Source organism: Corynebacterium anserum (assembly GCF_014262665.1).
In the GTDB taxonomy this organism is placed as follows: Bacteria; Actinomycetota; Actinomycetes; order Mycobacteriales; family Mycobacteriaceae; genus Corynebacterium; species Corynebacterium anserum.
On the sequence record NZ_CP046883.1, the window covers coordinates 2,133,843 to 2,191,513 of the forward strand.

A 57,671-nucleotide genomic window follows, 5' to 3' on the forward strand; every position below is an offset into this window, starting at 1 on the left:
GACTCCCTTTATCACATTTATAATGGTTCTTGCTGCTGCCAGCATCGGCCACGCGCGGGGTTTGGAAAAGCGAATGGAACAAGATCCGGAGCTTCAAGGTAAAGGTCTGAGGGTTCTGTTTAAGAAGAAGTAGAAACGTCTAACAGCTCAGATACAAAGATCCCCCGCTCCTCACTGGGCGGGGGATCTGCGTTCAGCGGAAGTAGAGGGATTTGAACCCCCGGATGGTTTCCCATCGCTGGTTTTCAAGACCAGTGCATTCGGCCGCTCTGCCATACTTCCTCACTGCGTCTTACTCAAGGAAACCTCAGCCCTCGGCTCCCAGATGTCCTCGAAGAAGACCGCCTTCCACACAATACCGCACCTTCCCACATTTCTGTAACCACACTTACTCCTTCCTGTAACCGCACTTGCTTTGCGTTGCCTCGCTAGGGTGGATTCCATGACAAACAAGTCCATTGCAGACAAGAACAGCACCGGCACCATGCATGCCATCATCCACACAGATGCGTCCTCCCCCTCCTCCTTGGAGTGGCAGACCACTGAGGCTCCATGCATCACCAACGGGGAAGCGCTGGTAGAACTCCACTACGCCGGTCTCAACAGAGCAGACACGCTCCAGGCTCAAGGGCATTATCCTCCACCGCAAGGCTGCACAGACATCCTGGGTTTAGAAGCTAGTGGCGTGGTGAAAGAAGCGAACGGCGCCACCAAACCAGACGGTAGCCCGTGGAACAACGGCGACGAAGTAGCTGTTCTCCTGTCGGGCGGCGGTTATGCACAATACGCGGCGGTACCGCACGGCCAGCTCATGCCCATCCCGGAGGGATACAGCCTTGCACAAGCCGCCAGCATCGTCGAGGTTGCCTGTACCGTCTGGTCAAACATCATGATGACCGCCCGCGTTAACGAAGGCGACCTTGTACTTTTCCATGGAGGCGGCGGCGGAATCGGTATTTTCGGCATCCAATTAGCTAAAGCCCTCGGTGCACGCGTCGCCGTCACTGCCGGATCCGCCGAAAAACTCGCGACCTGCAAGAAGTACGGCGCTGACATCCTCATCAATTACAAAGAACAGGACTTCGCCAAGATCATTGCGGCCGAAGGCGGTGCCGATGTGATCCTCGACATCATCGGGGCGAAGTACCTCGACGCCAATATTTCCTCCCTCGCCAAGGACGGACATATGGTGATCATCGGCATGCAGGGGGGTGTCAAAGGCGAGCTGAACATCGGCAAGTTACTCTCCAAGCGTGGCACAATCTCCGCCACTGGATTGCGTTACCGCGATGTCGACGACAAAGCTCGCATTGTCAAAGCCACCATCGAGAACGTATGGCCCCTACTCGCTGACGGAACCATCACCCATCACATCGACCGCATAGTCCCCATCACAGACGCAGCTGCTGCCCACGAGGCACTCCTCAACGGCGAAGTGACAGGCAAGGTTGTGTTCGATATCCCGCGCCCTCACGCAGAGTAGCCCTCACGCGGGAAAATTACGCGAACCAACCACCACAGGAAACCCAACACGAACCAACCACCACGGGGAACCCAACGCGAACTAGACATCGCAGGAAACTAACGTAGACTGGCCATCACGCGGAGAATTTGTTCCATATCTCCCGTGGTGTTGTGAGGGCTCAGACCCACGGCAACTGCGCCCGTGCCGGTCGAAGCCGTCCTAGCAGCACGCCGCCCAACATCTCCCCATCCCACAGCACCCCATCCCATGCTGTCCATCTCCGGATAAGACCGGCGTGCATGCATGCCAGTGGCGGCCTCTTCAAACACCCCCATGCGCTCAAGCAGCATTGATTCCCCCGGCTTCACCACGCTAGCCACCACCCCGTTCGCAAGCAGCCTTTCTTCAACAACAGATGCGGGCACATTATCCACCAAGAAACTCACTCGAGGGATACGAGGCAAGGAACTAAACCTCGCAGACCCCATCACCAAGTCTCCATCGACCCCCACAACATGAACCACTCCGAGGTCTTGCAACCCTTCCACCAAACGTTGTGCCAGTGCATTCATGTAATTCGTGGCCTGAGGCAAAGACTGCTCAAGGCGACGACGCCGCGTACCCGGAACGCAATCATCCAACGAAGCCAGATGATCCACCGCCGCGGGAACCCCAGCCAATAGTCCCTCAGACACACCGCCCAGTTCTAGCATCCCACGAGCCCTCGCCACAGATGGCGGAACATCATCCCCTGTCTCCGCCCCGACACCCAGCGACAACCCATAATGCGGGCGTGGAAGTGTGGCGTCGAACAAAGAGGTGTCACGGAAAATCAAAGCGCCCACTGCCGGGCCACCAAGACCGACCAGATCAAGAGCCAGCACATCCGCGCCCATCGCATCAATATCCAGAACCCGGTACGGGGCGGCAGCATTAACATCCACTACCAGCAGAGCCCGGGACTTCACGTGCACGGTATCCGCAATAGCGCGAACATCCGTCACCGAACCCACAAACTCATTAGCGGCAGCAACCGCCACCACAGCCGTATCGCCGGTAACTAGCTCCGCAAATTGCCAGGTGGGAAGCACTCCGGACGCAAGATCCGGCTCCGCCCAACGCACACGCGCACCATAAAGATCAGCAGCTCTCTGCCACGGCTCAATATTGGCCGGAGCGTCGATCCGAGACAAGACTATCTCCTGTCCCAGACTCAACTTACGGCCCATCACCGTAGCCAACTGGTTAATAAGGGAAGCACGCGAAGCGCCCAGGATTACGCATTCCGGACGCGCACCCACAAGATCTGCAATGGCAATGCGGGCTGCGTCCACAAAGGACTCGCCCACGCGCCGACCCAACTCCTGCGCACGCGAATGCGAACCGTGTTGCATCTCACGCTGTTCCAACAACGGCGACGCGCGGAATCCGCGCGCAACCGCCGACGACACACGCTCCGGAACCTGCGGATGCGACTGCGCATTCACATAGGTCCAGCCATCCGACAAAGACGCATAAAGCCCTCGGACTGTAGCGTTATCGAACACCTAGCACATCCCTTCACTGGCAACTTGTCCATTCCCCTTCGGGAAGATAACCCATCTGAAAATACTAGCGTTCGACGCGACAAACCACAGCCTCTCAATCGAACAGCAAAAATTAAGGAAGTCTGAGGGTGGCGTCGAACAAAGAAAAAGAACAACGCGGGAGTAAACTCCGAGCAATGAACCAACCACGGCAGACACCCGACCTCGCACGCATCACCGCGCGCGCGGAAGGAGAAACCCCCGAGAGTCGGTCAAGCACCATCAGTGCGGCATGGGATGACCTCAAGCGCGGGTTCGAACAACGCGAACTCTGGCTCGTGCTCGGTTGGCAGGACATTAAACAGCGCTATCGCCGCTCCACCCTGGGCCCGCTGTGGATCACCATCGCCACGGGTGTAATGGCCACAGCCCTGGGTCTGCTGTACTCGCTGCTCTTCCAGCAATCCCTCTCGGAATTCCTGCCCCACGTGGCTCTGGGCCTGATCATATGGGGGTTCATCGCAGGGTGTATCAAAGAAGGCTCGGAGGTGTTCATCGCCAATGAAGGCCTCATTAAACAGCTACCAAGCCCCCTGAGCGTACACGTATACAGACTCGTCTGGAAGCAATTCCTTTTTCTTCTACACAACCTGGTCATTTGGCTAGCCTTACTGGCAATCTTCAGACCAGCTCTGGGATGGAACGTGCTGCTCATCGTCCCCGCCATGGCTTTAATCCTGGTAAACGGTGTGTGGGTATCCATGCTCTTCGGCATCATCGCGACCCGTTTCCGCGATGTAGCGCCGCTTTTAGACTCGCTCGTGCAGCTAGCGTTCTACATGACGCCAATCGTCTGGACTACTAAAACACTGCACGCACAAGGCGGCCAAGTAGCGCAACGCGCACGCCTGGCAGAGATCAATCCGCTCTACCACTACCTAGAAATCGTCCGCGCCCCGATGATCGGCGAGGACGTCGCAGCCTACCACTGGTGGATCGTCCTCGGGTTCACCGCACTGGGGTTGCTGCTCGCACTATTGGCCATGCGCCAATGGCGCTTCCGGGTGAGCTACTGGGTATAGAAGATCAGAAGATCAAGGAAGGACAAGGTCAGATAGATGGTCAGCATTGATACGTACGACGCATGCGTAGACTTCCCGATCTTTGATGCCAAATCGCGATCATTAAAGAAGGCATTCCTGGGAGCAGCTGGCGGCAAAATCGGCACCAACTCAGCGAACACTGTGACGGTCGAGGCACTCCGCGACATCAACCTTCACCTCAAGGAAGGCGATCGCATCGGACTGGTCGGCCACAACGGCGCCGGTAAGTCCACTCTGCTTAGGTTGCTCTCCGGCATCTACGAGCCCACCCGCGGTTCCGCGATCGTTGACGGGCGAATTGCCCCAGTGTTTGACCTGGGTGTGGGGATGGATCCGGAGATTTCTGGCTACGAAAATATTGTGATCCGTGGCCTGTTTCTTGGGCAAACTCGCAAAGCCATGCGACGCAAGATGGACGATATCGCAGAGTTCAGCGAACTTGGCGACTACCTCTCGATGCCATTACGCACCTATTCCACAGGCATGCGGATCCGCCTGGCATTGGGAGTGGTGACCTCCATCGAGCCCGAGATCCTTCTTCTAGATGAGGGCATCGGCGCTGTTGATGCAGCATTTATGGCGAAAGCACGCAGCCGGCTAGAAAAGATGGTGGAGAAGTCCGGCATCCTTGTGTTCGCCTCGCACAGTAATGAATTTTTGGCTCAACTCTGCGATACCGCATTGTGGGTGGACCATGGTGAGATCCGCCAGGCAGGCCCTGTCGATGACATTGTGGGTGCCTATGAAGGCCCTGAGGCACAGGCGCAAGTGCAGCAGATCCTGCGGAACTTGGGGCGCTGGAAGTAGGGTGTGTCACCGCTAGTTTTGCACTGCTAAAAGAAGTATTTCCGTCCTGTGGTCTTAGGGTTGGCTACACTTGTGGGAAGCACAAAGTTCCCACTCTCTCAGGACATCAGCGTGAATCACAACACGGAACCAAAAACATCAAACACGGCATCCGACGCGTTCAACACCAAAGCCTGGTACCAGCACTACACCCCGTGGACAGCACACGAGATCGATCTCGACGACCCCGCAACCATGGATCGCGGCCGTACCCTCGTCGAAATCTTCCACAACGCCACAGAGGAATTCGCTGATAGGGATGCTTTCACCTTCTTCGGCGTAGGAACCACCTACAGAGCATATGGGGCAAAGGTTGCTATCACTGCAGCTGCGTTAAGGAACATTGGTGTGCGCCGTGGCGATTATGTCGCTATCGTCGCACCGAACTGCCCGCAATCGCTCATCAGTTTTTATGCCGTCCTCAGTCTCGGCGCCATCCCTGCGTTACATAACCCGCTGTACACCGCTGCGGAACTGAAAACCCCCTTTAACAACCACAAAGCCAAAGTGGGTCTGTTCTGGGAGAAAGCCAATAGTGTGGGTCAAGAGCTGAAAAAACACACCCCATTGGAAACCATCATCAGCCTGTCCATCATCGATGACCTCCCCACTGTCAAACGCCTCGCTCTGTCGCTTCCTCTGCCTATCCCCGCACTACAAGCCGCAAAAGCGAAACTCACCGGCTCTACCGAGGGGTCCATTAAATTCAAGGATTTCATTAAAGGAGTAAAGAACAATGCCAGCAACGGAGGAATAAAAGGCGGCGCTCGCGGACGAAAGCACACCTCGAAACAGGGATACGGAGCTCAGGGATTCGGGGATGACATCGGGAGAGAGAAGATCGAACCAGAAGATCCGGCTCTCATTCTGTACACGTCGGGTACCACCGGCACGCCGAAGGGGGCACTGCTGACGCACCGCAACCTCATATCGAATGTGCAAATGGGTCGCGCGTGGGTAGAAGGCCTCGGCGAAGGTGGACGCCGTGAGAAGATGCTGGCCGCACTGCCGATATTCCATGCCTATGGCCTGACCATGAACATCACGCTGGCACCAGCGGTAGGAGGTACCATCCAACTCCTCCCAGCGCCAGAGATGGATTTGATCATGGACATCATGAAGAAAGACACACCTACCTGGCTTCCTGGCGTCCCCACCCTGTACGAAAAGATCATGGACGAAGCGGAGAAGCAATCCGTCTCTCTCAAAGGTATCCGCAGCTCGTTTTCGGGTGCTTCGAGCTTGCCGGCAGCCACGGTCCAACGCTGGGAGGAACTAACCGGGGGCAACATCGTTGAAGGCTACGGTTTGACCGAAACCTCCCCGATCATCGCCGGAAACCCAATGGGTAAAGGCCGCGAAGGGTACATCGGTGTCCCCTTCCCCTCCACTGAAATTCGCATTGCCAACCCAGACAACCCCGCGGAAACCATGCCGGATGGAGAAGCCGGCGAGCTCCTAGTTCGCGGTCCGCAAGTATTCAGCGGTTACCTGGACATGCCTGAAGAGACGCAGAAAGCTTTTTATGAAGACTGGTTCCGCACGGGGGACATGGCCGTGATGGAATCTGACGGCTACATCAAGATCGTGTCCCGTATCAAAGAAATGATCATTACCGGTGGATTCAACGTCTACCCGGCCGAAGTGGAAGCAGTGCTCATGCAGCACGACGCAGTAAACCAAGCCTCAGTGGTAGGTGTAGACCGGGAGGACGGCTCCGAAACCGTCACCGCTGCACTTGTGCTAGCAAAGGGCCGTGAACTCACCGAAGAACTCATTGAGGAACTAAAGGAATTTTCGCGCAAACAACTCACCCGCTATAAAGTGCCTCGTTCCTTCGAGCATTTCCTTGAACTACCGGCTGATCAGCTCGGGAAGGTCAGACGTGGCGAAGTTCGTGATCTCGTTCTCAGACGGCTAAAGAAGAAGTAATGCATCGCCCACTGCGGCGAGCTAGGGTCAGCCGCGACGAGCCACAGCGAGTGCCAGGAATCAGAGACGGCTCGAGCACGGCGCAAAGCGAACCGCAGTGGAAAGAACACGCGAGTCCATCCACAAGGCCACAGGCCACGATGGCACAATAAAAAGCATGCCACTTAGCCGATCGGATAGTATCGCCGCCGTCATCGTCACCCACAATCGCGTGGAATTGCTGGGAGCGAGTGTGCGGCAAGTTGCCAACCAGGAAGGCGCACGAGTTGACCACATCATCGTCGTAGATAATGGTGCGGATCCGCAGGTCAAAACCTTGGTTGAGCAGGTTGCCGGGGATCGTTCGGTCTATATACCGTCGAAAACCAATCTCGGTGGTGCAGGTGGTTTTGCGCTTGGTTTCCTCACCGCTCTTACCCTCGGCGCGGATGCTGTGTGGTGTGCCGATGACGATGGACGACCCGCCGACGAGCACGTCCTCGGTACTCTGTTGGATGTCGCTGACCGTCACCAGCTGGATGAGGTCTCGCCGGTGGTATGCAACATCGACGAACCTGGTCGCCTGGCGTTTCCTTTGCGCCAGGGTCTGGTGTGGCGACGCCACCTATCCGAACTCCAGGGCGATTTCTTGGAAGGCATCGCTTCCCTGTTTAACGGAGCGCTGATCAGCGCCAAGGCTATGGAAGTGATTGGCGTGCCTGACTATCGCTTGTTTATACGCGGCGATGAAGTGGAGTATCACCGGCGCCTGGTGCGTTCTGGTCTGAAGTTCGGCACGGCTTTAACAACTTCCTATCTGCATCCGGATGGTTCCGACGAGTTCAAACCGATCCTCGGTGGAAAGATGCACACGCAGTATCCGGATAATGAATTCAAGCGTTATTTCACCTACCGTAACCGTGGTTACATCATGAACCAACCCGGTATGCGCAGGTTATTACTGCAGGAGTATGCCCGCTTCGGTTGGTTCTTCCTCGTGCAGCGGCGCGATCTTCGGGGGTTCAAGCAGTGGCTGGCGCTACACTCTCAGGGGCGCAATGAGCGTTTCGATCGGCCCTGAAGCTACACTCGCTTCGCCGGTTCTTCAGGCAGTGTTTCCGCAGCACGGTGCCCGCTGCTCAGTACCCAAGTAGGGTGCCCGCTGCTCAGTGCCCAAGCAGGGTGCTCGCGGAGGCGAGGCTAACAAATCTCACAAAGGCACGCCCACTACGTGCGGAAAATAAGGAACTTCTGAATAAGGAAGTTGAGCACCGTGGCTACGCCCTGGGCAAAGACGAAGGAAATGAAACGCACCCAGAATGGTTCCCACCCCCAGCCGGTGAGAACTGGCAGCCCCACTTTGTTATAGAGCGTCCATTGCACAGCAAAAGTCACCCCATAAGTAGCCATGGTGATGAGAAAACGCCTGACGCTCGGTTCTGCTCGGAATGTCCAACGCCTATTGATGAGATACGCCGTGAGGGTACCAAGGATAAAGCCTCCGGTTTTTGCCCACCCGTCGGTGAAGTTGAAGAGAAATGTGAAGACCGCGGTTGAGCCAAAATCCACGATGGCAGAGAACCCGCCCACCAGGATAAAGCGGAATAGCTCAGTATTTAAGGTAGTGGCTGCGCGCCGCCGCGCAGCGGAATGATCATCTACCGTCGTTGTCGGCTCCGTCATCGTCTACGAAAGCCTCCCTGAAGTACGGTTGCGCTTCTCACGGACTGTTCGGAAAGTCCAGAGTTTGTTGAAGAGGAAGTTTGCCGGCACTGCCAAAATGACGCCGATGAAGTTACCCCAGTACGCCCGTGTGCGCAGTCCCGTAGAGCCATCGAATATATGTTCCGGCAAGGCAACCGGCGATTCTGAGTTCACTAACGCGGTTGAGACGAGAAGGGTAATAATCAGACCAAAGACACCCACAGCCATGAACTGCGGAAGTTGTATCCACCACTTTTGTTTCTCAGCCCCACCGAAAGTCCAATAGCGATTCAACACAAAGTTCCAGAGATTCGCAATGATGAAAGCCACGACAGAAAAGACGTGGTACCAGCGGATATTGAACTGCGTGCCGGCCAAATTGGCAAACACATCCAGCTCGTGGAAATCAAAGCCGGCGTCGGCGATCTTCTTGCATGCAATGAACACCGCTTGGTTCACGAGGAAGCCCGATGCACCAACGATGCCAAAGCGCATGAACTGGCGAGCTATGCGCTTGCTACGGGCTTTCGCAGAAACTCGCGCCGCCAACTGCGGGTCGGCGCTCGAGGTTGCAGTGTCGGTCACGTGTTTCTCGCTATGTCTATGGTCAACGGCATTGTCACTGCAGCTGCGTTCTCATTGAACGTCAGACGCATCACTGGGGATAAACCACCAGATTAGGTTACGCCGCTGTGAGTCGAAACCGGAAGTTTTACGTGCGAGTTCTTGCTCACATGCCAGGAGATTCACAGACTGCGATAACGCTCCTTGTGGCGAACTTCCACTAGCGGTACCGGCCGCGGCTCCAGGTGCGCGCTATCCCCCTTCCCAAGACGGCGGATCCGTGTCTTATCGAATGCCTGCCATGCCCGTAGCCAGGCACGCAATCCTCTAGCCGACGCCAGGGCTGCATTAATTGCGCTAGTAGTGGCTTTATCATGCCCTTCTGCACTGTGGCCCGAGACGGGAGCCATGTTGTCAATCTGTCCCCACGACGGTTGTTTCTTATCAGGCTGGAGACGAGCGAATTCCTTCTTTGCATCTTCGATAGCGACTCGAGCTGCCTCCTCAGTAGCTGTTTTGTCGATGATCTGGACGGCATCGTTGTCACCGATAAGCGCTCGTATATCTTTCACGCTGGTGCCCTCTGCTGGGAGTACCGGATAACGCAGGAGAGTGGCGAGAACCTTCGCTTGATCATGGCGTTCGTCGATCCAGTCTGCGTTCGCCGCAAATCCCTGAATTCCCTCTTCTGTCACGACCCACGCTCCGGAGAAGTCACCAAGGGTAACGGCTGGATCCGTCTCCACTTGCCAGACCACAACGGTCTTTTCTGGATCGATAGGTCCTGTATCACTGTCACTATCGGATGCAGAGGAGTTGGAAGTCATATCCGCGTTTCTGGCTACTGCAACCACCATGATGGGATCAAAGAACACAGAGGTATGCGGGCACTGCGGCTCAGCGTTGTTGACGGTGCCGCCATTTCCCGTGGCGTTTGTGTCAGCGCCAGTGCTAGTCACGGATTTTCCGGGCACTGTATCTCCTTTGGCTTTGTGGTCATTGAATAGCGTGAAGGTCAGAGAGTAACCCTGTTCAGTTTAGTCGCACGGTAGGACGCCAGGTCGTGGTGCTGCAGCATGGTCACATCCCTGCGGCTATGCTCAACAGCATGGCAGTCTTCGATTTTTTCACCCGCTTAAAGCGCAGCCACAAGGACGACGAAAATCGCGCGGCACCAGTGCGTATCGGAGGGGTGGGGGAAAGTTCCACCTATGAGGCTGCCGAGCGCACCAATCTACCTCTCTCTCCCTTTATGACTCGTCTTTTTGCTCAAGAGTTGCCCATTATGGACAGCACGACGCGTCGATATGTCACCGACACATTGAAAAACTGGGATGGGCCAACCATAGAAACTGTCGATGACCTGCCGAAAGACATTCGTGACCTGATGGATCTGTACTGATCCGAAGGCATTGTTGCCCAACAACTTTGTCGCCGTGAGTTCGCTGTACAGTTGCCACTGTCATCCGCGTGAGCCCCATTTGCTGCCCGCGCGTTGAAAATAAAAGCCAAAGCAAAACGGGACTAGGGTGGAACGCATGACGATGCAAACCAGCATTCATACTGAAACAAAGACCCTTACGGGTTGGGGACGTACCCAACCATCAACCGCAGAGGTTCTCTCCACCCCGGATGTCGACACTATCGCGGCCGCTGTTGCTCAGGTAGCAGACGATAACGCGGACAAACCCGATCATCTGAAACGTGGCGTCATTGCTCGCGGCATGGGCCGCAGTTACGGTGACCCCGCCCTCAACGGTGGAGGCCTCATCATCGACATGCAGGCGCTCAACCATATCCACAGCATCGACCCAGACAGCGCGATCGTCGACGTTGATGCCGGAGTGACGCTCGACCAGTTGATGAAAGCAGCTCTACCTTATGGCCTCTGGGTTCCGGTTCTGCCGGGCACCCGGCAGGTCACTATCGGCGGAGCAATTGGGCCTGATATTCATGGAAAGAACCACCATTCCGCCGGTTCCTTCGGCAACCATGTTGCTTCCATGGAGCTGCTGGTAGCCGATGGGCGCATTCTGCATCTGGAACCGGAGGGGTCGGCTGACGATCCGGACGGCGAACTGTTCTGGGCGACGGTCGGTGGCATGGGCTTGACCGGCATCATTCTTCGCGCCCGTATAAAGATGACCCGTACCGAAACCGCCTACTTCATTGCGGATGGCGATTTAACCCAGAACTTAGATGAGACTGTGGAGTTTCACTCCGATGGTTCGGAGCATAATTACACGTACTCCTCAGCCTGGTTCGATGCTATCTCCCCCGAGCCGAAGCTCGGCCGTGCAGCCATTTCCCGTGGTTCTCTAGCGACGCTCGACCAGCTCAAGGAATTAAATCCAAAGCTGGCGAAGAATCCGCTGAAGTTTAACGCTCCGCAGCTCATGACAGTTCCAGACATTTTCCCATCGTTCACGATGAACAAGCTGTCGATGATCGCGATCGGCGAGTTATGGTGGCTGAAGTCCGGCACCTATAAGAATCAGGTACAAAACCTCACCCAGTTTTATCAACCATTAGATCTGATCGGTGAGTGGAACCGTGGCTATGGTTCTAAGGGTTTCCTGCAGTACCAGTTCGTCGTGCCAACAGACGCGGTGGAACCTTTCAAGGAGATTATTAAAGATATCCAAAAGTCTGGCCATTACTCGGCGTTGAATGTGTTCAAGCTTTTCGGCGAAGGTAATCGGGCTCCCCTGAGCTACCCGATGCCCGGCTGGAACGTCTGTGTGGATTTCCCAATCAAGCCGGGGTTGGGCACATTCTTGGATGATTTGGATAAGCGTGTAATGGAATTCGGTGGTCGCCTGTACCTGGCCAAGGAATCTCGCACCTCAGCGGAGAATTTCCACAAGATGTATCCGGGTATGGAGGGTTGGTTGCGCACGCGTCGCGAAATTGACCCCACCGGCGTCTTCGCGTCAGACATGTCCCGCCGCTTGGAGCTTTAGTCGAAAGCTTGTGGGAATACGTTCGGCCTCCTCATTGACGATGAGCGCGTCAACCTACAAGTGAGGATAATTCAGCGTTTTCCCCATAGTTCAAAAGGAGTTTTTTATGATCAATGCTTGTGGTAAACCACAGTCCATTTTGCTACTCGGCGGTGCCTCCGACATGGGTCTGGCTGTTGTCGAGGAGTTTCTCTCCCGCGGTCCGGCTCGCGTTGTTCTGGCTGCCCGCGAGGGCGAGTCTTTAGCCGACGCCACATCTCGTCTCGAACGAGCAGGTGCCTCTTCCATCGATACCGTCGCTTTCGACGCCATTGATTTCGACTCCCACCCCGCCGTGTTCGACGAGATCTGGTCTCAGGGTGACATCGATCTCGCTATCGTGGCTTTCGGCGTCTTGGGCGATAACGAGGAACAGTGGACCAACCAGAAGTGCGCTGTTTTGGCCGCCCAGGTCAACTACACCGGCGCTGTGTCCGTTGGCGTTCTGACCGCCGAGCGGATGAAGAAACAGGGGCACGGCCAGATCGTTGTCTTCTCTTCCGTCGCCGGTGAGATGGTACGCCGTTCTAACTTCGTGTACGGCTCTTCCAAGGCCGGAACCGATGGTTTCTACCGCATGCTCGGCGAAGCATTACGCGGAACCGGAGTGAATGTACTCACCGTCCGCCCTGGTCAAGCGCGCACGAACATGACGAAGGATCTCGACGACGCCCCCTTGACCGTAGACAAGGAAGATGTTGCCAAAGCCATCGCTAAAGCGGTGGATAACAAAAAGACCGTGATCTGGGTTCACCCTCTATTCCGCCCAATCATGCTGGTCTTGAAACATCTACCGCTTCCGATCCTGCGTAAGCTGCCTATTTAGCTGCGCTTTCAGCCGCCTGGCGCTTCGGCACATCACGCAACACGTCGAAGCGCAGGAAAACGCTTATCAAGAGCGCGATGATGGAGATCACCACGCCCAGCAGGAATGCAACGTGGATACCGTGGCTGAGGATCTCTACCCCATTTACCCCGACATGACCTTTGGCATAGGAAGCAGACCCAAAAGTCATTACTGCCACGAAGATTGCAGTGCCCGCACCTCCAGCGACCTGTTGGAAAGTGTTGAGAATAGCTTGTCCGTGGGAAGCCAAGTCATGAGGTACGGCAGCCAACGCGTTGGACATCAATGGGGTGAGCATAAGTGCCACGCCGAGATTCAACACCATGGTGCAGGCTACCAGTAGCCACACCGACGATTGCTCATTGAGCGAAGAGAACCCACACATGGCCAAGAGCAGCATGAGCGATCCAGGGATGATGAGAACCCGGATACCGTTGGCGTCGTAAAGCTTGCCCACAAACGGGCCAGCCAGACCCATCAACAAACCACCCGGCAATGAAACCAGGCCAGTTTGCAACTCGCTCAGTCCCAAAACATTTTGGCCGAACAGCGGCATAAGAATGATGAAGCCGAACAGCGTGGAAAAGCTGATCAGCATAAGGCACAAAGATAGCTTGTATTCCCGGTTAGCCAAGGGGGTGAGGTTCAACAGCGGTTGCTTATTGGCAGCCACCATCTTCTTCTGACGGGCAAAGAACGCACCTAAAAATGCCAGAGCCACAACCAAGATGACGACACGATCCCACGGCACACCCTCAGCCAGCTGTGACATTCCAGCCAAGCCATAGATCGTTCCCGCAAAGCCAACAGCGGAAACAAGCACTGACAGAACGTCGAGGGATAGACGGGATGGTTTCTCAAAATTCTTCACCTGCGTCACGCCCACGAGCAAAGCAATCAACACCAGCGGAACCACCAGTATGAAGATCCAACGCCACCCAAGATGCTCTAGCACCAAACCGGAGAACGTCGGCCCTACCGCAGGCGCTACCGCGATGACAACAGATACAAAACCCATCACGGAACCACGGCGCTCCACAGGAACCAAGCGCATGATGGTGGTCATCAACAGGGGAATGACCAGCGCTGATCCGGAGGCCTGAACAATGCGGGCGAAAAGTAGCACCACGAAACTCGGAGCAAACGATGCCACTATCGTGCCCGCCAGGAACGTCAGCAGCGCGAAGCTGTAAATCGCGCGCAGGGTGAAGCGCTGCATGACAAAACCGGTTGTTGGAATGATGACCGCCATGGTGATCATGAATGAGGTGGTCAGCCACTGCGCCTGATCGGCGTCGATACTGAATTCGCCCATGAGCACCGGCAGTGCGACGGTCAGTGTGGTCTCGTTCAAAATGACCACGAAAGCGGCAGTTACCAGTACACCTATGAGGAACCCCGGCTTAGAATGGCGAGAATCCGCTGGGGTCACACCTCGGCTCTGGTGTTTGGCGCCGTGCTGCGAGGCGCATGATTCATGATGTTCAAAGCTAGTGCTTTGAAGGGTCCCGTCGGAATCCTTCGATCCATTCATTCTGGTATGGAACTCCTTTACTCACTCCTCATAAAGGGAGCGCATCGGTTTACATAGAACCAGACCATTTTATTCCGTGAATAAGGCAAACCAAATCCCGTACCACCACCGGGGTACAGACGGGGTAGGGGATAGTCGTGGAGAAACTAGTAGGCTCCTACCTTGCCAAACACCGCTCTGAAGGTGCGTATAAGGATGACTAGATCTAGTGCCAGAGACCAGTTTTCTGTGTAGTACAAGTCCAATGAGATCGCTTCCTCTGGGCTGAGATTAGAACGGCCTGAGACCTGCCACAGACCAGTCATACCGGGGTTCACCGTCATACGGCACCATGCATAGTGGTCATAAAAACGAACTTCACGGTTCAATGGGGGACGAGGCCCAACCAGCGCCATGTCACCCACGAATACATTGAACAACTGCGGAAGCTCATCGATGCTGAAACGGCGGATGAACTTTCCAACCTTTGTGATGCGAGGATCATCCTCCATCTTGAATAAGAGCTGTTCACCACCGTTTTGCTTCACCAGTTCCGCGAGCTTCTCCTCCGCATCCACGCACATAGAACGGAACTTCCACATGCGGAAGATCTCTCCATTCCGACCGACCCGCTCCGCACGGTAGAACACCGGTCCACCATCGCAAAGCTTGACTGCCACGGCCGTGACAATGAGCACCGGCGACAGCAACAAAATGAGTAGAGAAGATCCCACCAGATCAGCAGCTCTTTTTACAAAGCCATTGGCGCCAATGTTGCCGGGCGGCTGTATTTTCAGGGTAGGTACACGCAGAACACGCGAGGTACGGATGCGTGCGGGGTTCATTTCCGGCATGGAGGGGAAAAGGTGAACCGATACTCCTAGTGGGGCACACGACCACGATAATCGACGAAGGCGTTCAGACGATGGTTTATCCGGCGTCATCACCACGATGGCATCGACATCTAAATTGCGGAGGGAATCGCCGTTGAACCAGTGAGCAGTTTCCACCACCTGCCCATCATGGTCTATGACGCCAGATTCAAAGTCCTCAATGAACATGAAGCCAACGATTTTCCCCTTCTCTGAAAGCTCGTCCCACTCTTTCTTGTCATGCGATTCAAAGGCACTGCGGGTGGTCATGACCAGCACACGCGGACCAGTCCCTCCGAGCAAAGTCTTGCGCAGTAACGGAGCGGCCACGACATGCGAGATGTAGATACCGATCAGTCCCAATGGCAGCACGACGCAGGAGACATCGAGCATGTACTGCCAACGGAACAGGGCGCCCACAAACGAAGGCAGAAGGTAGGCCATCGCGGTAGCGCGTGTGATGCGGTAGATCACCAGTAGGCGATCGCGGTGAACATCGTCGTCATCATAAATGTGCGTGGTGCTGAGGAACAGCATCCACAGAGCCAGGATGCATAAACCCATAAGAAAACGCCACACCAGTGGTATCCGCATCAGGTCATCCTCAAAATAGCCTTGAGGGGCAACATCGGTGGCATAAAGAATAAACAAAACGATAAACGCTGCAAGGATGATCGCTGCGTCCATCACCTGCATGATGGTCATGAAAAGCGATCGTCGCCGGCGCCGATCCCACGTTGCCCAGTTCTTCTGATAAAAGTCCAGAGGGAACCAATCGAAGTCCGCAGGGCGATCGACGTATTCTATACTCTTCGGCTTACGCTCAGAACGGCTCTTTGCCTTAGTCTCGCTCGCGCTAAAAAGCCTGCCGAAAGGCTTGTTCAGCGGAATGAACCTACGCGCAATAAATTGGGAATGATCGCTCATTATTCACGTCTCTATCGAACTTGCTCATCGATCAGTGTGGAAGCGCACGCACCTGCGGTACCGGAGCACTTCCCTCGTGTAGTCAGCCAGAAGTTTCACTTCAGCGAAGTGACGCTTGTGGATACCTGCTTCGCGCTCAGAATATAGAGCGAGGCGGAATTAATAAATACCTATCGGAAATTATTACCAATTTGTGCACCAATTCTTGTTTCAAAACAAGATAGTACAGACATGAAAACTTCTTGGACTTCCGAACTAATCTCTACGCACCAGTCTTTTGCTCCTTCCCCTCTGCCCTTGTTGGATTCTGAAGCTCAGCGCCTTTCGCTGTAAATATAACTCCGAAAAACGTGAGTTTAACTTGCCGTCAAGAAGCTTTAACCTACATTTAACCCATCACTTCGCCCCCTCACATAGCGCCTACAAATACTGCGTCACTGCACACCAGAGACTACTCTGAGCAGAAATTGGAATGAAAGGCATCGTTAGTGAGCCAAAAATTTAAAGCATTGAGGCAGCTTTTAGCAATGGGGTGTGGGCTGGGACCCGGTTTTCTTCTGCCGCTCGTCCTAGCTTTTCGTATGGACGCCCAATTATCGGATCAGATCCTCGCTCTACTGACGATGAGCATCGTGGGTACTGCGGCGATCACCGTTGCGACAGAATCCCATGGCGTCGCCAAACTGGCATGGAACCGCGCCCACGGAATTCCCTATGCGGATGCCATCTCCTCGGTGAACCGCACCATGCTCCCCAAAGGCGCCATCGCCACAACTTTGACGGCCATCATAACCGCCACATCGTTCCTATTCAGTCGCTCCGTGTCGCTCTCCTTAGCGGTATGGATCTTCGTCTTAGCCATCGGAGTGTTTGTCACCTGCGTTGCCTCGACCTACGCGGCGGTGCTGATCCTCAATGAAAAATCACACATCCCACTAGCCTTGCAGGGCTTACGCCATGTTCTCCTCATCGTCTTCGTATTTCTTTGTCCAGAATTCGGTATTGCGCTAGTCATTGCGTATGTCTCTGGCGAAATTCTTCGCACCCTCATTCTGGCGTTCATCACTCGCCGTTTCCTCGCCACACACTCAGAAGACGCCGCCCCCCACACAGAAGAAAGACATCTTATCAACGAACAACCCACCCGGAACGCCACGGAAGACGGCCTCTACCGCCAGTTCATGGCAAACGGTGTCTCCCAAGGAAATGTGCTCATTGAGCGCACCGCTATTTCCACACAACAAGCGGGATCTCTCACGCTCTACGATGTAGCGGATAAGATCACCTTCATATTCATCCAGGGTGCCTACTCATTATCAGTACTCCCAAAGATGGGTTCGTGGGCTCAGCTGGCTGGAATTGGATCTTTTGCTGAAGCTCGCACCCGCTTCAATGCGGATATGCGCCCCCTGCTGCTCCGCATGACCATTGTACTCATCCCCTTCGCCTCCATCAGCGAGGCAGTGTCCCTGTTCGCTCCCGTCCATAGCTCCGTGGCGACGACCGCCTCCTACTTAGGCATACTGATGCTGGCTGCTATACCAACCACCCAGGTTATGGCACAAACGCGCTTCCTCGTTATGCTCGAGGGAACGCGCTACTTACTTCCGGTGACGTTAGTGGGATTGCTCATCATGTTCACCGTGGGTTTGGGGCTCTTCTCTCTCATCGGTGTGATCGGTATTCTCGTAGCACGGTTGACCTACCGCATCGTCACCGTATTCCTGTTCCAGCACTTCATCCAGCGCCTAGCGGAACCGGCGGAATAGTCCGCGCCCCCACGTCTGCTGCACCCCTCGGCTATACGGGATGGCCTACCAGCTTTGCTACGATGCGCGGACGAGCTCTTTCAATCGGGTTTTCCACCCACGTCCACACGAGCAACCCGGCGCATACGCCAATGGCGGTTTTCACGACAACAAGGACGACAAGCGGGAGATCGTTCAAAGCCGGAACAAGGTAGATGACAAGCAGCGCAGTGGGAAGATGCGCCAGGTAAATCGAATAGCTGGCACGTCCCACCGTCTGAATCCACTTCAGCGACCACAGGCGTTCCATCACATCCCCCACCGCGTCGGCCGTTGGAAAGAAGCTGTAGGCGATGATCATTGCAATGCCCAGTGACTGGAAAAAGTAGCGGCCTGTGTCTTGCCAGATGGCACTGCGCGGAGCGGTGGCAAGCACGAAAATAGCCACGCCCATGAAAAGTAGGGATAAGCGTCTCCACGAACTTCCTGAGCATGAATCCCCCATGGCGTGCGCAGGACTCTGCTCAGTGACGATGCTGTCTTGCCTCCACTCATCTATGCGGCTCTGCGTTTCGTTGCCTTGTTTTTGTGTGGCCTCGTCGTGTGGTTTTTCTCTGTCTGCACTGCTCTGTTTCTGTTTCCGACGCATCACCAACAAGCAAGCAACGATGCCGATGGAAATACTATCCAGACGAGCATCGGTGGCGTAGTAGAGGCGATCGAATCCTGCTCCCTGATAAGCCAAAACGATGCGCAATATTAAGGAGAATAACGCCACTACCGTCGCGACCCAGAACAGGTTGCGCCGAGCCCTCTGCCCACGGATCAACACCACCCAGATGATTGCAAAGCCAATGTAAAACTGCTCTTCCACGCCCAGGCTCCATGTCACATGGGATCCGGGAAGTCCGCCCTCGAAGGAGTAGGCAGCAAACCAGTTATAGACGAAGAAAATCTGCGCCAGTAGTGGGCCAAAGACCTCCCGATGCGCAACACCATAGAGGAGCGTGGGGATGACAATGCAGACAACAAGCGGCGGTAGAAGTTTCAGTAAACGCTTAACATAGAAAAGTTTTACGTCGAAACCGTTCGTCTTTTCGTATTCCCTCATCACCACATAGGTAATGATGAAGCCCGAAATGGTGAAGAAAACGGTAACGCCCGCTCCTCCCGGCACCAAGTTTCCCGCACCCGCATGCGAGACCACCACCAGCAGCACAGCACATGCGCGAAGTGCATCAAGAAGTTCAAAACGCTTCGCCATGACCTATTTTCCCACGCGCTGTCTGTGAGCCATGGCACTTGCGATCACGCCGAGAAACAGAGGGCCGACCACCACATACCGATAAGCCAGTCGCTTCGGTTCCTTCATTAAGCGATAAACCCACTCGAGACTAAGGTTTTGCATCCATTCAGGGGCACGTTCAACCTCTCCAGCAGCGAAGTCCACCGCAGCACCGGATCCGATGTACCACGCTCCGGGGAGTACCTCGCGGAAGTCCTCGACCCACTGCTCTTGTTTCGGGGAGCTCAAGCACACAAAAACGATATCCGGCTGCAACTCCACGATGCGTTGCGCCGCTTCATCGAAGCCGCCCGGTGCGAAGGGGACCGATACGCCAACGATGTCCAGCTCTTGCCCGTTGCTTTCTGTGAGGTTGGCTATCGCCTGTTGCCTCACGTCGTCGCGGCCGCCTACCACGGCAATGCGCTTTCCCGTTCCCCTCGCCGCTGTCGCGACGCGAGGAAGAAGGTCCGCACCGGTGATTCTGTGGATATTGTCTGCGCCTAGCTTTTTCAAAAGAATCTCAACGGGTTTGCCATCCGTGAGCAATATCTCGGCTGTCTGAAAAACTTCCCGCCACTGTGCGTCGAGCACCAGGCGATTAATGTGATCGACGTTGGGTGTGATGACCAGCTTGGGTGTACTGGGTGTTTCTGACAGAAAAAGAGATACAGCTTCGGCTGCAGTACCCGGAAACACCGGGCGACCTAGTATTTCTGCTTTGGAACTCGACCTATCCACGGTGAGGAGGTTGAATTGCTGCAGAAGGCGAGCTACTGACGTAACGCTCATGTGATTATCGCTTTCCTTTTCGACCGCGAACTCTATGTCGAACTCTATGCTCTGGAGCGCGAAGTCATTTTTATGAAACTATAACAGCGGGGCCTGTGAGACTAAGCGCCTCAGCGGCTGCGAATCGCGCTCCGCGGCCGTAAGGCGCTGTCGTTTTTGCCTCCACCACCAGCCCAGAAGATCTTTTTCCCGGCCGTTGTCGCCGTGCGCACAGGCGCCAATCCACACAAGAGACCGATGAAGAAAAGAGCGGGGATAGCCACCGGAGCTCCAAAAAGCGACTCGGCAAAGAAGGAAGCCGTGGCGAAGGCAGCAAGAACCGCCGTCGCCTCCTCCGTGAGACGGGGCAACACCACAAAAGTCATGACGCTGAGAAACAAGACGGCCAGCAATCCAAGCTGATACAAATAGGTACCCACAGCGCTCTCCCCGCCGGATCCCAACCAGTCGCGCGGAGAGATATCAGGGTTATACAGGCGGTAGAAGTTGCCACCACTACCCACTCCGTGCCCCAGGGGGGACGACGCCAATGAATAGATGCCGCTTAGTAAACCAGCGTTGTGAATCGACGTGCTCTCCCCACCCGAAGCACCCACGGGGTCCGCGAGAGCAGCCGGAATATAACCAATGCCTTGAACAGCAGTGGTGTACGCAAAAGTAGCCCCAATTCCAAAAGCGATAGAACAGATGAACGCCCATAGTTTGCTCCACCCCACGCACGAAAAAACATAGCTCACCACACCAGCGGCGATCATGAGCAAACTGTTCTTCGTAGAAGCCAAGATGATTACGCTAAAGCCAGATACCACCACAAAGAAGCTGAAAAGAACAATGCCCCGTGTACATTGCCTCGTCCGCACAGCACGCATGAAGATAATGGCTCCATGAAGCACAACGAATGTGGCGACGTAACCGGCTGTGACCGGCTCCATGAGAAAACCACCGACACGGCTCAGTTCAAAACCTGCAAAAACCGTCGTCTCCGACAAGGAATTCAGTCCTGGAAGAGCGTCTGCATGGAGAAAATGACGCCACGCCTCAGTCCCCATGGACAATTCCCCCAGCGACCCCACTAAGAGAATGGCGGCTGTCACTCCCACAAGCCATTGGGAGTAGAGTTGCCCGCCGAGATCACGCACGGGGTCGCTCAAGGCAATAACCACAAGTAGGGCAATAGGTAGGGCAAAGTTGCGAGCATTCGCTACAAAACTGCTGTTAAAACCAGCATTATGCACAACTAGTACCACCGCGTACACGGCGAGTATGGCGAGCAGCCAACGGTTGCCTCTGCTCCTCCACCCATGTCGATAAAACACCACCAACGCAACAGCTGCGACAAGGATCGTCTTCGCCTCATTGACAACGATTCCCACTTCGCCATCGTTCCCGTGGAACAGTCCCAACAAAGTGTTCTGCAATAATGCGGCCGATACTGCGGAGGCCACCACCGTAGGCATGTCCACCATTGCAATGACCACTCCCAGGCCGAGGATGAATAGCAGCGCGAAAGCCGCCGAGATAAGACCGAACCGACTAGGAAACACGCACAGCGGAACGGCGAATATGATCATCGTGGTGACAAGGCCAATGGTGATACGGAACAACGACCACATCACACCCGTCCGGTCATTGCTAGCGGTGCGTCTGCTCTCATCAACAGAATCGACAGGAGCAGCCTCCACGCCCCGGGGTATTCGCCGGGGTTTAAGAACAGAGTTCATAGTCATTGTCCCTGCCACCTATATCGCGGTTGGAGAAATGGGCGGCGTCGAAGGTTGAAAAGATGGACACCACCACGCGGTGAGGAACCAGCACCATCGCATCAACACACACCGACAAAGTTTTCTTGCGAGCGTTGCCTCAACAGACCCACACCTTTGCGTAGCTGGGCAGTCCGCTCTTCGGTGTGATCCATAGCATCCGCAATACCGACTTCGAGAGCCTCACCGCAACCAGGCTCAGGGTTCACGGCGTAACTGGGAAGCCCGACGTCAGTAAGTAGTCCCTCAACCTTGCCGTGCGTAGCGAGCACCACTGCTGGCGTGAGCTGGTTCATCGCCAAAATCGCTAGGTGCATGCGCCCCGTCACCACACAATCAGCTTCTCGAGCCAGCATGGCGATCTGTGCCGGGGAATACAGCGTGTCTAACGCGATATAGTCAATATTCGCTTCATCTAGCTTCTCGGTAAATGCGTTGATTGCTGCTATGTCATCACCGCCGACATTAGCCACGTGAGGAACCAAAACCACCGTGCGCCCACGCTGTGCACACTCGGAGCAAACCCTGAGCATGTCGTCGGAGATATCCATACGCGACGCAATAAGCCCGGAGACGTTGACCAGCACGTAAGGAGATGTCACCGCTACAGGGGGTTCGGGCTCTGACTCCCAATCCAGTGAGAACACCATATCCGCACCAAAAATGGGCTCTAAGCCCGTGTCCTTGGCAAACCTGCGAGCGCTCACGGAATCGCGAACAATCACCCGCACACCGGCTTCCAATGCCGCTCGTGCCGCATCGATAACCAATGGGTCGACGTTCTCCCCCCAGGAAAAACCAAAAATACGGGTATCAATTCCAGCATGTGCTGCAGCAGCGGCTAGTGACCAACTTTTGACCGCAACACCACGCTGATATCCCCCGTCGATTATGTCAGCTCCAACAATTCCCAAACGCCCTGTTTTGCGCAGAGATTCCACCCATACCCCGAGAGCCTTCCGCCTAGCGGAGCCAGAGCCGTAGATGAGAGAAGTGGCGTCGAAAGTCTTCACACCGGCGGGAATACGGTAAGTCGACTCAGCTTTCACCCCCACTTCAATGGAGCCTGGGGTATTAGCCATGATGGAATCGAGCATCGCCTGGTCTCCGATGTTCGACATGCCTGTCGAGGCGATAACCGTCATTCCTGTTTTTTCCACATCACCTAAGTGAGCTGCTTCCACGCTGGCTCTGTCGGCAGCCATGATCCGACGGAGCACGGTGTCGCGGTCACGCACGCTGAGATACCGTCCCCGAACTGCCTTTGCGAGGCGGATAATCCCCCGCGGAGCGGTGCTCTTCGCCTGCTCTTTGAGCTTGCTGTATATACTCATTGCTCCTCAGCCCGATTATGCCTTTGAACCCTGAGGTTCTGGCTGGTAATTGTAGTGAGACTTCTTCGCCCGGAGCTTCGCGCGTCCTAGAAGAATGCCGAATATTGGTGCTTTTACTTTTTCCAATGCGGAGACTGTTTTCACCAATTGGTCTTGGGAAGTCTTACCGGCATTCACCACGATGACCGTGCCGTCGACGTGCTTGGCAACAGCAACCGCATCGGCAGCGACGAGTACGGGCGAGGTGTCCAGCACAACGTAATCAAAGTCTCTCTTCAGTTCATTGAGCAATACCTCAAGCCTGTGAGAAGAAAGGATCTCCGTGGGATTAGGCAGGCTATTACCGGCAGGCAAGACGCTTAAACCATCATCTCGGGTGATGATTGCGTCCTGAGTTGTCATGTCGGAGTTGAGCAGGTTAGACAAGCCGCGGCCTTGTTCAATACCGAGGTAGTCAGCCACCTTAGGGCGTCGCAGATCGAGTTCTGCGACGATTACCTTGTGGCCTGCCTCGACTAGTGCTGATGCGGCATTAATTGTGGTGACGGTCTTACCGGATTCTGCGTCCGGCGATGTGATCATCACAGTTTTGGAATCTTTGTCGATGCCCATGTAGCTGAGGTTGACAGCCATCTCACGATAGGCCTCGGCGGTACGTGAATAGCCAGACTCGAAGTCGGCCAATTTCTTGTCTTTCAAAGTGGCATCTTCAGGAACGGTAGCCAGCAGGGGGAGATCAACAATGGCATCGACATCCTCGGGGGTGCGCAGGCGCCGATCCGCAAAGTGAATAATAAGTGCGAGGAAGAAACCGAGGATCAATCCAAGGAGCAGCCCGCCGGCGGCATAGGACCATCCGCTTGGGCCACTGGGCGCTGTGGGAACCTGTGGAACGTTGAGCTTTTCCGCGTAGAACGCGGACTTTCCTTCTTTCTTCGACTTCTTGGGGGCTACGGTGAATTCACCGTTTTCGTAGACGTAGTAGGTTTGGTCCGCATCGGCCTTGTCGTCCTCCGACGCACCATTCCTCGAAATCTCAGACACATATGCACCCATGACCTCGAGTGAAGCATCAGCCAAGCGCTGAGCGTCCTGAGGATCCTGACCGGTTGCTGTGATGTCGATCAAGACTGATTCTTTACGGGCCTTGGCTGTCACGCTGCGTTGAATATCTTGGACCGTGGTTCCGTCGCCCAGCTTGTCGGCAATACGCTCCTCCACTGCGCCCGTGTTAATAAGGTCGGCGTAGGTAGCGGTCATAGCCTGTGCGGCTTGTCCTGCCTGGAGCTGATTCAGCGTGCCGCCTTTTTCAGCAGCTGCGGAGACATATAGCGTCCCGCTGGAACTGTACTGCGGCTTCTTTGTGAAGCCGTAGGCTGCGCCCGCGATGCAAAATACCACGGCCACAAGCAGAATGATGAGCCATCGTTGCTTGAAGAACGTCTTGATCTGGTTCAATTCCACAGCAGGTTTACCTCGGTTTTATTTGCGCTATGGCAACGTGGTTGTAGAGTTTCTGCAGGTTCTTGGCTGTATGCGCGTATTTCCGTACGGCTTTCGCAAGCTTTCTGCAACCGGCCACCATATGGGTTGTATCTGGGACACTACGTATAAAAATATGTTTTACGGTTCCTTGGCATGAACCTTAATCCAGACGAAAACGAAACCCTAGGGGGGCAACAAAATTCCCCCCTTCTGTAACATTTTGTTCATATTTGACGATGTCTTTCGTTTACCTCGCCGTCCACTCCTGGCCATAGTATCGCCATACGGCTCACTCCATAGTCCTGCGTTACACCATTAGACTGTCCCTATGATCACATCGATTATGGCGGTCTGCACGGCGAACCAGTGCCGCTCCCCGTATATCGAACTTCAGCTGCGTCACGCGCTTGCCGCTCTCTCCCCCTCTGTGGCACACGCCGTCACCATTTGCAGTGCAGGTACCCAAGCCACCAACGGGACTTCCATCCATCCATCGACTGCACGCACCCTTCTAGAACAGCTCCCATCTACGACCCCAGATCACACCCTTTTCGCCTTTTCCAACCAGCCTTCTTCCAATCTCGATCAGGCCACTTCTGCTCCGGGGCTGCCTGACTTTACTGACGATCACATTATTTCTACTAACCGAACCTTAAGCGGCTTCCGCTCAACCTTCCTCACCCCGAGACTTGCCCGCCAACAGGACCTCATTCTCTGTGCTACAGATGCCCATCGCCAGCAAGTAGTGCGTCGCAGCCCCGCGATGACACACAAAACCGTTGTCCTCGGCCGTTTGGCAGAATCTCTTCGCCTCCTGCAGGGCAATGCCCAGATCGATTCTCTGGCGACTATTGAGGACACCGCTCGGACCACCACTCGGGGCCAGCCGCAAAATGCCGTTCAGAGCACTCCACAGGGCACCGCGTCCCAGGGCACCTCTCCTACCACGTATCCTGTCGCGCACATCCCGGATCTTTCCACCCTCCTCCACACATTGCCCTCACTTCCCGGCGATCCCGCCTCTTTCGATTGCCCTGATCCCATCGGGCGCTCCGAGGATTTTTTCGACGCCACCGCTGCACGACTCAACCGCGACATAGAACCCATTGCCCGATGGATCGTGGCTTTGCACACCAAACAGATCCACAGTAACGACACTGCGGCTGCGCGTGAATAACGTGTTGTGATGACGGGCTGATTGTGGTGAAAAGCTGGTTATGATGCCTAGCTCATGGGGTTCCCAAGCTGATTGCGATGCCTGACCGAGACACAAGAATCTATCCTCCGCCACCCTGCCTGCCGCTCGGCGCACCATGCACATCGTCGCCCAATGGGTCATTCCAAAAACGATGTAGCGCCACGGTGCGCGCTGCGTCAAAGACAATGCCGGGACCAGCCGGCTTTTGCTAGCAAGTCTGCTCGCTCATCAAGCAAGGCACGGGTAGCTTCATCCCTGCGCGCTCGACTCACAAGTTCCTCAAAATCCTTACACTCCCCCAAGCCGCGTTGTGCCGCAGCTCGAACAAGAGCCGTATTGGAGACAGGGATGGCGTCGGGAAAAGAGGGCAACGAACCTGACTCGGCAATCATGCGAAAGGCAAGGGAGTCTCCGCCAACGTAGGGGTGGTGAACCCGTCCACCGATAATCCACGCATGGGAGATGACATCACGGGCGTGGAAGTAGAGCGTGGAACGAAAATCCCGATCCGGCCCGGTGCCCCTCGCAGCGGAGAGCACATGCGTGGCCAGCTCATGGCCAGCCATCGCACTCACACCGGTAGACACGGTGAGGGGGATATGTGGAAAGACCTCCGTGAGCTTAGCTGCAGCAGGAACTCGATCCCACCCGTAAATCGGTGATGTCACCTCGCCCTCATCGTTGACATGGGCGGAAAACACACACCGAGGCTCATGGGGCGAGGAAGCAACGCGCTGAATAATGTCAACTCACGGGCGAGTGTGGATAATATCTCCTCCGAGGAAAGGCTCGGAATATCAAGGGCGATACGGGTGCGACGTGCCGTTCGCCCAGCACCATCGACGGCAATGAACGCGGTTGAACGTACCCCCCACATGCACTCCAATAGCGAGGATGTGTGTAGCGGTGGCATGCAACAGGGTGGGAATTCTGCCATTTTTCTTCCGTCCGTTCGGCTCCTCATTGTGCGCGACTTCCCGCGCGCGCCCTGATGCAAAACCGCCCCATGCTCGCCCTGGTGCAGAACTCTGTGCGACTAGATTGGCCTCAATGAGAGCGGAAACGTGACGCGTGACAGTTGGTTGGGAAAGTCCCAATGTCTGGGATAGATGGGATCGGTCGATTCCCGGCGCGGTTCTTATCTGGTGGTAAATGCATGCAATAGGGCTGGTAGGCAAGCGGAAGTCTGCGATAGCGCTATGAGCGTGCTGCATTGTTGGGTCCATTCTTTTAGCCTAAATCACTTATAGACCTCTCTGTCTATTTAGCGCAATAAATCTACGCCGCTCCCCGTAAATAAACCACTTAATATTCACGATGAATGGATATCTGGAGTCGAAACTAGACTATGTGGTCTACTTCTGAGCAGTGGCACAATACAAAACCAATACCGATGACTTCGTCAAGGCCATCGCAGCACAAGCCAACATCTCAGAAGACAGTGCACGTACCCAACTAGACGGATCGCATTTTTATACCGCAAGTGAGCAACCTACGGCGTTGGCACAGGTCAAAACGGCTCTATTCCACACTGCAGAGTTCCTCCACTCGGAAGGGGAAATTGGCGAGCCGGAAGGCCAAGCACACTACGCACACGCTGTCACATATGGCGGATAGAAAACGTCCACACACGGCAGATAGAAAACAGCCTCGGCTGAGGCATAAAAGGAACACCAATGGCAACCACCACAACCTTAAAAGTCAACAACGTAGGACAAACCTTCACCACGAATACTGGACAGCGCGTCGAAGCCCTTCGCAACGTCACCCTAGACATCCCTCCGGGACAAATCATGACGCTCGTCGGGCCGTCAGGCTGCGGAAAATCCACCCTTTTGAAGATCATCGCCGGCTTCTTCCCACCGTCTCACGGAACTGTATCCGTCCTGGACTCTCCCGCGGCCTCTCCGCGACGCACCGGCTCAAATGCCGATCTTGGTTCCGGTTCACAATTCCATCGTGAACCGAAGGCCACCATGTCCCTCACCGAGCACATCATCACGGAACCGGGACCCGATAGAGGAGTCGTGTTCCAACAGCCGACCCTCTTTCCGTGGCTCAGTGTCCACGACAATGTGCAGTTGGCGTCGGAATTCGTTAAGGATACGGAGTTGCACGACGCCCAACGGAACAAGGCCACACAACTTCTCGACCTCGTCGGCCTCAGCAATGCAGCCGAACGTTATCCCCATGAACTCTCCGGCGGCATGCAACAACGGGCACAAATCGCCAGAGTCCTAGCGAGCATACCCAAAACGGTACTGATGGACGAGCCTTCAGCGACCTCGATCCGTTCACTCGGGAACAGCTACAAGCTGAACTGCTTCGTATATGGCACCAGGATCAGCCAACAATTATCTTCGTCACCCATTCCGTTGAAGAAGCCATCCTCCTCGGCCACAGGGTGATCGTCATGGCCGCTAATCCCGGACGCATTCTGGCCGATGTACACGCCGAACACATTGCGATAGAACATCTCGACGACCGTGAATCCATCACGGCAACCGGAAAAGCAGCTACTTCCCGTGGGTATCCTGCCCATCAGCAGAGTTCAGCTGCTTCTTTTCCTCAACCATTTGAGCCCGAAGCTCCTCTAAACGGGAACTAGCCTTCATATCATGTCCCGCCTGAGAGATCTCCTGCATCCGCCCCTGGACAGAATTCTCCACTAACTCCTGAGCACCCAGAGCTCGAGCGTAGCGCTGCTCGATCTTATCCCGCACACCATCGAGCGTCGGCACATCCTCGTCAGCGCACACACCATTCAACTGCTGTACGGATTGTGCAACAGATTCCTGCATTGCCGTTTGCGCTACCTGGGAACGCAGCTGAGTGACCTGCTGCATTTGCTTCTGCAGCCGCATCTCGGACTGTTTTTGTTGTGCCTCGGCCTGTTCCGCCGCCTGCACAGCCCCAGCATGGAGTTTTTTAGTCTCGGATAGCTCCTGTTCCACCGTGACCAACTGCGACGCAAACACCTCAGCCGTCTGGTTAAACTCTTGAGCTTTAGCGGTATCACCTGCTGCAGTGGCCTCGTCGGCTCTTTTGATTGCGGCTCGGGCATTCTCAGCCAGAGTGCCAGCATCCTCCTGCAAACGGTGCATCTTCATCTCCAACTGGTTGCGGTTGCCGATGACAGCAGCAGCGCTCTTAGTCACCTCCGCATGCTGCTTCTTTGCAGCCTCCACCGCCTGATCGATCTGAACGTTCGGATCTGCGTTCTCCTCGATCTTCGTATCGAGGGACTGCATGAGATACTTCCAGCCCTTGGAGAATGGGTTAGCCATGGCGGTGACTCCTTGTTGGTAATTCCCTATACGTACCGCGCCAGATCACGGCACACCGCCCAGCGTAGACTTTCCCTTCACTCAATGCATGGGCGGCACATCCTCGATTATTGCTGTTGAGCCTGTGCTTGGGCCTCTGCAATCTGCGTGCGAACAGCGTCCATGTCTAGCGCCTCGGCCTTGGTGACCAGGTCTTTAATCTCGCCTTCGCCGATGAGACCCGATACTCGTTCCAGCAGTACCCCATCGCGGAAGAACATGATGGTCGGGATGGACTGAATACGCAACGCAGCTGCTAGTTCCTGGTTTGCCTCTGTATCAACCTTGCCAAACGTCACTCCCGGGTTCTGTTCGGACGCCCTTTCAAAGATCGGTCCGAATCGCTGACACGGGCCACACCATTCAGCCCAGAAGTCCAGAATGGTGATTCCCTCTTTCTCGATGGTCTCTTTGAAGTTCTGTGCTGTGATCTCGACGGTTGCCATATGCCGAAAACCTCTCTGTTGACGATTGTATTGGCAGTTGTTTTAAGCCTGCTGTTGTCAACGATACGCACGTCGGTTTTTATTCCTCCGGGGGCAGCTGCTTTTTATATTCATGCTTTTGTGTTTATGCTGCCGGGTTCGAGCGCTGTGAGTTCATGTCTCCGAGTGCCGTTGCTTTGACTAGTGTTGTGTTCATGTCTTCTAGCTTCGACGCCAACAATAACCCCTCGCCGACCTATGCCATGTGGCAAAAGTTATCGAACAAGCCCGGGGGCAAAGCGTTATTCTCCGCCGGCGTGTGCATGAAAGCCCCCTATTTCGCCACCATACTGCCCTACATCATCGAGATGCGCCCAGGGTACGCTCAGGTCAAAGCGCCTAAATGGTTTGGCGTCAACAACCACATCAAGACATTCCATGCGATTGCTGCCTGCAATGCCGCCGAGACCGCTATGGGCATGCTTGCCGAAGCATCGATCCCTAATACCCACCGATGGTTGCCGATGGGTATGCGCACTAAGTACGTCGCGAAATCCCAAGGCGGGCTGGTAGCAACAGCAACAGCGGAGCTTCCCGACTTCGCACAGATCACCAAAGAATCTGGTGGTCAGAAAGTCACCGTGGTTATCGAGTACAAAGATGCCTCAGGTAATGCTCCAGTAGAAGCCGAGATCGATATCTGGGTGACAGCGAAGAAATAGAAATCGCCCAATACCGCCGCCCAAGACCCCACTATCTCCCGGTGAGCAGAGCGCCGAGCTCTATCCCGCACCACACCAGCGCACATGTTCCAAAAAAGCCTGCCAGGCTCACCAGCACACTCATCGCCTGGTTAGCAAATGCCTCGCTCAGGCTAGAGGAATCCTTGACACTATTGACCATAGCGGTAGAAAACGTCGTAAACCCCCCAGTGAGCGCCAGGAAAAAGGCACATACATAGGCGGCATCGCCCCGACCTCGCGTGAGGGCAACCTCAGCAGTCAGTACTATAACGAGCGCCAATACGGACGTACCGATGGCATTGATTCTGTTTACGGCACGCAGAGGTGACATTCCGTGAACGTTCTGTAAATACTGATCCAGCAGGAAACGAAGCGTAGCCCCGGCGCCACCACCCACAAGCATCACGAGTGCTATTCCAACATTAGCGATCCCCATGTGCAGCGTCCTTTCGTCGATGGTCCAGCACCGTTTCGTTTTGGTCGACGAGCCGCACCCCAGGAGGAATTCCACGCCGATCCCCTCGCTGGATCCCCTCCTCCGCATCCGGCTGCTCACTAAGGCGGCCACTTCTTCCAGTGCGGTTCGCTAGCTGTAGACCTGCCCCTGCACAAACGATCCCGATGATTAGCGACACATAAGCGACAAGCACCGCGACAATCGTGTTACTCATGGTCATTCTGAAAACAGAGTCGATTTCTCCATTTATCACGGCTCCTCCAACGGGGGATTCGGCCACAGCTTGACCGAATACCACGGCTGGACTCACCGCCGCACTACCGTTCAGAAGCGCACGTGGGAAATTTGGAATTAGTGTTCCGGCTATCGACGAAAAACTCGTGAAGCCTCCCAGAAAACCAGTGCCGAAAAAATTCCGGTAATTACTTGTCCCGTCCGGAACTTTGCCCACGAGGAAACCCAGCGCGAAAGCGCCAAGGATGTTCACCAAAGCAAGGGCTAGCGGCGTCGATAAAAACGGAGCTAGACCTGCGCGCACCGCGGTGGAAAGCAGCACTCCCAAGGCGCCACCACAAAAGACGAAGTAGAGAGCCTGCCGCTGAGGCATCCATGTGCGATGCGACGAGCGATCCTTCCGAGCTGGAGTCATATTCGCAGCGTACCCCAGTGGGGTGTGGTCACCACCTCCGCCTGTGCTCGGTGGATAGTAGATCATCACTGCTTCCGCTCGAAAAAATTTTCCACTCGACCTGCGACGATAGAAAATCCCCCACCTCGGCGAGCACCTACTAGATCACCGAAAATGATGTGCAATAATGTCCGCATGACCATTACGCCTATCTCGCGCACACAGAGTGGACAGCCCTGGCTGTCCGATAAAGAACAGGCTCTGTGGCGCGAGTGGCTCCTCGTCACCCGACGCATGGAAAGCGTTCTCGCCAAAGAATTACTGTCACAATCGTCTATCTCCTACGCCGACTACGCTGTCCTAGTACACCTCTCGGAAAGCGCGGAGGGGCGCTACCGCATCGCAGCTCTGGCGGAGTCTTTAGATTGGGATCGCTCTCGTCTTTCACACCAGATCACGCGCATGGCCAAACGGGGTCTAGTGCGACGCGAAACCTGCAGCAACGACGGCCGTGGCGCATACGTGGCCATCGAAGAACATGGGCGCAAGATTATTGCGGAGGCTTCCCCTGGACACGTCGCGGGAGTTCGCCGGCACATGTTTGAATTAATTGACGAGGATGAGCAAGAGACGCTCCTCCACATCCTCAAAAAACTCGCGGTGCAGTTCACCGATTCTCAGGACTAACCCAGGTTCCCTGGGACTAATCCAGTTCCTTAGAGGAACGCGGTTTCCCCGGCACCAACCCGCCTACCCAGCTCCCTGCAGCTGCGCAGTGGGCCCATGCGCTGCCCAAAGCAAAATCTTCTATGCCTGTCCCACACCAAAATCTCGAGCCATGTCGGAGAATTTCGAGTACTGCAGCTGGTGCGCCACAGTGACCGTGCCTATCGGTCCACCGCGGTGCTTTGCCAAGATAATGTCCGCCTCGCCGGCACGCTCGTGATCACGGTTGGAGCTGTCTGGGCGATTTATGAGCATGACCATGTCGGCGTCCTGCTCCAGAGAACCTGATTCACGCAGATCAGAGACGCGTGGGAGAGCATCATCTCCGCGCGATTCCACACCACGATTCAGCTGCGAAATTGCCACCACGGGTACATCTATTTCCTTGGCTAGCAGCTTCAATTGGCGTGAAAACTCGGACACCTCCTGTTGCCGCGATTCCACTTTCTTGCCTGAACTCATCAGCTGCAGGTAATCAACCACGATCAACTGCAAGTCATGCTGCTGCTTCAAACGGCGGGCCTTCGCGCGGATTTCCATCATGGTCAGATTCGGTGAATCATCGATGAATAACGGCGCCTGGTCGATCTCGCTGATTCTTCTGGTTAGACGTTCCCAGTCAGCATCCTCCATTTTTCCTCCGCGCATAGCAGATAGGTGTACTTCTGCCTCCGCGGAGAAGATGCGCATCATCACCTCGGACTTCGACATTTCCAGGCTAAATAGTGCGGATGTTTTGTTGTGTTTAATCGAACAGCTGCGCATGAAGTCCAATGCCAGTGTGGATTTGCCTACGCCCGGACGCGCAGCGACGATAATCATTTGACCTCCGTGGAGCCCATTGGTGAGGTCATCGAGATCAACGAATCCCGTGGGAACACCTAACGCCAGTCCACCCTCGTTTTCTTTTTCATCGAGTTCGGCGATAGTTTCATCCAACAGCTCGGAGAACACTTGATAGTCCTGGGACGAGGCTTTATCAGTGATTTTGAACATCTCCTGCTGTGCATTGTCCACAACGGTATCGACCTCTGCGCCTTCGATACCGGAGTATCCGAGTTGGACAATCTTCGTCCCGGCCTGCACTAGACGGCGTAGGACGGCTTTTTCTGCAACAATGTTCGCGTAATAACCAACATTGGCGGCAGTAGGGGTGCGCTGGATGATGCTATGCAAATACGGCGCTCCGCCTGCCCGGTCGAGCTGACCATCTCGGTCGAGTCGACTAGCCACAATGACCGGGTCAACTTCTTTACCTTCGCCATAGAGCCTGAGAATGCAATCGAAGATCAACGCATGCCCCGGGCGGTAAAAATCATCCGTTACTAACCGCTCTACTACCTCGGCGATGGCTTCCTTATCGAGCAGCATGCCGCCGAGAACTCCCTGTTCTGCCTCAATATTCTGAGGCATTTGGGGGCCAAGATCCTGGATCTCTCCACGGAATTCACCGTCATACTCGCCTCGGTCATTCGCGCGCTGATAACGCTGACCGTAGCTATCTCCGTATGGCATACTCTGACCCTGTGTGTTCATGTGCCTTACTCTAGCGGGCGGTCGGACATTCCCGATGAGAGGGCGTTTACTTTTCCCTTCAGGTCACATGTCAAATCATAGTGCTGTCGTGCGGTAATTAGCGATCGTCAGGGTGTGAGCTCTTCTCCCACCTTTGTTCCTGCGATGCTTGCTGCGCGTGAGCGGACTGACTCATATCCATCGTGTAGTAATCCTGTTGCGTCATCGGAGGATCGTCGAGATGTTTGCGGGAATTGAGATACCACCAGATGCTCACGCTGCCAACGGTAATTATCGGGGTGAAAAGGAAGAAGATCAGAATGATTCCCCAGGTATCAAAGCCCATTGTCTGCTGCCTCCTTCTATAAGACTGCTGTGGTTTTAAGGACGTTACGCGATCCTTATGACGCTTGCTCCGCGCCGCCCGCGGCCTTCCTGAGTTTCGCGTACTGCGCACTATCTAGCATTCCTCAAATCCACGGGCTTGTGACCGTGTATCTTCCTTCTGAGCCTCAGCCGCCAACCATGCGCTTATCCCCTGCGCGGGGTCATGCAGCATGTGATGATCTTCTGGCACTACCGTGCGTCATGCAATCCCTGTCACACTATTTTCACTACTTTTCTCTTGCCGAGACTACTCCTCATTCCCATTCCTAAAGAAGTTATCCACAAGCTTGTGTGGATAACTTGTGGAGAAAGTGTGAAGAAAGTGGATTTCCCCAGCTCGCCTTGTGGATAACTCTCGTCCTTTTGTCGCTCTCACCTGCATGTTTCCATAAAAACGCAGGTCACAGCCCCAATGTTGCGTGTCCGTTGACAACAATTGACAGTGGATAACTTGGGGAAAAGTCAAACCCGCAGGCCATCGACAGCCGGCTTTTTATACCTGCAGGTCACGCGTTTGTTGCCTTTTATACATCCCATTCATCTACCGGCGTGCAGTTTTCCACAAGCTGAGTTTTTTCTCACTAGATATGTCATTTAGCAAAACAACGTACTGCTTTATAGGTAACCTAAGCTTCATGAGCACTAAAGTTTCTCCTATTAACAGTTCCTCAGACGCTCACGATGACGCCCACGTCCACGACCTCGTCATCGTTGGCGCGGGAGTCTCCGGCGTGGATCTTGCGCACCACGTCTCCAAGCGTTTCCCACAGTGGGATTGGATCGCCGTGGATTCCAATTCTGACGTAGGAGGCACCTGGAATACCTTCACGTACCCAGGAATCCGCTCTGACTCAGACATGGCCACGTTCTCCTTCCCATTCAAGAAGTGGCCTCACAGCGGAACTCTCGGCTCTGGTTCCAATATCAAGGAATACGTCCGTGACGTTGCGCAGGAAGTGGGATTGCTGGATCGCCTGCAGCTCTCCACCTGGGTAGAGCGCGCAAATTTCCACACCGATAGTGGCCTGTGGGAACTCACGGTCAAGCGTGGTGCCAAGGGCTCGGACATGAGCGAAGGGGGCGAGGGTGGCGTCGAAGGAAAAGAATCAGGGACGCCACCCTCAGCAGAAACGGACACCATCTGGACGAAGCGCGTGCATTTCGCTGCGGGTTATTACAAGCACAGCGAAGGCTTCACAGCGAACATTCCCGGTCTGGAGAACTTCGGTGGCACTGTTGTACACCCACAGCGTTGGCCAGAAGGCCTCGACGTGCGTGGCAAAAAAATAGTGATCATCGGTTCCGGTGCTACTGCAGTGACGCTCCTTCCTTCATTGCACAACATGGGCGCAGACACTACTATGCTGCAACGCACCCCAACGTACATTGCTCCCCTACCAGAAGTTGATAGCATTTCTGCCGCCTATGGGGCTATTCTTCCGGAAAAGATTGCTGTCAAGGCTGCTCGCACCACGCACATCTGGCGTGACATGATTCAGTACTGGCTGTGCCAAGGTGTTCCCACTGTTGCTAAGGGAGCTTTCTGGGCTATGAACAGGCGCTTTATTAGCGCTAAGGAAATCAAGCAGAACTTTACTCCCCCGTACAACCCATGGGATCAACGCGTCTGCAAGGCTCCGGGCGGCGACATCTTCAAAGCCATCAATGATGGTGCGAAGGTCGTGACCGCTCGCATCAAGCAGGTAGAGGCCGAAGGTGTGCGCTTGGACGATGGCCGGCTACTGGAATGCGACATTCTCATCACTGCAACTGGTCTGAAGCTCCAGACCTTCGGCAACGCAGAGCTTGCCATAGATGGGGTGAGCATGAATATCCCAAGCCTAGTGAGCTACCGCGGGTTGATGCTCAACGCACTGCCAAACTTCAGCTACACCATTGGCTACTTCAACCAGTCTTGGACTCTCCGCGCAGACATGGTCTCCCGCTACGTCGTGGAGTTGTGGAAGGACATGGAAAAGCGTAATCAGCGCTTTGCCACTCCCCTCCTGCCTCAGGGCGTCAAGGCAGAGTTGCCTCTGCTTGAAATGTCGTCCGGGTACATCCAACGTTCCGTGGATGAGCTACCGCGCCAGGGTGAAAGCGATCCGTGGCGTATCAAACATGACTATGTATATGAATCACGGCGTCTGTTGTCGTCGGATCGCGATCACGACATGGCCTTTGACTCAGACGCTATCGCGGCTGCCAAGAATCTCGCGCAACAGGGGCAGGCCACGGCAGTGGGGGTGTAATAGCGCTTAATCCACCCGGCTTCCGGCAACAGGGTAACCCGCCGCGTGCCGAGAAGTGATTGTAAGACAGACGCATTTACTCAGGTAAATGCGTCTTTTTACTTTCTAGTTTCGTACCTCTATTTGATTATACCCACTATTTTCCTGGTAATGATGGGCAGATCCTACTATGACTAATCCCTTTCGTGTAATTACCCAAGTGATATTTGGCCACCTCCCCCCTCGTCATTCGATTTCTCGTCGGCCTGTGAATAAGAATCATCGCACAGTGATTCCGCAGTTTTTCCCGATGAAGTGAACCTTCGCCACGGCTCTCCCCCAATGAAACTTTCAACAATGACCACAGAGGGACGCTGTGCTGTCATGAGAGTTGGCCCCAAGCGTTCCGCCGAGAAAGAACACCTGCGCAAACAATCGACACAGACACACCGACGCACATACACCGAAGGCCCTGAGCCGATTCCTCACCACACCATGGAGCCATGGGCGTTTTCGAACCAGCGCAGGGCCTGTATGAGGCGTGCTGTTGTCTATATGTCTCAATGTCAGTGTGCAAAAACCTGATGTGAAGCGTGACAAGTTGTAGTCAGTCGGGGTGTCTAAGCCCAACTGAGAATAACTTCACGAGAGCTTTTGCCGTTGTTTAAGCAAGTACACACGTAGCAACCGTGCGTAAAAATTTCACGCAAGGGCTACACGCCAATGCGCTTTATTGATTACTCGCCAACAACCTCAAAGTTCAGGGAAGCAACAACATCCTTGTGTAGCTTCACATCCACGGCATAGTTGCCAGTGGTCTTCACATCGCGCTTGGAAAGAGCGATGGAGCGCTTATCCAAGGAACGGCCGTTGGCCTTCTTCACAGCTGCGGCAATGTCATCAGCAGTGACAGAGCCGAACAGCTTGCCAGACTCCGAAGTGCGAACAGGAACGGTCACACCAGTGAGATTTTCCAGCTCTTCCTTGACTTCGCGTGCGTGATCGAGATCGCGGATCGCGCGGGCCTCCTGAGCGCGCTTGATGCCTTCGATCTGCTTTTCTGCACCACGGGTCGCGATGATTGCGTAACCGCGTGGCAGTAGGTAGTTACGTCCGTAGCCAGCCTTGACTTCAACGATGTCGCCGGGAACACCGAGATTGTCAACGGCGGCGGTGAGGATCAGCTTCATGATCCAGCCTTTCGTTGTGCAATGGGGGTTGACTTTAAGCGTTGATAAATTTTCATCTCAACCAGCGCGTACGCTGGCCAACAATATTTGGCGATCAGAACGGCGGTTCTTCGTCGCCTCCACCGAAACCGGATTGCTGAGGTGCAGAGTTCCACGGGTCATCGTCACGGGAAGCGTTGCGTCCACCGAAACCCTGGTTGTTCTGTCCACCCTGGTTGCCCTGGTTACCGCCGAAGCCCTGTGCGCTTCCGCCAACCTGGCCACCCTGGTTGAAGCCTCCTTGGCCACCACCACTGTTGCCACCACCGAAGCCACCTGCCTGGCCACCGCCGCGGCCGGAAGGCGCTGTTTTCTGAATCTGAGCGGTCGCGTACTTCAACGCGGGGCCAACCTCGTCAACTTCAACCTCAAAAACGCTACGACGCTCTCCCTCTCGGGATTCAAAAGAACGCTGACGTAAGCGTCCGGTCACAATGACGCGGTCTCCCTTAGTCAAAGAATTTGCAACGTTCTCAGCTGCTTGACGCCACACATTGCAGGTCAGGAACAGTGCGTCTCCATCGACCCACTGATTGGACTGAGGATCGAAACGGCGCGGCGTAGATGCCACGCGAAAGTTCGCCACTGCTGCACCTGATGGTGTGTAACGCAGCTCTGGGTCGGCAACGAGGTTGCCAACCACAGTGATCGGAGTCTCGCCCTGTGCCATGTGTGAACTCTTTCGTCTTAATTAGTGAAAACGTGGTGTTACTTGGTGTGGTTCTAGCACATACCGGTTTTCGCAGGAATCTAATTACTGATCCTTGCGTAGCACCTTGGTGCGCATGATGGTGTCGTTGATGTTGAGAACGCGGTCAAGCTCCTGCACAGTACCTGGCTCGCAGGTCAGGTCGAGAACAACGTAAATGCCCTCGTCCTTCTTCTGGATTGGGTACTCGAGGCGACGCTTGCCCCAGACGTCGACCTTTTCCACCTTACCGTTTTCCTTGCGGACAATGTCCAAGAACTTGTCCAGCGACGGGGTAACGGTGCGCTCATCCTGGGAAGGGTCGATGATGATCATCATCTCGTATTGACGCACGGACCTCATCACCTCCTATGGTCTAGAAATCTAATATCGGCCATGCCTCTTTAGGCATGACAGGAGGGTCGTTGCGTCAGCAACCACTCCAGCCTACAGGTAGAGGCCACTTTTACCTAATGAGTAGGAAAGTCGTATACAGCCATCGGTACCACACCTTCGGTAGCGCGCAAGTGGCGTCATTATCGGTGCCATGGGTGTGCCATGAGAGTCACGCCGTTATCGGTAACCGGCGAGTAACGCCATTATCTGTGCCTCGAGAGTAACCACGAAGATTCCGCAGCTTGCAGAACTTAGGAACCGCCAGTAGCCACGAAAACAGCCAAGCTCACTGGAATAACAGTCAAAAATACGATGGCGATACCAAAAAGGCTCCAGACCACCGACTTCGGCTTCTTATACATGAACGTGGCAAAAGAAGCACCGAAGAAAACAAAGCCAGTTAACACGCTAGCCATCGTAAACACAATTGTGGGGGACATAGCCTCATTCTTCCTCACAGACTTGCCAAATTAACAACGCAATGGACCAGCCAATGGGTCTCGTCCCTCATGCGCTGCACGTACAGCATCCCAGCTGTGGCCATACATCTGACGGACAATAATCACTGCCATAGCTACCAGCAGCCCCAGCCGCACTAGGGTAAACAAATCAACCACCCAATACGGCGCCGCTTCATTTTCCGGCAGAAACTGCCACATGCGTAGATACCAATACACAGCCTCCACACCAGCCCAGCATAGGGCTAAACGCCAGCGGGGGAGTGCCAGCACAATCAGAGGTACCAACCACAAAGAGTATTGCGGGCTCCATACTTTGTTCGTGATCATAAACGCGAGTACCGCGAGAAAAGCCACCTCAGCCACGCGTGGCTGCCACGGTGCACGAAGCACCGCATAAGTAAGCGCACCCAACAAGGTAACCAGCAACCCCAAAGTGATGAGGTTGAACACTTCCACGCCTTGCACCACGTGACCAGGGGAATTGCCGTCCCAACCGTCTTGACCACTAATGTGGGCTAGCACCGCGTAGATGGTGGAACCTTCCCAGCCTCGAGAAGAGTTAAGCCGGAAAAACTCCGACCACGCCCGCGGGTACATGACATACAGCGGTAGGTTTAACGCAACCCATGTCGCGACTGTGCTGCCAAGCAGCGTGGCGAGAGTTTTCCACGCTCGAGCGCGCAGACACAGTAGAACGAGCGCCGTAACAATGAAGATCGGCCAGAGTTTTGCCGCGATACCAACACCGGCCATCACACCTGCTAGCATCGGCTTGTTCTTCGCCCACAACGAGAACGCGGCTAGCGCGAAAAAAATAGACAACGCATCATAATTGGTAAATGCGTGGACGATAACAAGGGGAGAGGCTGCCATCAGCACTGTATCCCACGTCCGATTACCCGCCAGCCTTGCCACAATCGCGCAGCTCGCCATCCAGAACACAGCCAGAAAGACCGCTGTCACCCCAAAGTTCACACTTGCGGAACTGGCTACTGGTAAAGACAGCGTTGACCACACAGTCTCCACCGGCCGCGTGATCCCCGCCATTAACCACTGGAATAGTCCCGTGACCACCGGGTATTCCAAATAGCGGGTTAGCTCTCCCTCGTGCCAAGAGTAGGCATAAGGAAACCCACCCTGATCAAACCCTCTGCTGTGATAGAGCACCACGATGTCTGAATAGCAAGCAGAGGTGTATTGGCGTCGTCCTCCCCAATCCGTGAAAGGAAGGCCCTCTGAAAACCCGGTGCGTAAGCAATTCGCTTTCTGGAGCCATCCGAGGGAAAGGAACACCGCGCTGAGTGCGAGCATTACGCGCAGTGGGGTCCACCAGTGCTGCTGTCCGATCACTGCATGGCGTCCCGGTGCGCCACCGATAAATTCGGCGAAACCGCGGGCCATAGGTTCGCTCCGAGAGGGCAATACTCGCTGGGTGTGTGCCATGCTTCCCGACAGTACTACTGAAAACGCACCGAGCACTTCAGCCCACGGTTGTGGAGAACTGCTCGGTGCGTTGTCGTGGTGACTATCGCGATGGACTATCGCACGGGCGCGCGGCCTATTGTCCCTTTAACCCTCGACGCCACGTGTCATCCGTCCCAATTTATCCGAGAATATTGCCGATGATTTCACCTAAACCTGGAGGCGGAGGGGAATTTGGTGGCGCACCATTACCTGGCGCTGGGGCCGATGGCGCTTTCTGTCCCGGTGGGGAGTTCTGACCAGGGGCAGTGGTTCCGGTTCCGCCGGCTCCGTTATTGGCATTTCCGCCTCCTGTGGATGGCGACTGTTGTACCGGCGCAGGTGCTTGATATCCGCTTTGCCCTGAACTCTGATAGCTGCTGGATGTATCAGCGGAGCCGGCGAAGTACTCCACATCTTGTCCCTCGAGCGCACGATCCATGACATTCTTCCAGATGGTGGCTGGCAAGCCAGAGCCATACATCTGGCCACCCCACTGGTTGGATACTGCTGCGCCATCGGCTGCACCAATCCATACCGCAGTGGCTAGCTGTGGGGTGGCGCCAATCATCCAAGCGTCTTTGTTCTTGCCTGTATCGCCCAACTGAGCTGTACCGGTCTTGGCTGCGGATGGACGTCCGCCAGCCAAACTATTTCCATTGGAGTACGCAGCGATTGGCTCCATCGCGGTAATCACATTATCCGCCACATCCTTGGAGATAACCTGGTCACCTTGAGGATTAGTGTTGTCCAGCAGTACCTCACCATCCAAGGTCTCGACCTTCTGCACAAAGTGCGGACGGTGGTATACACCCTCGTTGGCCAAAGTAGCGAGCACAGATGCCATGTCCAGTGGGGACGATTGATATTGTCCCAGCGTAATGCCCTCGAACGGAGCCTTACCGTTCTCAGTCAACGTCTTGCCGATACCTGGCAATTCCTCAGCTACGCCCAGACGATGCGCCATATCTGCGACATCTTGCGCACCGCCCTTAAGCTTGCGGGTCAGCCTAATGAATGACGTGTTAAGGGACATCTTCAATGCCTGGCTGATGGCACACGTACCACACGACTCGTTACCCACATTTTGCACAAGAGTGTCACCGGTGGTCACGGGGGAGGAGTCGAACAGATCATAAATGCTCCCGCCCTGATCCAAGTAGGCGGCCAGGGCAATGATCTTGAAGGTTGAGCCCGTTTGCAGGCCTGCGCCTGCCCAGTCGAATCCAACGGGGTCATCCCCGCCGTACCACGCCCTAATAGACCCCGTCTTCGGATCCACAGAGACAACCGCCCCTAGCAAGTTATCCTGGTATCCCTGCTTCTGCGTGTGGTACTCATCCACCGCAGCTTCCTGAACCTTCGGATCAATGGTGGTGGTGATGCGCAAACCGCCAGTGTTCACCTGGTCCTCGGTGATACCTGCAGCTTCTAGCTCAGAGATCACCCTGGACTTAATCAAGCCGTTAGTGCCTTCAGCAAAAGAGGTGTTGGTTGTGGTGGCTGGATCCTTAACCTCCGGGTACACCGCGGCAATTCGCTCATCACGAGAGATCGCACCAATATCCTGCATACCGTCCATCACGTACTTCCAGCGGCTCTCCGCTGCTTCGCGGTTAGTCCACGGATCAAGCCTGGATGGTGCTTGAATAGAGGCAGCCAGCACCGCACCTTCTTCGGCGGTGAGATCCTTCACATTCTTGTCGAAGTAAGCGTGCGCAGCCGAAGAAATTCCGTACGCATTGCGTCCGAAATAGATCGTGTTCAGATAGGCCTCAAGAATCTCATCCTTAGACCATTCGCGAGCCATCTTGGCTGAGATTACAAGCTCTTTAGCCTTGCGCATCACAGAATATTCGTCGCCGACCAGAGCATTCTTCACGTACTGCTGGGTGATGGTCGAGCCACCACCAGCTCCCGAACGTCCCAGCAACTGCCCCAACGCTGCACGACCGAAGCCCGTGATGGAAAAGCCTGGGTTGTTGTAGTAGTCACGGTCTTCGGCGGCCAGAACAGCGTCCCTGACGACCTCTGGAATCTCATTGAGGCTAACGTTCTGGCGGTTACCTTCTGGTGGCACGATGCGTGCGAGTTCTTTCTTGTTATCGCTCGCCATGATGTAGGAAATCTGGTTGTTGACCAGCTCCTCCGGTTCCGGCACTTTGGTGACGGAATAAGCGGCGAAGAACGCAACGATCGGAAGAATAATCGCGATAGCTAGTAGAGCAGCACAACCCGCCAAAATCTGGCGACGGAAACTACTGTCCTTCCAACGCTCGGTTTTACGAATACGAGCCGTGATATTGCCTGAGGAGGCCGAACGGTTTTTATTCGCCTTATTCTTGCTCGCACCGCCCACACCGGCTGCGCGATTCTTTACACCTGAGCTGCCGGAACGAGAGTTATTAGTCCCTGGGGACGGACGACCGCCGCGAGCAGACGGCTGCTGACGGTTCGGGCGCTTTCTCGGTGGCTTATTGTCTGGTGACAACGGATGTTCTCCAGTTTTCGAGTTCTAGGACAACTAACCGGCAATGAAATCCTCATACCGGATTAGAAAGTTCCACTTGCAACGCAAGCAGACCTCGACAGTGTGTATTGACAACTCTCCCGGCCGACCATCTGCATGATCGGCAGAAAAGTCCTCCAATACTTTCTGTATCTCCCTTACATTACGCGCAGTACCTGACTTTTCACCTAACCAAATGCTGTGTATCCACCGTGTCAATCTCAAGGTTCGGTGATGACAAACCGGACACGGCCGTTCCTCAGGCTCACCCAACACTTCGGCAGAACCGATTAGGGGAGGGGTGGCGTCGCAAACAGAAGATAGAGTAACCTCCCGACCTCGTACTTTAGCGAGCAAACGGGCTCGGTCGAGCTCGCGGTTAGTGACGCGATGCGATAACGACGCGGAAGTACTCATGCGCCACATCCTAACCATCAGTCACAAAATTTCAGAGACGAGTATGCCACGCACCCCGAAAGAAACCAGCCGCCCAGCGGTCTTGAGAGAACGTCGGGCACCCGCCCGGCCCGCGTTCCTCAAACTTGATCGGTTCACTACAGACACTTGATCGATTAACAGCACATCCAGTTATAACAATCGTCGAACACGCGCATAGTTTGGGATTTTATGAGTGAAAACACCGTGAAACTTGCCATCGTTGGCCTGGGCAACTGCGCCACCTCCCTCATTCAGGGACTGACCTACTACGCAGATGCCAAAGATGGAGATGACATCCCAGGCCTCATGCATGCAAAATTTGGACCCTACCTGGTAGGCGACGTTCGCATCGTCGCAGCATTCGACGTCGACGCAGACAAGGTCGGCAAAGACGTCTCCGAAGCCACCGAATCCGGCCGCAACTGCACCATCAAAATCGCTGATGTTCCAGAGCTCGGCGTAAAAGTTCAACGCGGACACACCTACGATGGCCTCGGCCGCCACTATCAGGAAAGCATCGAGGAATCCTCCGAGCCACCGGTAGATGTCGTCGCTGCACTGAAAGAATCCGGTGCCGACGTCCTCGTCAGCTACCTGCCAGTCGGTTCCGAAGAAGCCGACAAATTCTACGCACAATGCGCCATCGATGCAGGCGTGGCATTTGTCAATGCTCTTCCCGTATTCATTGCCTCTGACCCAGAATGGGCAAAGAAATTTGAGGACGCCGGTGTTCCAATCGTCGGCGATGATATCAAGTCCCAAGTCGGCGCAACCATCACCCACAGAGTCTTGGCAAAGCTCTTCGAGGACCGTGGCGTGCGCCTAGAGCGCACCATGCAACTCAATGTCGGCGGCAACATGGACTTCAAGAACATGCTTGACCGCGATCGCCTGGAGTCGAAGAAGATCTCCAAGACCCAGGCTGTCACATCCAACCTGCAGACCAGCCCATTGGCTGGCAAGGTTCATGACCGGAACGTCCATATCGGCCCTTCCGACTACGTGGAATGGCTCGATGATCGCAAATGGGCCTACGTACGCCTGGAAGGCTCCGCTTTTGGTGAAGTACCTCTGAACCTGGAATACAAACTCGAGGTATGGGATTCTCCAAATTCTGCGGGCATCATTATCGACGCAGTTCGTGCCGCAAAAATAGCCAAAGATCGAGGTATCGGCGGTCCGATCATCCCTGCCTCTTCCTACCTCATGAAGTCCCCACCGGTACAACTGCCAGACGATGTAGCTCGCGCGCAGCTAGAAGAGTTCATTCGCGGCGCGTAAACAACTGAGACATGCGTTCCCCGGAATGTTCCGACAGATGTTCCGAAGAACGCATCCCTCTAACCTCATTCAAATCTCCGGGCGACCTCGCACGCATCCCTCTGACCTTCCCCAGACCGTATGGCAGTCCTCACACATCCGGGAAATACAGCAGGTGAGCCGCAACATTCTGGGTTGACCGCTGCTGGTAATCCTCCAGCACCCTAGGTACGTCGTGACACACTCACCATTTGGTTTCCGCAAATTATCTACTTGTTGACCATCAGAGTAGATTTGTTAATCACCTAGGAGGAAATGTTTTTCCTTGGTCAATTATTCAGTGAAACAACTATGGTGAGGTAACTTAGAGTCATGTCTAAGACTCCGCTTGAGATCGCAACTGAGCTGCGCCCCGCACTTTCACGCCTATACCTGCTGTATTTCCGTCAGGCCGAGGCCTTCTCTATCAGCCAGGCTCAGATGTCCATCATGACCATCCTGGAAGAAAATGGCCCGATGCGTATTAGTCAGATCGCTCAGGCCGAAGCCATTCGCATGCCGACAGCATCTAACGCCATCAATCAGCTTGAGAACATGGGTCTCGTCACCCGCGTGCGCGATGTTTCTGATCGCCGTGGAGTGCGTGTGGAACTCACTGATAAGGGCAAACAAGAACTTGCTGAGATTGGCCAGAGCCGCAACGAAGCCCTGGCTCGTATGCTCGAGCACCTAACTCCAGAGGAGCTGGCGAGATCCGAGGAGTTTGCCCCCATGTTTGACACGATTCTCCAGCGCTACACTGAGAGCCAGAACAAGTAACTTTCCGGAAGACTGGGGAACGCACCGTGAGCAGCGATAGTTCCGACAAGAAGTCGAAGAAGAAGGACAAGGCCGACGGGCACTTCTCCGCAGCACCACAACGGGAGCTGCGTCCTTTACGTGTTCTCATGACGTGGCGTCCGGAGTCCGCCGGTAATGAGACCGCGCAATTCATCGCTTGGCTTTCTCGCACTCAACCACTCATCGTGCGTACCGCGACCGTGATCTCTCGCGTGTGGTCTGAGCAACCTGGTTCCCGCGAGCACGACGACTACGAAAAATGGCTAGAGAAGGAATCCGCCGCCTGTGCAGCGTCAGCTCAAAAAGCTTTGCGTGATGCGGGCGTTCCACAGGCCATGCTCGACACTGAGCTGCCTTCTGTTGTGGCCACGGATCACTCTGAAACGTCGGTTCTCATCGAAGCCGCACAAGACTTCGGTGCCGACCTCATGCTGTTGGGCTCTCACCCAGCCGCTCCACGTGGACGTTTCCGCATTGGTTCTACTGCCGACGCACTGCTGCACTGCTCACCTGTAGCCCTTGGCCTGGCTCCTCGGGAACCAAAGCTCTCTAAACGCGGTGTAACCCGTGTGAACTGCTCTTATGTCGATACGGAGCAATCCCACCAGGCATTGCGCCACGCTGCCGACCTTGCGGCTCGTTGGAACGTCCCTCTACGCCTAGTAGCCTTCAGCCCGCGCGGCGCCACCATGTACCCAACGGAAGTACCTTTCACCGAACATTACGACATGATGGTGGAGTGGCGAGAACAAGCCCTGGCCCTGTTGGATCGTGGCAAAGATCGAGCTGTGAGCCGCCACCCTGAGCTCGATGTTGAAATAGAGGCCGGTGCTGGCTACGGCTGGTCGGGAGCCATCAATGACATGAAATGGAAGAAGGGCGATTTACTAGTTATGGGGTCTTCTGTGCTTGGAGACTTTAACCGCGTATTCATCGGACCTTCTACCAATCAAATCCTTCGACACAGCCCAGTGCCTGTTGTCATCAGCCCGGTGTAATTCCTGGTAAAGATAGGTAGTCTCAAAGTCACCATGAGCGACTTTCGTAATCCAGAAGAGCACACGTCGGACACATCGCAATTCGCCTATCGTCCGGTGGGTAGTGAAGATCGTCCATCACACCGTCCTACCGAACTGGACTACGAGATAGATCCATTGCTGCGCTTAGAGCGCAACAACCGCTCTACACGCCAGGCAATTGTCTTTTTCATCGGCACGATCGTGCTGACAAGTCTATCGGCCATCCTGATCTGGATTGCATCCTCCATTACGGGCGGGCCTTACTGCGATGCGGACCCGAGCGCTATTCTCTGCAGCCCCGCTTACCGTGTGGTGTTTATGGTCATCCCACCATTACTCGCACTGGGAGGTCTCTTCGGTGGTGCGTGGATTGCTTATATGAAATGGAAAAAGCACCAGCGTTGGCGCCCGTGGATCGCTGTGATTTGGTTCATCATGCCCTTCACACTGGCCTGGGTTATCTCCGCTGGTTCGATGCTCATCGGCCACTAACCACGCCTCGCGCACTACCGGAGTAGGCATCACGCCCCGCGCCGTCAGCTGACCCGAACGGCGCACTCACACCCGAATGGCCGTCTATTTAGCCACTACGTTCACCATCTTGCCTGGGACGACAATAATCTTCGCCACCGTCTTTCCTTCAATATGGTGGGCAACGTTTGGCTCTGCGAGCGCAGCTGCCTCAATGTCCTCACGGGAGGCGTCCGCAGCGACAGTGATGCGGCCACGTAGCTTACCCATAACCTGAACGGGCAGCTCGATAGTGTCATCCTTCAACCAGCGATCTTCCCACGTAGGGAACGGCTTGTACGTCACGCCTCCATCGTTTCCAAGGATTGCCCACATTTCTTCTGCAATATGGGGAGCGACTGGAGCCAACATCAAAACCAGTGGCTCAACGGCCGCGCGAGGAGCACCTCCGTCCGCATACGTCTTGGTTAGGTAGTTCACATAGCCGATCAGCTTTGCCACAGCAGTGTTATCACGCAACTCGGAATAATCATCATGAACTCCGGCAATAGTGCGATGGAGCATACGTTGGTCATCATCGCTCAATTCTGCATTCGTCACGGCGTAGTGACCCGTCACCTCATCGACCGCCAAACGCCAAGCACGCTGCAGAAAACGCTGAGCACCCACGACGTCCTTCGTCGCCCACGGACGCGACGTATCCAATGGCCCCATCGCCATCTCATAGACACGCAGCGTATCCGCCCCGAAGTTGTCACAGATCTCATCCGGGCTGACGGCATTCTTTAAAGACTTACCCATCTTGCCGTACTCCTGGAAGACTTCCTGCTCATGTCCATCAGCATCAGTCCAGTAGAACGCCCCCTCGCGCTCCACAACTTCTTCAGCAGGGACGTATACACCGCGAGCATCGGTGTATGCATACGCCTGGATATAGCCCTGGTTAAACAATCGGTGATAAGGCTCGAAACTGGACACATAGCCAAGATCGAACAGAACCTTGTGCCAGAAGCGGGAGTACAGCAGGTGCAAAACGGCATGCTCTACGCCGCCAACATACAAATCCACACCACCGGATGGACGATCCTCACGCGGACCAACCCAATAACGCTCATTTTCGATGTCTACCAGCGCGTCATCATTCGTCGGATCGATGTAGCGCAACTGATACCAGGAAGAACCCGCCCACTGAGGCATCACATTGGTGTCCCGGCGATAAGTCTTAAGACCATCGCCAAGATCTAGCTCAACATTGACCCAATCCTCAGCCTTAGCCAACGGTGGCTGAGGCTCAGAGTCTTTATCAGAAGGATCAAAGCTCACCGGCTTGTAATCCTCAACCTCTGGCAGCTCGATGGGAAGCATCTCCTCTGGCAGAGGGTAAGCTACGCCGTCTTCGTCATAGACAATAGGGAACGGCTCGCCCCAGTAACGCTGACGAGCGAACAACCAATCACGCAACTTGTATTGGATCTTGCCCTGGCCAGCGCCCTTGGCCTCAAGCCACTCGATTGTACGAGCCTTTGCTTCCTCCAGACCCATACCATTGATGTCCAAACCATCTGAATTAGCGGAATTCACCGCCACACCACCATCGGTAAAGGCCTCCGACAAAGCGTCATCCGGAGCCCCACCCTCAGCAGGCGCAACCACCTGCTTAATATCTAGACCGAATTCTGACGCGAATTCGAAGTCGCGCTCATCATGCGCAGGCACGGCCATAATGGCACCAGTGCCGTACCTCATCAGTACGTAATCAGCAATGAAAATAGGTATCTGTGTGCCATTAACCGGATTAGTGGCCGTCACACCCAAGTACACGCCGGTTTTTTCCTTATTTTCCTGGCGCTCCAGATCTGACTTCGCCGCAATTGACGCACGATATGCCTCCACAGCCTCCGCAGGGCTGCTCTGGCCACATGTCCAACGCTCATCGACATTCTGGTAAGCATCCGCAGAAGCGGCAGAGACCAAGGAATCCACTAACTCATGCTCTGGTGCAAGAACCATGTACGTCGCGCCAAACAGCGTGTCCGGACGCGTGGTGAAGACCGTAATGCGGTCATTTGTGGCGTCGGAATCAAATACAACCTCAGCGCCACGAGAACGACCGATCCAATTGCGCTGCATGGACTTGACCTTCTCGGGCCAATCCAAATATTCAAGATCGTCAATAAGACGATCAGCATACGCAGTAATGCGCATCATCCACTGCTGCAGATTCTTTCGGAATACGGGGAAATTACCGCGTTCCGAACGGCCATCGGCCGTGACCTCCTCATTAGCCAACACAGTGCCCAAACCCGGGCACCAATTGACTATGGAGTTCGAACGATAAACCAAGCGATACTCGTCAATGATCTTCTGCTGCTCGGATTTGGAGAGCTCAGTCCAGCCCTCACGCTCCGCAGCGAGCTTCTGCTCAAGCTCAGCAATAGGACGCGCTTTGCCTCGGCCCCCATCGGCTTCCGGATCAAACCACGAATTGTAAATCTGCAAGAAAATCCACTGAGTCCAGCGGTAAAACTCAGTATCCGTCGTCGCCACGGAGCGGCGTTTATCATGACCCAGCCCCAAACGTCCTAGCTGACGCTCCATATTCTCGATATTCGCCATTGTCGTGGTACGAGGATGAGTACCAGTCTGCACGGCATACTGCTCAGCGGGCAGACCAAAAGCGTCATACCCCAGAGCATGCAGCACATTCGCACCCTTCATACGGTGGAAACGCGCAAACACGTCCGTAGCGATATAACCCAGTGGGTGCCCAACGTGCAGCCCCACACCGGAAGGATAAGGGAACATATCCTGGATAAACATGCGCTCGCGTGGGAGCTGCAAACCCGGCTCAGATAAATCACCAGTCGGATTAGGTGCATGGAAAGTGCCCTCTTCCTTCCAATGAGACTGCCAACGCCGCTCAATATCCGCCGCCATCTGAGGCGTATAACGAAACGGGGTAGCGCCTTCGTTAGTGTCTGCAGCAATCTGCTGCTCCGAGGTGGTGTGTGAAGTGCCAGATCCTGGGTTAGTCATGCTTGAAAATTGTAGTAGGTAGGTGGTTCAGCCGTGTAACTGCATAGATCACCGAAAACTGACAACCAGGTTGGTGCTCCGAAAAGGCAGTAATACACTGGTGAGCATGAATATCCTGAGCATCATTGTTGGTGTCCTTGGTGTGGCAATGCTCATCATCGGCGTGATGTCCGTAACGGGCACGCTGCCGGGCAACCCCGTTATTGGTTTACGCATCCCAGAAGTCCGTAAATCTCAGGATTATTGGATCACTGCCCACAAAATCGCAGGTCCGGCGTGGACCGGTTCTGGTCTCGCACTTATGGCCTCCGCGGCCATCGCCTGGGAAGCAACAGGCTGGCTGTGGCTCATCGTAGGGTTGCTTGTCATCGCCGCTGTTTTCCTTCTCGGCTTGGGTGCCGCTCTAGCTGGTCACGCGATGGCAACTATCGACGCGCAGGCAGAAAAAGAGGCCGAAGCCGCCACGACCTGCTGTTCCGCTGGAGCTTCCACCCCGACATCCCACGCTCATGACGCCGATGTGGTCACGCCAGAAGCCTGTGCTTCCGGTCAAGCGTGTGGTTCTTGCACTTTGAACGGCTCCTGCGAGGGCGGTGGTGCTGCGTTTGATGCTTGCCATACAACCGAACAAACCCACGCACCTGACCAAGCTCCTGAACACACCGCAGACTCACACGCTCCCCAAGCCGCCACATCAACACCAGCCCTAGACCTAGACGCCGCCCGCCGGGCCGCAGCCACCCAAGATCAACGCTGATAGTTCAGTACTCGTTATCGTTCACACCGTCGGCGTCGAATAAAAACGACCCCAAGGTGTGAGGTTCGCCACCCGATTTGTCCGATAAGATCAGTCGGGTGAGCACGCAGCAAAATCAACAATCACACAAGCCAACGAGCCTATGGCGACGAATTCTCAGCTACCGGCCCGACTTCCTCATCTGGGCAATTCTTAGCGCGGTAATTCTAGGGATCGTCTTCCCCGTCAGCGGACAGGCAGCTAACGTTGCGGACTGGATAGTAAAACTCGCGATCGCCTTTTTGTTCTTCCTCTACGGCGCTCGCCTATCACCACAGGAGGCCCTCAAGGGCCTATTGCACTGGCGGCTACACCTGGTCATTCTCTGTTTCACGTTTGTACTATTCCCGCTCGTGGGATTGGCACTGATGCCTTTGACATCAGTCATCGGTGAAGATTTATACATGGGCATTCTGTATCTGACGCTCGTGCCCTCCACCGTTCAGTCCTCCGTGGCATTCACATCCATTGCCCGCGGCAATGTCGCCGCTTCGATTGTGGCTGCGTCCGCTTCCTCTCTTGCGGGAGTGGTACTGACTCCTCTGTTGGTTCTGCTACTGATGACCTCATCGGGTGGTGTGCATATTGATGGATCCACTTTCATCGACATCGGCGTACAGCTACTGCTCCCGTTCTTACTTGGCCAGATATTGCGGCGCTGGGTGAGCGGTTTTGCTGCGTCGCCAATCACCAAGAAGGTGGATCAGATCTCGATTGCCCTCGTTGTGTACGTCTCCTTCTCGGAGGGCATGGTGTCCGGCGCGTGGAGCAGCATCCAGTGGTTTGCCATCGTCGGGTTGGTCATCGGGTCGATTGTCCTGGTAACGCTCATGTTGTCCGTCACCAGCATTGTCACTCGGAAGATGGGCTTTAACTACCAGGATCAGGTGGCGATCCAATTCGCAGGCACGAAGAAGTCTCTCGCTGCAGGCCTGCCGATGGCTGCCGTGATGTTTGGCTCTGCGGGCGGATTAGGCGTGCTGATCCTGCCTTTGATGATTTTCCACCAGGTGCAGCTGATTATTTGTTCCTTCCGGGCGTCTCGCTATGCGGAGCGGTACTCCGCCGACGCCACCCATGCCCGAACGTGGTAGGAACTACCCACGCGCGAACGTGGCAGGAACCGGTTCCCAGGCACACGTTTCCCGTCACCAGTTTCTCAGCCCTCACTCCGAAGCCCTCGGCGCACACTATTTTCACTACCTGAGGCTCTTTTGCTTCCCCCGCAGCGTCATTCCTCTACCCGGATCGCGTGATTTCTCTCCTACGCTGCCCGATTCCTCACCGGGTCAGTGGGACTAGCCCTATTGGGTCTGTGGGAGCTAGCCATCACGACTGTGGAGCTGAGTGACGTTTGGTGTATCCCATTCGCGGGCGAAAACCTTGTGGATGTTTCATCTGCGCGGCGGCGTCCGCGATGATCAAGCGGAAACGTGGCTTCATGGGAGGCAATTGGCTGATGGGAAACCAGCGAACGGCAATGGATTCATCGTCCGCAACACGCGGCTCAGTGGGGGAGCCGTCCACTAGGCTGCAGCGAATTGCCGTATCGACGTAATTGGTGACGTCACCGTTGGGGTAGTGCACTGGACCAACGCGACCCACCCCGAGGAGGGCTTCGTGTGTCACGGATAAGCCAGTTTCCTCAGCTACTTCACGGATCGCGGCCGCATGTGGTTCCTCGCCTGGATCAACGATTCCAGTAACGGGAGTCCATTCACCGTTGTCGGCGCGTTGCACCAAAAGAACGTGGGGGACTTCCCATAGTGGAGCATCTGCGGGGACCTCTTTGAGAACGATAGCTGTGACCCCTGGAACCCATAGCGGGGCATGACCGATGTGTTTGCGTAATTCCAGGATGAAGTCAGGTGTTGGCATGGGTAAAGCGTAGCGCGGCGGAGCCTCACCGGACGAAGCCCCACAGCGTAGGTTGCGCTATGCAGCTGAGGTTCCTTTGGAATGCGAGGCGATTGGTGCTCAGCGCATCGCCGTCACATCAATTCCGCTCCGGATGCTGAGCCCAAGTAACGAATAGGTTCTCCGGGAACGGGCGCCGCGCCATAATACGACGCCACGTCTCACCCGGCCGCTCCGTGAACACATCCTCGAACGTCGCCTGTTCGTGGTCAACCAGGCCTGCGCGCTTCCATTCTTCGATGTGTGACACCTCTGCGGTGACATAGGAGTGGAACAGGCGTAGCCCTTTTAACGTTCCGCCCGTTCTAGCTATTTGCTCTTCGAGGCTTGGAGCTGATTCCCCAGTGTGCACGTAGAGGAATTGATGATTCTTGCCGAATAACGCCGAGTCACCTTCCTGAGCTGCGCGTTCGGCGTCCATCGGATCCTTCACATAACCCACGCCCAGCACTATCGGATGCTTTTCCCCGCCGATGAAAAAGACCTTCGGCTTGGTCAATTTCTGCGCCATGTCCGGCAGGTGGTTCGCTACCGCATTGGTACTCATGACACCTAGCCGCACGCCGATGATGGTCCCCTCAGCTTCTACGGTGAGAACGAAGATGGCCTCCGCTGTCGGTATCCCCGGTTCGGCGAGTATACCTGGTTCGGAACCGAAGACCTCGCTAAATGCCTCTGCAGCTTCCTCGCTGATAGAGATACCCCCAAAACCTCCCTGACCGTCTTCACCATCGAAGGCCTCGCCAAGATAACTACTGGTGCCCGTCTCACCGTGATAACGCACTCCACCGGCAAAACCAGGGTTAGCCACAGAACGCGCAGTCATAAAAAGCACGTCGCCTGCGTGAATTGGGCGCGCCGACTCTTCCCTCCCATCCGCGGTGGAGTCGTCAACGCTACGTGGGGTGTCAGTCATGCTTCACCACTTTAGGCCACAGGACGTGAGGATTCTGATAGATACCGTCCGGCGGTCCAACACACCCACCCCCACAAGCGAATTACTGCTGTTCCGCCCACCATTGCTTCAGTGCCGCAATGGCTTCCTCACGTTCCATAGGACCGTGGTCCAGGCGCAAGTCCTTCATATATTTCCATGCGCGACCAACGTCCCGACCAGGCGCGATCTCAAGAATCTCCATGATGTCATTACCATCGAGATCTGGACGCACAGCAGCCAATTCCTCCTGCTCCTGGAGCTCGGCGATGCGCTGCTCCAAACCGTCGTAGGTGCGCTGCAGACGGCGAGCTTTGTTTTTATTCCGCGTGGTGCAGTCAGCTCGAACCAATAGGTGGAGCCAGGGCAGCAAATGGCCGGCGTCGTTGACATAGCGGCGCACAGCAGAGTCGGTCCACGTTCCTGTATCACCAGACCCAGAGTCAGCACCCGCACCGGCCCGTTGGCCATACCCATGGAAGCGCATATGGAGGCGCACCAACTCCGAAATATCTCGAATGTGCTGTTTGCTGTACTTCAGCGCACGCAACCGGTGGCGGGTTAGCTTGGCGCCCACAATTTCATGTTGGTAGAAAGTCACCCGCCCATCGTCATTAAACGCCCTGGTGGCTGGCTTTCCGATGTCATGCAGCAGTGCCGCCATCCGCAGCTCCAGACTCGGCTCCATGCCGCGAGCGCGTTCCAATTCCACGGCATTACGCAGTACGCGGAGAGAATGCCAATACACATCTTTGTGATGGTGGTGCTCATCCTGGGTCAATCGCAATGCTGGCAGTTCCGGCAGAACATATTCGGCCAGCCCGGTGGTAACCATTAGATCCAAGCCTGTCCAGGGTTCCAGCCCGAGCATGAGTTTATTGAGTTCAACCGCCACGCGTTCCACGGTGATGCGGGTGATCTGCTCTGCCATGTCACACATGGCGTCTTTGACCCGCGGCGCCACAGAAAACCCCAGTTGAGACACAAAACGGCAGGCGCGCAGCATGCGGAGGGGATCGTCATTAAAGCTGATGTCTGGGCTATCCGGGGTGTCGAGAATTCCCTCAGCTAGGTCATTGAGCCCATTAAGAGGGTCGCGGAACATGTGCTCACCATCGGCGCTCAGCTCCAGAGCCATGGCGTTGGCACGGAAGTCTCGGCGTATGAGATCGCCGTCGAGCGTGTCTCCAAACGTGACCTCCGGATTGCGGGTTGTGCCATCGTACTGATCTGTGCGGAAGGTTGTAATTTCTAGCGTCATGCCGTTGATCAGGCAGGACACCGTTCCGTACTGGATACCCGTATCCCACACTGTCTCGCTCATCGGCGTGATGATATCGATGATCTCATCTGGGCGAGCTGGCGTCGTAAAGTCTAGATCGTGCGTAAGACGCCCCAAGAGTGCATCGCGCACCGAGCCACCCACAAGGTAGATCGGCTGACCTGCAGCGGCGAATGCTTCCGCCAACGGAATCAACCAACTGTCGAGTTGCTTCAGCCCGTGCCAGGCATTGGCAAGCAGGGCGTGGGTGTCTTGTTTTTCCGCCGACGCCGCCGCCCCCGCCACCTGCTTCTTAAGTGAAGAGGAGCACTCAGGCGCCGAGGATGATGACGGCTCAGGTGCCGGAGTCGTAGGGGCAGGTGCGGGTGTCGCTGCGGGGGAGTGGGACGGATCAGTCACAGGCGTGATTCTACCCATTGGTGTGCTCAGCTTCTCAAGTATGTTCTTAAGGGCGCCTGCCGTGTTAGCTAGCACGGTTAACGCACCGTACCGGCAGACGACTATTCTTGGAAGGGATGAGTGAGAACGAGACCCGAGCTGACGGTCCGCGCCGTCGCAGGCGTCGCCGTTCCAATGATGGTGCCCGCAATACGCAACGCGATCGAACGAAGACTACACAGCGCGACCGCGGCAAGCAGGCTGATCGACACAAAAAGCCTGACCGTGGTAAACAGCCTGACCGCGGCAAACAGACCATCCCGGTAGTCTCCGGCAAGGGCGATTCTTCCGATACCGGGCATTCCTCCACATCCAAGGGCGCATCCAGTAGGAATCGATCTCGCCGCAATTCCGTGCGTCATAATGGCCGGCACAACCGCCGCTCGACCAGCAATCACTATCACCACAATTCCACGCGCAATATCGAGCAATTCAACGAGGAACATTCTGAGCTGCCGATCTCCGTGGAAACTTCTGCGGGTGGTCTCATTATCTCTGGCCTCGCCGAGTCCGTGGGGCAAGACGGCAAGGTGGACTTATCCCGTATATATGTGGCTCTGATCGGCCGTCTGGATCGCCGTGGTCGGCTCCTGTGGTCCATGCCCAAAGGCCATGTGGAGCCCAACGAGTCCCACCGTTCTACGGCAGAACGGGAAGTATGGGAGGAAACTGGTGTTGCCGGTACCGTGATCGCTGATCTTGGCACGATCGACTATTGGTTTGTCTCCGAAGGTGTCCGCATCCATAAAACTGTGCACCATTACATGTTGCGTTTCAAGGATGGGAATCTCAATGACGAAGATCCAGAGGTCACTGAGGTGATCTGGCTACCGGTGACAGAATTGGTAGAACGCCTAGCCTATGCCGATGAGCGGCGGCTGGCTCGCCAGGCCGTGAAACAACTTCCAGATTTTGCCCGCGCCGAAGCAGAAGCTGGTCGTAAGACTCCCCGCTAAGGTCTTCCATATATGAGGTACTCGGTGATTCGTTCAGCCCGCCCCGCTCGCGCACCACGCCGTGCACTGGCCGCGGCGCTGACCGCCGCTGCACTGGTAACGGTATCCGCGGTGGATCCCACGGAATTCAGCGGGGTCGCTGCCTCTGCTCACGCCCAGGGAATATTCGCCCAAGCAACACATCCCCCTGCAGATTTCACTGCGAATGATCCGGAGTCTGAATCTGGTCGCGAGATCTGGGAAAACGTCCAGGCTCGCAGCACAGATCCGAATCTGGGTGTGGAGCTGAGCCTTTCTTCTCTCGACGCCACCAGTGACAGCACCACAGCCACTCTGAGCGTCCGCAACTCCACTCCACATCCGATCAGCAGCTTGTCGCTGCGTGTGATGTACCAGCCACCGGCGGGCTCTGCCTCTGCGGTACGCACCGCGCAGCTAGCGAACCATGGTGAATATCCCGCCGGTAGCCCATCCATGAACTTAAGCGGCGACATTCCCGCTAACGACATCCGCGAATTCACCATTCTGATCAGGAAAAACCAGAATGCTGCGGGTACGGCACACAGTGCGGATGGCAGTGTGACCATACCTGAATTGTTCACCCTCGGAAGTCATCCAGTCATGTTTGCCCTCACTGCAGATGTGCAATCAGCCGAGCAGCCTCAGCCTGTTCAGCAGTTGGCGGCGGTGGCACGTACGACATTGAGCGTGGCGTCGGAGAAGAAGGAAAACACTCGCGCTTCCGAATTGACGTTCATCTGGCCGCTGGCTGCGGAAACTCATCTTCTCGGCGGCGGAACCGGCGAAGCCCCCAAACGCGCGACACTGTACCTACACGACGACGACCTCGCCGGCGAGCTCAGCGAAGGCGGCCGCCTACGCATGCTTCTCGACACCTACCATGACGCAGTAAACGGCCCCGGAGGCGACGCCATTCGGAAGGCGAGCTGCTTAGCTATCGACCCCGAGCTACTTGACACAGTGAGCCGCATGGCTAACGGCTACCAAGTAGGGCAACAGCGCCCAAGCCCAGTGGAGGAACAGAAACGTCTACGGGACTCGTGGGGGGATCTCTTCGGTAGCAACCGGGTGAACTCTACAGATGGAACCGGCTCTGAGGCGGCGAAGAAATGGATCGATGACCTACGCGCACTAGTCACTGAGGGATGCACCGTGTCCCTGCCGTATGCCGGGGCCGATATCAACACGCTCGTGAACGT

52 protein-coding genes, 1 tRNA gene and 1 pseudogene (1 of these 54 only partly in view) are annotated in these 57,671 nt (G+C 55.3%); 23 read left to right on the plus strand and 31 right to left on the minus strand.

Annotation, left to right across the window (positions count from 1 at the left end; all coding sequences use genetic code 11):
* Positions 1-197: 197 nt before the first annotated feature.
* Positions 198-282 (minus strand) — tRNA-Ser (locus tag GP473_RS09015).
* A 202-nt stretch (positions 283-484) separates the two neighbouring features.
* Between GP473_RS09015 and GP473_RS09020 the strand changes: the two genes are divergently transcribed.
* Positions 485-1,483 (plus strand): NAD(P)H-quinone oxidoreductase, encoded by a 999-nt coding sequence (locus GP473_RS09020; protein WP_186277320.1) that lies wholly within the window; start codon positions 485-487, stop codon positions 1,481-1,483.
* 98 nt (positions 1,484-1,581) lie between these two features.
* Here GP473_RS09020 and GP473_RS09025 read toward each other — a convergent pair whose 3' ends face one another.
* On the minus strand, positions 1,582-3,012 hold the full coding sequence (locus GP473_RS09025; RefSeq protein ID WP_185770522.1) for an aminotransferase class V-fold PLP-dependent enzyme: 1,431 nt from the start codon (positions 3,010-3,012) through the stop codon (positions 1,582-1,584).
* 176 nt (positions 3,013-3,188) lie between these two features.
* On the opposite strand from GP473_RS09025, the gene wzm reads away from it, so the two are divergent.
* From wzm to glfT1, 4 genes are all read left to right on the plus strand, one after another.
* Positions 3,189-4,073: a galactan export ABC transporter permease subunit Wzm/RfbD gene (gene wzm, locus GP473_RS09030; protein WP_185770523.1), complete on the plus strand. Its 885-nt coding sequence runs from the start codon at positions 3,189-3,191 to the stop codon at positions 4,071-4,073.
* 36 nt (positions 4,074-4,109) lie between these two features.
* The gene (wzt, locus tag GP473_RS09035; RefSeq protein WP_185770524.1) at positions 4,110-4,901 is read left to right on the plus strand and encodes a galactan export ABC transporter ATP-binding subunit Wzt/RfbE; all 792 of its coding nucleotides are present in this window, start codon (positions 4,110-4,112) and stop codon (positions 4,899-4,901) included.
* Positions 4,902-5,012: 111 nt separating this feature from the next.
* The gene (locus GP473_RS09040; protein WP_186276882.1) at positions 5,013-6,872 is read left to right on the plus strand and encodes a long-chain-fatty-acid--CoA ligase; all 1,860 of its coding nucleotides are present in this window, start codon (positions 5,013-5,015) and stop codon (positions 6,870-6,872) included.
* 157 nt (positions 6,873-7,029) lie between these two features.
* Entirely contained in the window at positions 7,030-7,932 is a 903-nt protein-coding gene (glfT1, locus tag GP473_RS09045; RefSeq protein ID WP_185770526.1) for a galactofuranosyltransferase GlfT1, read from the plus strand.
* A gap of 146 nt (positions 7,933-8,078) precedes the next feature.
* On the opposite strand, the gene GP473_RS09050 is transcribed toward glfT1, so the two are convergent.
* From GP473_RS09050 to GP473_RS09060, 3 genes are all read right to left on the minus strand, one after another.
* On the minus strand, positions 8,079-8,534 hold the full coding sequence (locus GP473_RS09050) for a GtrA family protein (RefSeq protein WP_186276883.1): 456 nt from the start codon (positions 8,532-8,534) through the stop codon (positions 8,079-8,081).
* A 3-nt stretch (positions 8,535-8,537) separates the two neighbouring features.
* Positions 8,538-9,050, minus strand: a complete 513-nt coding sequence (locus GP473_RS09055; protein ID WP_185770799.1) for a GtrA family protein — start codon at positions 9,048-9,050, stop codon at positions 8,538-8,540.
* A 251-nt stretch (positions 9,051-9,301) separates the two neighbouring features.
* Positions 9,302-10,078, minus strand: coding sequence for an N-acetylglucosamine-6-phosphate deacetylase (locus GP473_RS09060; RefSeq protein WP_186276884.1), 777 nt, complete (start codon positions 10,076-10,078; stop codon positions 9,302-9,304).
* A 149-nt stretch (positions 10,079-10,227) separates the two neighbouring features.
* On the opposite strand from GP473_RS09060, the gene GP473_RS09065 reads away from it, so the two are divergent.
* The 3 genes from GP473_RS09065 to dprE2 all read left to right on the plus strand — a co-directional run bounded on the left by GP473_RS09065 (position 10,228) and on the right by dprE2 (position 12,947).
* Complete coding sequence (locus GP473_RS09065; RefSeq protein ID WP_221891942.1) at positions 10,228-10,521, plus strand: hypothetical protein; 294 nt, start codon at positions 10,228-10,230, stop codon at positions 10,519-10,521.
* Between the two features lie 136 nt (positions 10,522-10,657).
* Positions 10,658-12,082: a decaprenylphosphoryl-beta-D-ribose oxidase gene (dprE1, locus tag GP473_RS09070; protein WP_281381120.1), complete on the plus strand. Its 1,425-nt coding sequence runs from the start codon at positions 10,658-10,660 to the stop codon at positions 12,080-12,082.
* A 106-nt stretch (positions 12,083-12,188) separates the two neighbouring features.
* Positions 12,189-12,947 carry a decaprenylphospho-beta-D-erythro-pentofuranosid-2-ulose 2-reductase gene (dprE2, locus tag GP473_RS09075; protein ID WP_185770529.1) on the plus strand — a complete coding sequence of 253 codons (759 nt, stop codon included), beginning with the start codon at positions 12,189-12,191 and terminating at the stop codon, positions 12,945-12,947.
* On the opposite strand, the gene GP473_RS09080 is transcribed toward dprE2, so the two are convergent.
* Together GP473_RS09080 and GP473_RS09085 are read right to left on the minus strand one after the other, a co-directional pair.
* On the minus strand, positions 12,940-14,331 hold the full coding sequence (locus tag GP473_RS09080; RefSeq protein WP_246394788.1) for an MDR family MFS transporter: 1,392 nt from the start codon (positions 14,329-14,331) through the stop codon (positions 12,940-12,942). The two genes, dprE2 and GP473_RS09080, sit on opposite strands and share 8 nt — an antisense overlap.
* Positions 14,332-14,648: 317 nt before the next feature.
* Positions 14,649-16,280, minus strand: a complete 1,632-nt coding sequence (locus tag GP473_RS09085; protein WP_185770531.1) for a sugar transferase — start codon at positions 16,278-16,280, stop codon at positions 14,649-14,651.
* Between the two features lie 488 nt (positions 16,281-16,768).
* Between GP473_RS09085 and GP473_RS09090 the strand changes: the two genes are divergently transcribed.
* Positions 16,769-18,049, plus strand: coding sequence for a hypothetical protein (locus GP473_RS09090; RefSeq protein WP_186276886.1), 1,281 nt, complete (start codon positions 16,769-16,771; stop codon positions 18,047-18,049).
* Positions 18,050-18,080: 31 nt separating this feature from the next.
* Here the strand turns inward: GP473_RS09090 and GP473_RS09095 are convergent, their stop codons facing one another.
* From GP473_RS09095 to GP473_RS09115, 5 genes are all read right to left on the minus strand, one after another.
* Entirely contained in the window at positions 18,081-19,292 is a 1,212-nt protein-coding gene (locus GP473_RS09095) for an acyltransferase family protein (RefSeq protein ID WP_186276887.1), read from the minus strand.
* 3 nt (positions 19,293-19,295) lie between these two features.
* The gene (locus tag GP473_RS09100) at positions 19,296-20,105 is read right to left on the minus strand and encodes a WecB/TagA/CpsF family glycosyltransferase (RefSeq protein ID WP_185770534.1); all 810 of its coding nucleotides are present in this window, start codon (positions 20,103-20,105) and stop codon (positions 19,296-19,298) included.
* Positions 20,106-20,215: 110 nt separating this feature from the next.
* Positions 20,216-21,832 (minus strand): hypothetical protein, encoded by a 1,617-nt coding sequence (locus GP473_RS09105; protein ID WP_186276888.1) that lies wholly within the window; start codon positions 21,830-21,832, stop codon positions 20,216-20,218.
* A 95-nt stretch (positions 21,833-21,927) separates the two neighbouring features.
* Positions 21,928-23,199 carry a polysaccharide pyruvyl transferase family protein gene (locus GP473_RS09110; protein ID WP_186276889.1) on the minus strand — a complete coding sequence of 424 codons (1,272 nt, stop codon included), beginning with the start codon at positions 23,197-23,199 and terminating at the stop codon, positions 21,928-21,930.
* Between the two features lie 15 nt (positions 23,200-23,214).
* Positions 23,215-24,663, minus strand: a complete 1,449-nt coding sequence (locus GP473_RS09115) for a tyrosine-protein kinase domain-containing protein (protein WP_185770537.1) — start codon at positions 24,661-24,663, stop codon at positions 23,215-23,217.
* A gap of 349 nt (positions 24,664-25,012) precedes the next feature.
* Here GP473_RS09115 and GP473_RS09120 point away from each other — a divergent pair, with 349 nt between their 5' ends.
* The gene (locus GP473_RS09120) at positions 25,013-25,861 is read left to right on the plus strand and encodes an arsenate-mycothiol transferase ArsC (protein ID WP_186276890.1); all 849 of its coding nucleotides are present in this window, start codon (positions 25,013-25,015) and stop codon (positions 25,859-25,861) included.
* Positions 25,862-26,058: 197 nt separating this feature from the next.
* On the opposite strand, the gene GP473_RS09125 is transcribed toward GP473_RS09120, so the two are convergent.
* Both GP473_RS09125 and GP473_RS09130 read right to left on the minus strand, forming a co-directional pair.
* On the minus strand, positions 26,059-26,583 hold the full coding sequence (locus tag GP473_RS09125) for an ROK family protein (protein WP_186276891.1): 525 nt from the start codon (positions 26,581-26,583) through the stop codon (positions 26,059-26,061).
* Positions 26,584-26,679: 96 nt separating this feature from the next.
* Positions 26,680-27,108 carry a MarR family transcriptional regulator gene (locus GP473_RS09130; protein WP_186276892.1) on the minus strand — a complete coding sequence of 143 codons (429 nt, stop codon included), beginning with the start codon at positions 27,106-27,108 and terminating at the stop codon, positions 26,680-26,682.
* 142 nt (positions 27,109-27,250) lie between these two features.
* Between GP473_RS09130 and GP473_RS09135 the strand changes: the two genes are divergently transcribed.
* Positions 27,251-27,499 carry a hypothetical protein gene (locus GP473_RS09135; RefSeq protein WP_186276893.1) on the plus strand — a complete coding sequence of 83 codons (249 nt, stop codon included), beginning with the start codon at positions 27,251-27,253 and terminating at the stop codon, positions 27,497-27,499.
* A gap of 59 nt (positions 27,500-27,558) precedes the next feature.
* Positions 27,559-28,290: an ABC transporter ATP-binding protein gene (locus GP473_RS09140; RefSeq protein ID WP_246394793.1), complete on the plus strand. Its 732-nt coding sequence runs from the start codon at positions 27,559-27,561 to the stop codon at positions 28,288-28,290.
* Positions 28,291-28,398: 108 nt separating this feature from the next.
* Here GP473_RS09140 and GP473_RS09145 read toward each other — a convergent pair whose 3' ends face one another.
* Positions 28,399-29,169 (minus strand): PspA/IM30 family protein, encoded by a 771-nt coding sequence (locus GP473_RS09145; RefSeq protein WP_185770543.1) that lies wholly within the window; start codon positions 29,167-29,169, stop codon positions 28,399-28,401.
* A 107-nt stretch (positions 29,170-29,276) separates the two neighbouring features.
* A pseudogene (gene trxA, locus GP473_RS09150) lies at positions 29,277-29,666 on the minus strand (thioredoxin); the annotation flags it as partial.
* 182 nt (positions 29,667-29,848) lie between these two features.
* Between trxA and GP473_RS09155 the strand changes: the two are divergent.
* Positions 29,849-30,355, plus strand: a complete 507-nt coding sequence (locus GP473_RS09155) for a hotdog fold domain-containing protein (protein ID WP_185770545.1) — start codon at positions 29,849-29,851, stop codon at positions 30,353-30,355.
* A 31-nt stretch (positions 30,356-30,386) separates the two neighbouring features.
* Here GP473_RS09155 and GP473_RS09160 read toward each other — a convergent pair whose 3' ends face one another.
* Together GP473_RS09160 and GP473_RS09650 are read right to left on the minus strand one after the other, a co-directional pair.
* On the minus strand, positions 30,387-30,812 hold the full coding sequence (locus GP473_RS09160; protein WP_185770546.1) for a FluC/FEX family fluoride channel: 426 nt from the start codon (positions 30,810-30,812) through the stop codon (positions 30,387-30,389).
* On the minus strand, positions 30,799-31,548 hold the full coding sequence (locus GP473_RS09650) for a CrcB family protein (protein ID WP_313770455.1): 750 nt from the start codon (positions 31,546-31,548) through the stop codon (positions 30,799-30,801). Before GP473_RS09650 ends, GP473_RS09160 begins: the two co-directional genes overlap by 14 nt.
* A gap of 108 nt (positions 31,549-31,656) precedes the next feature.
* On the opposite strand from GP473_RS09650, the gene GP473_RS09170 reads away from it, so the two are divergent.
* On the plus strand, positions 31,657-32,148 hold the full coding sequence (locus tag GP473_RS09170; RefSeq protein WP_185770548.1) for a MarR family winged helix-turn-helix transcriptional regulator: 492 nt from the start codon (positions 31,657-31,659) through the stop codon (positions 32,146-32,148).
* 120 nt (positions 32,149-32,268) lie between these two features.
* Here the strand turns inward: GP473_RS09170 and dnaB are convergent, their stop codons facing one another.
* Together dnaB and GP473_RS09180 are read right to left on the minus strand one after the other, a co-directional pair.
* The gene (gene dnaB / locus GP473_RS09175; RefSeq protein ID WP_185770549.1) at positions 32,269-33,723 is read right to left on the minus strand and encodes a replicative DNA helicase; all 1,455 of its coding nucleotides are present in this window, start codon (positions 33,721-33,723) and stop codon (positions 32,269-32,271) included.
* Between the two features lie 97 nt (positions 33,724-33,820).
* Positions 33,821-34,048, minus strand: a complete 228-nt coding sequence (locus tag GP473_RS09180) for a hypothetical protein (protein ID WP_185770550.1) — start codon at positions 34,046-34,048, stop codon at positions 33,821-33,823.
* A gap of 676 nt (positions 34,049-34,724) precedes the next feature.
* Here GP473_RS09180 and GP473_RS09185 point away from each other — a divergent pair.
* Positions 34,725-36,341, plus strand: coding sequence for a flavin-containing monooxygenase (locus GP473_RS09185; protein ID WP_185770551.1), 1,617 nt, complete (start codon positions 34,725-34,727; stop codon positions 36,339-36,341).
* 716 nt (positions 36,342-37,057) lie between these two features.
* Here the strand turns inward: GP473_RS09185 and rplI are convergent.
* The 7 genes from rplI to GP473_RS09220 all read right to left on the minus strand — a co-directional run bounded on the left by rplI (position 37,058) and on the right by GP473_RS09220 (position 43,499).
* A complete protein-coding gene (rplI, locus tag GP473_RS09190; protein ID WP_185770552.1) occupies positions 37,058-37,510 on the minus strand; it encodes a 50S ribosomal protein L9 in 453 nt (150 codons plus the stop codon).
* A gap of 94 nt (positions 37,511-37,604) precedes the next feature.
* Complete coding sequence (locus tag GP473_RS09195; protein WP_185770553.1) at positions 37,605-38,219, minus strand: single-stranded DNA-binding protein; 615 nt, start codon at positions 38,217-38,219, stop codon at positions 37,605-37,607.
* An 84-nt stretch (positions 38,220-38,303) separates the two neighbouring features.
* Entirely contained in the window at positions 38,304-38,591 is a 288-nt protein-coding gene (gene rpsF, locus GP473_RS09200) for a 30S ribosomal protein S6 (RefSeq protein ID WP_185770554.1), read from the minus strand.
* A gap of 293 nt (positions 38,592-38,884) precedes the next feature.
* The gene (locus GP473_RS09205) at positions 38,885-39,073 is read right to left on the minus strand and encodes a hypothetical protein (RefSeq protein WP_185770555.1); all 189 of its coding nucleotides are present in this window, start codon (positions 39,071-39,073) and stop codon (positions 38,885-38,887) included.
* A 30-nt stretch (positions 39,074-39,103) separates the two neighbouring features.
* The gene (locus tag GP473_RS09210) at positions 39,104-40,537 is read right to left on the minus strand and encodes a glycosyltransferase family 87 protein (RefSeq protein WP_186276894.1); all 1,434 of its coding nucleotides are present in this window, start codon (positions 40,535-40,537) and stop codon (positions 39,104-39,106) included.
* A 160-nt stretch (positions 40,538-40,697) separates the two neighbouring features.
* A complete protein-coding gene (locus GP473_RS09215) occupies positions 40,698-42,914 on the minus strand; it encodes a transglycosylase domain-containing protein (protein ID WP_390625322.1) in 2,217 nt (738 codons plus the stop codon).
* Positions 42,915-43,079: 165 nt separating this feature from the next.
* The gene (locus tag GP473_RS09220; protein ID WP_313770456.1) at positions 43,080-43,499 is read right to left on the minus strand and encodes a DUF5318 family protein; all 420 of its coding nucleotides are present in this window, start codon (positions 43,497-43,499) and stop codon (positions 43,080-43,082) included.
* Between the two features lie 192 nt (positions 43,500-43,691).
* Between GP473_RS09220 and GP473_RS09225 the strand changes: the two genes are divergently transcribed.
* The 4 genes from GP473_RS09225 (at position 43,692) to GP473_RS09240 (ending at position 47,113) form a co-directional block, all read left to right on the plus strand.
* Positions 43,692-44,783, plus strand: a complete 1,092-nt coding sequence (locus GP473_RS09225; RefSeq protein ID WP_186276895.1) for an inositol-3-phosphate synthase — start codon at positions 43,692-43,694, stop codon at positions 44,781-44,783.
* Positions 44,784-45,134: 351 nt separating this feature from the next.
* Complete coding sequence (locus tag GP473_RS09230) at positions 45,135-45,581, plus strand: MarR family winged helix-turn-helix transcriptional regulator (RefSeq protein WP_185770559.1); 447 nt, start codon at positions 45,135-45,137, stop codon at positions 45,579-45,581.
* Between the two features lie 128 nt (positions 45,582-45,709).
* On the plus strand, positions 45,710-46,600 hold the full coding sequence (locus GP473_RS09235; protein WP_185770803.1) for a universal stress protein: 891 nt from the start codon (positions 45,710-45,712) through the stop codon (positions 46,598-46,600).
* A gap of 33 nt (positions 46,601-46,633) precedes the next feature.
* Positions 46,634-47,113 carry a hypothetical protein gene (locus tag GP473_RS09240; RefSeq protein WP_246394794.1) on the plus strand — a complete coding sequence of 160 codons (480 nt, stop codon included), beginning with the start codon at positions 46,634-46,636 and terminating at the stop codon, positions 47,111-47,113.
* Positions 47,114-47,197: 84 nt separating this feature from the next.
* On the opposite strand, the gene leuS is transcribed toward GP473_RS09240, so the two are convergent.
* The gene (gene leuS / locus GP473_RS09245; RefSeq protein ID WP_186276896.1) at positions 47,198-50,128 is read right to left on the minus strand and encodes a leucine--tRNA ligase; all 2,931 of its coding nucleotides are present in this window, start codon (positions 50,126-50,128) and stop codon (positions 47,198-47,200) included.
* A 106-nt stretch (positions 50,129-50,234) separates the two neighbouring features.
* On the opposite strand from leuS, the gene GP473_RS09250 reads away from it, so the two are divergent.
* Both GP473_RS09250 and GP473_RS09255 read left to right on the plus strand, forming a co-directional pair.
* Positions 50,235-50,885, plus strand: coding sequence for an SdpI family protein (locus GP473_RS09250; protein WP_185770561.1), 651 nt, complete (start codon positions 50,235-50,237; stop codon positions 50,883-50,885).
* An 89-nt stretch (positions 50,886-50,974) separates the two neighbouring features.
* Complete coding sequence (locus GP473_RS09255; RefSeq protein ID WP_390625323.1) at positions 50,975-52,018, plus strand: bile acid:sodium symporter family protein; 1,044 nt, start codon at positions 50,975-50,977, stop codon at positions 52,016-52,018.
* 235 nt (positions 52,019-52,253) lie between these two features.
* Here GP473_RS09255 and GP473_RS09260 read toward each other — a convergent pair whose 3' ends face one another.
* From GP473_RS09260 to GP473_RS09270, 3 genes are all read right to left on the minus strand, one after another.
* Positions 52,254-52,802, minus strand: a complete 549-nt coding sequence (locus GP473_RS09260) for an NUDIX hydrolase (protein ID WP_185770563.1) — start codon at positions 52,800-52,802, stop codon at positions 52,254-52,256.
* A gap of 118 nt (positions 52,803-52,920) precedes the next feature.
* The gene (locus GP473_RS09265) at positions 52,921-53,757 is read right to left on the minus strand and encodes a hypothetical protein (protein ID WP_185770564.1); all 837 of its coding nucleotides are present in this window, start codon (positions 53,755-53,757) and stop codon (positions 52,921-52,923) included.
* An 82-nt stretch (positions 53,758-53,839) separates the two neighbouring features.
* Positions 53,840-55,342, minus strand: coding sequence for a CCA tRNA nucleotidyltransferase (locus tag GP473_RS09270; RefSeq protein ID WP_390625324.1), 1,503 nt, complete (start codon positions 55,340-55,342; stop codon positions 53,840-53,842).
* A gap of 230 nt (positions 55,343-55,572) precedes the next feature.
* Here GP473_RS09270 and GP473_RS09275 point away from each other — a divergent pair, with 230 nt between their 5' ends.
* Together GP473_RS09275 and GP473_RS09280 are read left to right on the plus strand one after the other, a co-directional pair.
* Complete coding sequence (locus GP473_RS09275; RefSeq protein ID WP_185770566.1) at positions 55,573-56,451, plus strand: NUDIX hydrolase; 879 nt, start codon at positions 55,573-55,575, stop codon at positions 56,449-56,451.
* A 24-nt stretch (positions 56,452-56,475) separates the two neighbouring features.
* Positions 56,476-57,671, plus strand: the start of a protein-coding gene (locus GP473_RS09280; RefSeq protein WP_186276897.1) for a hypothetical protein. It continues 1,564 nt past the right edge of the window; only the first 1,196 of its 2,760 coding nucleotides appear in the window; it begins with the start codon at positions 56,476-56,478; its stop codon lies beyond the right edge, outside the window.

What these genes read in the sequence shown, in the direction of transcription:
- GP473_RS09195 (WP_185770553.1), bottom strand. Translation starts at nt 38,219, where the DNA reads ATGGCACAGGGCGAGACTCCGATCACTGTGGTTGGCAACCTCGTTGCC.
- GP473_RS09260 (WP_185770563.1), bottom strand. Translation starts at nt 52,802, where the DNA reads ATGCCAACACCTGACTTCATCCTGGAATTACGCAAACACATCGGTCAT.
- dprE2 (WP_185770529.1), top strand. Translation starts at nt 12,189, where the DNA reads ATGATCAATGCTTGTGGTAAACCACAGTCCATTTTGCTACTCGGCGGT.
- GP473_RS09095 (WP_186276887.1), bottom strand. Translation starts at nt 19,292, where the DNA reads ATGGCGAAGCGTTTTGAACTTCTTGATGCACTTCGCGCATGTGCTGTG.
- GP473_RS09155 (WP_185770545.1), top strand. Translation starts at nt 29,849, where the DNA reads ATGTCTTCTAGCTTCGACGCCAACAATAACCCCTCGCCGACCTATGCC.
- GP473_RS09265 (WP_185770564.1), bottom strand. Translation starts at nt 53,757, where the DNA reads ATGACTGACACCCCACGTAGCGTTGACGACTCCACCGCGGATGGGAGG.
- GP473_RS09130 (WP_186276892.1), bottom strand. Translation starts at nt 27,108, where the DNA reads ATGGACCCAACAATGCAGCACGCTCATAGCGCTATCGCAGACTTCCGC.
- GP473_RS09275 (WP_185770566.1), top strand. Translation starts at nt 55,573, where the DNA reads ATGAGTGAGAACGAGACCCGAGCTGACGGTCCGCGCCGTCGCAGGCGT.
- GP473_RS09050 (WP_186276883.1), bottom strand. Translation starts at nt 8,534, where the DNA reads ATGACGGAGCCGACAACGACGGTAGATGATCATTCCGCTGCGCGGCGG.
- GP473_RS09100 (WP_185770534.1), bottom strand. Translation starts at nt 20,105, where the DNA reads ATGAGCGTTACGTCAGTAGCTCGCCTTCTGCAGCAATTCAACCTCCTC.
- GP473_RS09055 (WP_185770799.1), bottom strand. Translation starts at nt 9,050, where the DNA reads ATGCGCTTTGGCATCGTTGGTGCATCGGGCTTCCTCGTGAACCAAGCG.
- GP473_RS09205 (WP_185770555.1), bottom strand. Translation starts at nt 39,073, where the DNA reads ATGTCCCCCACAATTGTGTTTACGATGGCTAGCGTGTTAACTGGCTTT.
- GP473_RS09220 (WP_313770456.1), bottom strand. Translation starts at nt 43,499, where the DNA reads ATGGTTAGGATGTGGCGCATGAGTACTTCCGCGTCGTTATCGCATCGC.
- GP473_RS09085 (WP_185770531.1), bottom strand. Translation starts at nt 16,280, where the DNA reads ATGAGCGATCATTCCCAATTTATTGCGCGTAGGTTCATTCCGCTGAAC.
- GP473_RS09160 (WP_185770546.1), bottom strand. Translation starts at nt 30,812, where the DNA reads ATGGGGATCGCTAATGTTGGAATAGCACTCGTGATGCTTGTGGGTGGT.
- GP473_RS09120 (WP_186276890.1), top strand. Translation starts at nt 25,013, where the DNA reads ATGATCACATCGATTATGGCGGTCTGCACGGCGAACCAGTGCCGCTCC.
- GP473_RS09170 (WP_185770548.1), top strand. Translation starts at nt 31,657, where the DNA reads ATGACCATTACGCCTATCTCGCGCACACAGAGTGGACAGCCCTGGCTG.
- GP473_RS09105 (WP_186276888.1), bottom strand. Translation starts at nt 21,832, where the DNA reads ATGACTATGAACTCTGTTCTTAAACCCCGGCGAATACCCCGGGGCGTG.
- GP473_RS09065 (WP_221891942.1), top strand. Translation starts at nt 10,228, where the DNA reads ATGGCAGTCTTCGATTTTTTCACCCGCTTAAAGCGCAGCCACAAGGAC.
- GP473_RS09020 (WP_186277320.1), top strand. Translation starts at nt 485, where the DNA reads ATGCATGCCATCATCCACACAGATGCGTCCTCCCCCTCCTCCTTGGAG.
- wzt (WP_185770524.1), top strand. Translation starts at nt 4,110, where the DNA reads ATGGTCAGCATTGATACGTACGACGCATGCGTAGACTTCCCGATCTTT.
- leuS (WP_186276896.1), bottom strand. Translation starts at nt 50,128, where the DNA reads ATGACTAACCCAGGATCTGGCACTTCACACACCACCTCGGAGCAGCAG.
- GP473_RS09145 (WP_185770543.1), bottom strand. Translation starts at nt 29,169, where the DNA reads ATGGCTAACCCATTCTCCAAGGGCTGGAAGTATCTCATGCAGTCCCTC.
- GP473_RS09235 (WP_185770803.1), top strand. Translation starts at nt 45,710, where the DNA reads ATGACGTGGCGTCCGGAGTCCGCCGGTAATGAGACCGCGCAATTCATC.
- dprE1 (WP_281381120.1), top strand. Translation starts at nt 10,658, where the DNA reads ATGACGATGCAAACCAGCATTCATACTGAAACAAAGACCCTTACGGGT.
- rplI (WP_185770552.1), bottom strand. Translation starts at nt 37,510, where the DNA reads ATGAAGCTGATCCTCACCGCCGCCGTTGACAATCTCGGTGTTCCCGGC.
- GP473_RS09110 (WP_186276889.1), bottom strand. Translation starts at nt 23,199, where the DNA reads ATGAGTATATACAGCAAGCTCAAAGAGCAGGCGAAGAGCACCGCTCCG.
- GP473_RS09210 (WP_186276894.1), bottom strand. Translation starts at nt 40,537, where the DNA reads ATGGCACACACCCAGCGAGTATTGCCCTCTCGGAGCGAACCTATGGCC.
- GP473_RS09180 (WP_185770550.1), bottom strand. Translation starts at nt 34,048, where the DNA reads ATGGGCTTTGATACCTGGGGAATCATTCTGATCTTCTTCCTTTTCACC.
- dnaB (WP_185770549.1), bottom strand. Translation starts at nt 33,723, where the DNA reads ATGAACACACAGGGTCAGAGTATGCCATACGGAGATAGCTACGGTCAG.
- GP473_RS09650 (WP_313770455.1), bottom strand. Translation starts at nt 31,548, where the DNA reads ATGATCTACTATCCACCGAGCACAGGCGGAGGTGGTGACCACACCCCA.
- wzm (WP_185770523.1), top strand. Translation starts at nt 3,189, where the DNA reads ATGAACCAACCACGGCAGACACCCGACCTCGCACGCATCACCGCGCGC.
- GP473_RS09140 (WP_246394793.1), top strand. Translation starts at nt 27,559, where the DNA reads ATGGCAACCACCACAACCTTAAAAGTCAACAACGTAGGACAAACCTTC.
- glfT1 (WP_185770526.1), top strand. Translation starts at nt 7,030, where the DNA reads ATGCCACTTAGCCGATCGGATAGTATCGCCGCCGTCATCGTCACCCAC.
- GP473_RS09230 (WP_185770559.1), top strand. Translation starts at nt 45,135, where the DNA reads ATGTCTAAGACTCCGCTTGAGATCGCAACTGAGCTGCGCCCCGCACTT.
- GP473_RS09250 (WP_185770561.1), top strand. Translation starts at nt 50,235, where the DNA reads ATGAATATCCTGAGCATCATTGTTGGTGTCCTTGGTGTGGCAATGCTC.
- GP473_RS09240 (WP_246394794.1), top strand. Translation starts at nt 46,634, where the DNA reads ATGAGCGACTTTCGTAATCCAGAAGAGCACACGTCGGACACATCGCAA.
- GP473_RS09185 (WP_185770551.1), top strand. Translation starts at nt 34,725, where the DNA reads ATGAGCACTAAAGTTTCTCCTATTAACAGTTCCTCAGACGCTCACGAT.
- GP473_RS09225 (WP_186276895.1), top strand. Translation starts at nt 43,692, where the DNA reads ATGAGTGAAAACACCGTGAAACTTGCCATCGTTGGCCTGGGCAACTGC.